Here is a 55,986-nt window from a genome sequence, read left to right as displayed (position 1 = left end):
TTCGCTCGGGCCGCGGCTGCGCGGGGTCGTCCTGCCGCCGCACGGCGGACTGGCCGGGCAGGTGGCCGACACCGGCGAACCGGTGCAGAGCTCCGACTATCTCGGCGACACCCGGCTGGCCCACCTCGGCCCGGTCGACCAGGTCGCGGAGGTCGAGGGCCTGCGCACGATCCTCGGTGTCCCGCTGCGGCTGCGCGGCAAGGTGGCCGGAGTGCTGATGGTCGCCCAGCGCGCGGTGCGGCGGTTCACCGCCGCCGAGTCGTCCTTGTTGACCTCGCTCGGGTCCTTCGCCGCGATAGCCATCGAGAACGCCAAGCTGGTGACCGCCCACCGGCGGGCGGCCGACGAACTCGCCGCGACGAACGACCGCTTGCGGCGGGCCGCGCGAATGCACGACAGGCTGCTGGAGGTCGCTCTGCGCGGCGGCGGTGCCGAGGAGGTCGTGGTGCCGCTGTCCGAACTCGTTCCCGGGCTGGTGCTGGTCACCGACGAGCACGACGAGGTCCGCGCCGCCGCCCGGGGTGGCGTTCCGGTGCCTGAAGCCGTACTCGACGGGACGCCGTCGGCACGGTTCGCGAATCCGGCCGAGCGCCGTACCCGGCAGGACGCGGGCGCGGTGACCGTGCCCGTCGCGTCGGCGAGTGCGTATTTCGGGGCGTTGCAGGTCATTCCGGACGAGCCACTGGACGACGCCGGCATCCGGTTGCTGGAACGGTCGGCGGTGACCGTCGCGCTGGTGGCGTCGGTCGAACGCGCGGTGCTGGACGCCGAACGCCGGAGCGCGGGCGAACTCCTGGAGCAGGTCGTGACCCGCCGGGTGCGCGACGAGCAGGCGTTCGTGCGCCGCGCGCGGCCGCTCGGACTCGATCCGCGCCGTCCCTCTCTGGTCGTGGTCACCCGGCCGGACGGTTTGGGCCGTCTCCGGGAGTTCACCGCCCTCCACGGCGGTCTGGCCGCCGAAGTGAACGGCGAGGCCGTCGCGTTCGTCCGCGCGGACGAGGAAACGGCCCGCGCGACGCTGCGCCCGGGCACCACCGGCTTGGCGGGCCCGGCGATCGGAACGACCGACCTCGCCGCCGCCTACGACGACGCATCAGCCTGCGTCCGGGTACTAGAAGCCTTGGGCCGCACCGGTTCCACCGCGTCTCCCACGGACCTCGGCCTGTACCGGCAGCTGTTCAGCCGGTCCGGGCGAGAGGAAGCGAGCGCCCACGTCGACCGCGTCCTCGCCCCGCTGCTGACCCACGACGCCGAACGCGGCACGGATCTCACGCGGACCGCCGAGGTCTTCCTGCGGTCGGGCCGGCGTAAGGCGGCCACCGCCGAAGAGCTCACCATCCACCCCAACACGCTGTACCAGCGACTGGAACGGATCACCGCGCTCCTCGGCGCGGGATGGCAGGACGACGACCGGGCGCTGGACGTCCAGATGGCCTTGCGTATTCACCGGCTCAGCCGCGATCTCCCCTGACAACGTCCGGTCTGCGGTCACGAACGCACCGCTTTCGAACACCCTGTAACCAGATCCCCGCTCGCTGCGATTGACCCCGTACCGGGGGAACGGAGACGGGAGATATGACGCAACGGCTGTGGCTGGGACTGGCGGTCGTCTACACGTGCACCGCCGTGATCCAGCTCTACCTACTCGCCAGCACCGGTGCCGTCTGGGCCGGAACCCTTACCGCGGCGGGCTTCTTGGCGGCGCTCCTCTGCGCTTTCGCCGCCTGGAAGGCCTCCACACGACGGAAGGACGCCATCAGGGAACTCGAGCGCCGGACCTAGGGCTTTCCGGGAAGACCGGGGTAAGGGGTGGCCCAAGGCTCGTTCTCCAGGGCGACGCCGTTGGCCACGTACGCGATCGTCCGGTACCAGCCCGCGAGCACGAGGAGTTCCAGGAGCTGCCCGGCGGAATAGTGCCCGGCCAGCGCGGCCCAGCCGTCGCCGGAAACCGTTGCCGTGTCATGGAGTTCGTCGATCGCGCGGATCAGCGCGCGCTGCCGCCCCGACCACACCGGATGCCCGGGATCGCCGGAAACGGTCGCTTCGAGTTGCTCGGAGGTCAACCCGACAAGCGGCGCGAAGACCGCGGCGTGGACACCCCATTCGTAGTCGCAGCCGCTGCGCGCTGTCACCCGGGCGATGACGATCTCCCTGTCCAGCGCGGGCAATTCGCCGTGCGCCAGCAGCCCCGCGCCGAGAACCCGCATCCGCGAGGCCAGCTCCGGATGGCGCTGCAGCAAGCGGAAGAGCGCCAGTGGTTCGTGCGCCACACCAGGCGGCATCCATTTGCGAAGGGATTGCTCGACCTCCGCCTCGTAAGGCGGAGCGAGCGGTGCGATCCGTGCCATGACCACTCCAGTGCTTCTCTTTTCGAACCACTATGCTGCTTCGAAAGCCGAAGCACAAGGGGATGCCATGCCCGAAGATCCGATCCCTCGTCCGGGAATTCCTGTCCGCGGCTCGGAAACCGGCCGTCCGCTCATGGCCGCCCTGGACCTGCTGGGGCGCCGGTGGACCCTGCGGGTCATCTGGGAGCTGCGCCAGGGCCGGGTCGGCTTCCGCGAACTCCAGCGGCGCTGCGAACGCATGTCGTCGAGCGTGCTCAGCACGCGACTCGGCGAGCTCACCGAAGCCCGCATCGTCGACGCCACCGACGACGGCTACCACCTGACGCCCCTTGGCGAAGATCTCCTGAACGCCCTTCACCCCTTGGAAAACTGGGGCCTGGCCTGGGAGAAGACACTTAACGAGTAACCATGCGATGCGGTGAATCCTTCACTGATTCGCCATGCCTGTATCGCGAGACGCTTCGGACGGCGTACCGTGGGGTCTACGTGAGGTTGAGTCCACCAGCCCGCGCGAACGACCCGCATGTCCGCGGCCCAGCTCTTTTCCAGGGCGACGCGGCGGCGAGTTCACTTGCGCAGCCGTTGTGCAGGCTTACCCGTTGTCCGTCTCGTCCCCGGCTATCCCGGGAGACAGCATCATGACCGACCGACGTCCGTACATCGGAGGAGGCCGCGACGGCCCCGTCCTCCACACCGTCATCCCCGCGACCCTTCCGTCGCCGCGATCGCCGGCCGAACAGCTTCTGCGCGTTCGCCGCACCTGGTGGAGTGAAGACCTTCTCGTCGTCTCCGCCGAAGGCGAGATCGATCTCGCCACGGCCGGGCAGCTCGAATCCGCGCTGCTGGGCGATCTCCCCGCCACCACGGTGCTCGACCTCACCGACGTCACCTTCCTCGGTGTCGCCGGGCTCCGGGTCATCGAATCCGCCGCGGCCCGCGCCCACGTCGAGTGCCGCCGGACCGGGGTCGTCGCCGACACCCGGCCGGTGCTGCGACTGCTGCACCTGTTCGGGGTCGAGGTCCGGATCCCGGTCTACCGGTTCCTGACCGACGCCGTCCGCGAAATGCCCAAGGAACTGCCCGCGCCGAGCTGATTCACGTGCCGGCCAGCGGCAGCAAGGTGGAGAGTCCTGTCTTCAGCGCCAGCCGCCGGATCGTCGGCGAAGGCAGGAAACTGAGTTCGACTCCTTCGGTGGTGCACCGATGGTTGATCCCGACCAGGGTCGCGAGACCGGTCGAATCACAGAACTCCACGCCCTCGAGGTCGACGACGAGGCGGCCCGGCACGGGATCCAGGGCCTCCTCGAAGCTCTCCTTGAGGTCTTCGGACGTGGTCAGGTCGATCTCTCCCGCCACGCCGAGGACGACCTGGGCGCCATCGGGCCGGGTGACCGTCGCCGAGAACGGAACCTCCCGGTCGTGACCGTCTCCGCTCGTCACCGTCACACTCCCTCACCGTCCGAACACCGAGAGTCCCGAAGATATCCGATGACGGCGGGTGCCCGCCCGCGCGGCACTCGCACCCGGTTCGGCGGGGTGCCTTAGCCTTGTCGGAGGATCCGTCGGTCATGGACCGCGGCGGGCGACTAGGAGAAGCTCCGTGATGCCGATCGACGAGCCGGTTCGCGGCAGTACCGAAGAACTCGTCCGCGAGGTCGCCGCCGTGCCCGCACAGGCCGCCGCGTTGCGGGACGTGCTGGCGAGCTGGGCCCTCGAACGAGGTCTTCCCCCGGAACTGGCCGAGGACCTCAAGCTCACCGCGTACGAGGCGATGACCAACGTCGTCAAGCACGCCTACCCCGACGACACCGACGGAAACATCATGACGATCACCGCCGCCCACGACTGCGGCACCGTCACGATCACCGTCGCCGACGAGGGCCGCTGGCGTGACGGACGACGTCCGGACGGCGGACGCGGCCTGCCGATCATCCGCGCCTTCGCGCCGGAGTCGTCCGTGACGAGCACGCCCACGGGCACCATCGTCCGGCTTTCGTGGCCCTGCCCGGCCCTCTGACGGCCCATTTCCCTGCGGATCAGAGCGGGTCCGCGAGGATTCCGTTCACCCAGCTGCCCGGATGCGTGGCGGCGTCCTGCCGGAGCACCGGAAGTGTCGGCGGCCAGTCCGCGGTCAGCGCCTCGGTCTGCCCCGGCGGGATGGTGACCAGCTTCGTCGGCGTCCACGAGGTGGAGCCGCCGCTGCCGACCGACCCGTTCGTCCGGGTCAGCACGGTGACGGTCGCGGTGGCGGTCTTCCCCGCCGGGACCTCGTTGACGCGCACGCCGTTGTCCACACGCGGCAAGTGATAGACGGGCCCGTTCGGGTCGGGCGGGCCGACGAGGTCGACGCCCGGCGCACCGTGCAGACCGCACGCGTGGGACGAGATGTTCTTGAACGTCAACGGAACGTCGTACTGGCCGGTCGCTTCTTCGAGTTGTTTGGGCTCCCCCAGCGAAACCGCGAGGTCCGCCGTCGCGCACCGCGGCGAGGCGCCGGTGGCGGCCTCGGCCTGGGCGCACGCCGTCAGGGCGAGCGTCCCGGTCAACGCGGCGACCCCCAGGGAAACACGCCTGATCTGCTTGCCGGACATGATCTTCCTCCCTGACTCGGCGGACTTCAGTTGCTGACGGGGGTGAGCTGGACGGTGGCGCCCTTCAGCGGCCCACCGGCGGGCCAGTCGGCGACGACGGGCACCCCGCCCGGTCCGGTCGGCAGGTCGAACGTGATCGTCGTCGGCGTGGCCGGGTTCGGAGCGGCGGCCGAGGCCTGGACGATGCGGGAGACGGCCGGATGCCCTTCGCGCAGGTTCACCGGCGCCGGGTTCGCGGTGGCGTCCGGTACGGCGGCGACACCCCCGATCAGCTCCCCGTCGTCGACGAACGACATCGCGGTCGGCGCGCCCTGCAGCTTGCAGTTGGTGGTCGGCTCGGCCGCCGTGTAGGTCAGGACGTAGGCCTCATGGCCGGCCGCGTGCGTCGGATCCGGCGTCACGGTCACCCGCACATCGGAAGCGCCGCAAAGCTTGTCACTCGGCATCGCGCCGGCGGCGCCGCCCGCGACCAGGAGCCCACCGGCGACCACTCCCCCGACGGTCACCGCTACGGCCGTCCGCTTCACCCCGACGTTCATGACATCTCCTCCCGCTCGGTGATCGATTCACGTTGATCGATCTCACTGGGAAAGATGCCCACGGGCCCCGAGAAGATGCGTGAAGATGATGTTGATCCCCCGAAAGCAACCCCGAGGAGTGACGGGCGTCTACAAGATGACGTTCCGCGAGCGCGCCAGTAGTCAGTCAGGTGCCCGCTCGGTCACCGCAATTAGTCCTCTAAACGCGGTGGACGAGACCTGATCGCGGTTCATGAGCGCAGATCCCGCCCGGGGTCCGATCATCGGATGACGTCGTAGATCAGCTTCTGGACGCCGTTCCCGTAGGACTCGCTCTCCACGAGCTTGAGGTTCCGCTTGTCCTTGTCGGCATCGCTGAACAGCCTCTTGCCCGCGCCGAGCAGGACCGGGAACAGCAGCAGGTGGTAGCGGTCGATCAGGCCGGCGTCGGCGAGGTTCCGGTTCAGCTCCGCGCTGCCGTGGATGATGATCGGCCCGCCCTCGGTCTCCTTGAGCTTCGCGACGTCGTCCAGCGAACGCAGGATGGTGGTCTCGCCCCAGTTGCCGGCCAGGTCCTTTTCCTGCAGCGTCGTCGAGACGACGTACTTCGGCATCGCGTTGTACCCGGCGAACTCCACGGTCATACCGGGCCACACCGGGGCGAACCCCTCGTAGCTGACGCGGCCCATCATCATCGCCGTGGCCTCGCCTTGCTCGCGTCCCTTGAGCTCGTAGGCCGCTTCGTCGAACTCGATGCCATCGAAGGTCCAGCCCGAGTTGCGGTAGCCGGGCTCCCCGCCGGGGCCCTCGACGACGCCGTCGAGGGAGACGAACGCGGTGGCGATCAGGGTGCGCATCTGGTTCTCCTTGGTCGTTCCGGAACTGCTTTCGTCACTGCGTCGAGCGGAGACCGGCGGATTCGACACGGCGCCGGAAAAAGATTTCAGCCTTCCGCGTCGCGGACCAGGAGCGCGATCTGGACCCGGTTCTCGACGCCGAGTTTCGCCAGCATGCTGCTGGTGTGCGCCTTCACCGTGGCGACGGTGACGTCCAGCCGCCGGGCGACGTCGGTGTTGGACAGTCCCTCGGCGATGGCCTGCGCGGTCTGCCGTTCGCGGTCGGTGAGGGTGGCCAGCAGACCGCGCGCGGTGTCGCGCGACGTCCGTCGCGCGTCGGACGAATGCGGTCCGGTGGCCGCGGCGATCAGCCTGGCGGTGGCGGCGGGCGAGAGGGCGGGTTCGCCGGCGGCGACCGTCCGGACGGCTTCGAGGATCCGAGGCGGCGGCGTGTCCTTGAGGACGAAGCCGAGCGCGCCGACGCGCAGCGCGCCCAGCACCATCTCGTCCGAGTCGAACGTCGTGAGCACCAGGACCCGCGGCGGCTCGGGAAGGGCCAGGATCTCCTCGGTCGCGCTCAACCCGTCCCGCCCGGGCATCCGGACGTCCATCAGGACGACGTCGGGCCGGTGTTCCTTCACCACGGTGATCGCGGTGTCCCCTTCGGCGGCCTCCCCGACCACGACCAGGTCGGGCTCGCCGTCGACGATGAGCCGCAGCGCCATCCGCACCAGGTGCTCGTCGTCGACGAGGACGACCCGTACCCGCTCGGTGCCCATTCACTCGCTCCCTTCACGGACCGGCCACGGCAGCCGCGCTCCGAGCACGAAACCGCCGCCGGGTTCCGGGTGGTGGTCCAGTTCGCCGCCGGCCAGCGTGACCCGTTCGGCGAGGCCGAGCAGGCCGAATCCGGAGGCGGGCGGGCCGGCGACCGACCGCGAGGCGCCGGAATCGCGGACCGCCACCCGCAGGCCGTCACCCGCTTCTCCCTCGACGGTGACCGTCACCCGCGCCCCGGGCGCGTGCTTGCCCGCGTTGGTCAGCCCCTCCTGCACGATCCGGTAGACGGTCCTCGCGATCGCGTCGGGCGGCTCTCCGGAGGTAGTGCCCGTATACGTGACGTCCACGCCCAGGGCCCGCGCGTCGGCGATCAGCGCGGGAAGGTCGGCGAGCGAAGGTTGCGGCGGTTCCAGCCCATCCGGGCTCGCCCTGAGCACACCGAGGACGTCCCGCAGTTCTTCCAGCGCCTGGTGGGAACCATCGGCGATCCCCCGGGCCAGCTCGGCGACCTGCTCGGGAGGCAGGTCCGCGCGGTGTCCGAGTACGCCCGCCTGCATGGCGACCAGCGAGACGCGGTGCGCGAGGACGTCGTGCATCTCGCGGGCGATCCGGTGCCGCTCCAGGATGCGGGCCTCGGCCGCGCGGGCGGCCTGCTCACGCTCCGCGCTCTCGGCCCGCTCCCGTAGCGAGCGCACTTCCTCCCGCCGTGCCCCGACGGCGGCTCCCACGGCCACCACGATGCCCGCCAGCAGAACGGGGACCGTGAGCAGGAGCCACAGTGGCTCCAGCTGGTCACGACGCGGGTAGAAGTCGGCCGCGACCAGTGCGCTGACCACGCTCAGCACCGCCACGGCCGCGGTCTCCACCGGGCGACGCCGGGTCGCCAGCGAACCGAGGGCCAGCATGGAGGCTCCGCCCGCCAGCACCGATGCCGTCGAGACCACGACGACGGCGCTCGCGATCACGAGCGGGAAGCGACGGCGCCAGAGCAGCGCGATCAGGCAGGCGACCGCCAGCAGCGGATCGCCGGTGATCAGCCACGCGACCCTCGGGCCGCCATGCCCCGGCGGAACCTGACCCGCCGTGAGCATCCAGAGCACCACGCCCACCAGAGCCGCCGCCAGCAGGCGCCAGACGTGCTGCCACGGCCGACGGCGTGGCTCGGCGCCGGGCTCTGCGATCACCGGCCCATCTTCGTCGATCCGGCCGGACCGGCGCAGCGGGACACGGGATGAACCCGTCTTCGACCTCGGGCGCGCCCGGCACCGACTTTGGTCGGACACGGTTCGCGACCCGAGGCCGACGCGAGTGTCCGCTAGGATCGCCAGCCGGGCGATTCCGGTCTACATCGGACGGAGTCGCGGGCCTGATCTATCGCGGGAGAGGGTGCATGGCGGACGGGGTCGGCTCGCTCGCGGGGTGGTCGGCGGAGCCCACCGAAGCGACCAGCTACGTCGGCCGGGACGCCGAGACCGGCGAAGCGCGCCGTCTGCTGGAGGTCGCGTCACTGGTCACGCTGACCGGACCGGGCGGCGTGGGCAAGACCCGGCTGGCCTCGCGGATCGCGACGGCCCATCGCGAGGCGACAGCCGACGAGGTCACCTTCGTTTCGCTGGCCGAACTACGGGAACCCGCCCTGCTGGTCCCGACCGTGGCGAACGTGCTCGGTTTCGGCGACCGCTCCGCGAAACCGGCCATCGAGGTCGTCGTCGAAGCGCTGCAGGACAGCCGGTTGCTGTTGGTCCTGGACAACTGCGAGCATCTGGTCGACAGCTGTGCCTGGCTCGCCGACACCATCACCAGGCAATGCCCAGGCGTGAAAGTGCTGGCCACGAGCAGGCAGTCGCTCGGGGTGGCGGGCGAACGCGTCCTGCCGGTGCCGCCGCTGGGGGTACCGGAGCAGGGCGACACCTTCGAACGCGCGGTGAACCACGAATCCGTGCGGCTGTTCGTGGACCGTGCCACCGCGGTCGCGCCGTCGTTCCGGCTCACCGAAGAGGACACGGAGCCGCTCATCCGGCTGTGCCGCCGGCTCGACGGGTTGCCGCTGGCCATCGAACTCGCCGCCGTCCGCGCGCGAGCGTTGTCCCTTCGCCAGCTGGCCGACCGCCTCGACCAGCGATTCTCCGTGCTCTCGAAGGACCGGCGCGGCCGGCCGGAACGCCACGAGACCATGCGCGCACTGATCGACTGGAGCCACGAACTGTGCACCGGCCCGGAAAGGCTGCTGTGGGCGCGTGCGTCGGTGTTCTCCGGCAGTTTCGACCTCGACGCCGCCGAGCAGGTCTGTTCCAGCGGTGAACTGCCCTGTGAACGTGTCCTCGAAGTCGTCGACGGGCTGCTCGACAAGTCCCTTCTGCTCCGCGAGGAATACCCGGGCGGTGTGCGGTACCGCATGCTGGAATCGGTGCGGGAGTACGGCGCCGACAGGCTGAGCGAGGCCGGCGACACGGCCGGATTCCGGAAACGGCACCGGGACTGGTTCGCCGAACTCGCCTGCCGGTACGCGACGGAATGGCTCGACACCGATCAGCTCGGCTGGATCGGCCGGTTGCGCCGCGAGCACCCGAACCTGCGCGTCGCGCTCGACTACTGCACCGAGGCGCCCGAAGACGCCGTGGTCGGTCTACGGATGTTGCGCGACGTCAAGGAGTTCTGGATCGTCCGCGGACTGAACACCGAAGGCCGGATGTGGGTCCGCAGGCTGGACGAAGCCGCGACACCGGGTGTCCCGGAGCGGGCACACGGACTCTGGCTGTCCGGTTTCCTGGCCCTGGTGCAGGGAGACATGGACGCGTACCGGTCCATGATGGACAGAGCGGACGACGAAGCCGCGGCCGGCGACGAACTCGCCGCCGCGTACGTGCTCCACGTCCGCGCCTACGCCGCGCTGATCGGCGACGACATGCCCGAGGCCGCACGGTTGTTCGGCGCGGCCATCACCCTGTTCCGCGTCCACGGCGACGAGGGCGGTGAACTCTGGGCCGGCTACAACTACGGGCTGGCCGTCTGGCTGGACGGCGACATCGAACGAGGCCGGGCGGTACTCGCCGAATCCGTCGAACGCTGCGAGCGGCGGGGCGAGGTCTTCTGGCGGGGCTGGGCGCTGTGGTCGCGCGCCGCCGCCGAATACCTCCAAGGCGATCTCTCCGTGGCGAGCCGCTGCTGCGAACAGATCCTGCGCCTGCACTCCCGGGTGGACGACCGGGTCGTCGTCGGGTTCACGCTCACCGTCCTGGCCGGCTGCGCGGCCCGCACCGGCCGTCCCGACCGGGCCGCGATCCTGCAGGGCGCCGCGATGAACGTCTGGCGCACGGTGGGCGCCTGGCCGACGCGGTACGAGGCGTTCTCCGAACCGCTGCAGGCCGACACCGACGTCGTCACCGCGGCGCTGGGCTGGGAGGTCGCGGTCAAGGACTTCACCGAGGGCGCCGCGATGACCACCGGCGACGCCATCGCGTACGCCCTCGAAGAACGGTCTCCCGAGCCCAAGAAGCAGACCGCGCAGGTGCTCACGAAACGCGAGACCGAGATCGCGCACGTGATCGCCGAGGGGCTGACGAACCAGGAGATCGCCGACCGGCTCGGTATCGCCCGGCGCACCGTGGACACGCATATCGACCACATCCTGACCAAACTCGGCTATTCCAACCGCGTGCAGGTCGCCACCTGGGTGACGCGGTCCGGGGACCCGGCCTGACGCTCAGGCCGCCCTGATCGGGGTGACGGGCCGGGCAGGCTCCGGCGCGAGCAGTTCGGCGCGCAAGGCGATCCGCAGGTCCAGCCGCTCGTAAGGATCGTCGAGGGCGTCGCCGAACAACGTCCGAAGACGACGGAGGCGATTGCGGACGGTCTGTGGGTGCACGCCCAGGTTGTCCGCGATCTCGGGTGCTCCGCCGCGGGCGGCGAGCATCGCGTCGAGGGTCTCGGCGAGTTTGGTGCGTTCGTTCGGCGGGAGACCGTCGATGGGCGCGAGGCTGCGCGTGACGAGCGCGGCGGTGAGCACCTCGTCGGCGAACAGCCAATGCGTGGTCAGATGGTCCGACCAGCGCACGAGCGGACCGTCCTCGATCACCTCCCGCCGGACCAGTTCCAGGGTCCGGCGGGCCCAGCGCATCGACGTCGCCGCGTCGGCGGGCGCCACCGCGGGTCCGACCGCCGCCCGTGCCCCCGCGAGCACGCCGCCGATCTCGACGTCGTCGGGGACCAGGAGGTGCGGATACTCACCGGTGAGGTCGGCCAGCACCTCCGGACCGAACGAAGCCCGGACCGCGCCGGGCTCCGCCGCGACGGCGACGACCCGCGCGGGCGGCACCCACCCGGCTTCCGCCGCGAGCACGGTCCATTTCGCGGGCGGGCGGCCGCTCAAGATCTCCCGCAGCAGATCGCGGCGTAACTCGGTCACCGAAGGCGTGTGAGCGGCCCGGTAAGCGGCGGTGGAGAGCCGGACAAGGACGTCGACGCAGCGAAGCAGCGCCTCGACGCCGGTGTCCATCAGGGCCGCTCCGGCGCCCGGCTGCCGCGACAGCGAGGCCAGCACCGGCAACGCGGACCGGCCCGCGGAGTGATAGACGCGCGAGAGCCGGTCGAGCTCCTTGCCCGCGGCGTACTCGGCGACCCCCACCTCCCGGAAGGCGTCCGCCCCGACGGCGATCCCCGGCGCGACGGCCGGCCCGTCGTGCTCCAGGACCGAGGCGACGAACTCCGCGGCACGCGCGTCGAACAGCGGCGCGTGCTCGGGCAGAGCGTGCCGGACACCGTCGACGACCGCCCGGGCGATCACGGCGGCGGCGGAACGGGCAGGAGCGTGGGACACGGTCATCGTCGACCTCCGGAGCAGCGGGAATCGTCGGGTCGCCGAGTCTGCTACCGAGCAGTAGCGGGGCACATCGGGTGAATTACGTACTCGGGCCTCTCGGCCCTATGGATCACCCGTTCGTGGCATTCGGCCCAAGGAGCCGCAAAGGCCGCCGCGTCCTTGCCGGTGCGCGAAGGGACGGCACGCGTGTCCAGAGGGACGGCACTCGTGATCAGACGGACGGCGCGCGTGTTTAGACGGACGGCACGGGTGCCGTCCGCTGGATCACGAGTGCCGTCCGTCGGATCACGCGTGCCGTCCGCTGGATCACGGGTGCCGTCCGCCCAGTCACGCGAACCGGCCCGAAAGCGAGTGGTCCGCGTCAGGCGTTCGGATCGAACGGGATCCCCGCCGGCTTCGCCTTCGCGAGTTCTCCGTTGAACGACGAGTCCCGGATGCCCAGCTGGGCGCTGCCGAAGTCGTGTCCGGTCAGCTTGTCGCGCAGGCCGGCCGGGTAGCCGTCCCAGCCGACCAGCGGCGGGTACTGCCACTGCTTCTTGTGGTTCTCCGGTTCCTCGCCGAAGCCCGCGTGCCGGAAGCAGTGCGTGCTGATGCCGTCCTTGTGATAGACGACCTTCGCGTGCTTGCCCGTCTCGTCCCACGGGACCTGGTCGCGGTGCTTCGTCGTGTACTTGCCGTGCGCCGACGTGGACACGTACATGCCCCAATCGCCCTGCACCCAGACGACGACGTGCTCCCAGTCGTGCCGGTGCCCGGCGCTGCCCGGGCCCAGCGCGGCCTGGTCCTTTTCGAAGTAGAGCGCGTAGAGGTAGGCGCACCATCCGTTGTTGCACTTCACCCGTGAGTACGCGTTGGTGTTGTCGAGATCGGACAGGTCGCGGCACTGCCCGTTGACGTCGCCGCCCAGCGCGAGTCCCGGCGCGAGGGTGCCGTCCCGGCCGATCGCCGGGGTCGGGTAGCAACCGTCGCCGTCGTAGTCGAAGGCGGGTTCGTAGGTCCGGTCGGCCCCGGGCGCCGACCAGTCCAGGGCCTGCGGCGGTTCCGCGTAGGCCGTTCCTGTCGCGAAGAGCAGGGCGACCAGAGTTCCCATGACGACCGACGTGAACCGTCGCATGCGCATCATCCGTTCGGTAGTTCCCGACACGTACCAGCGCCTGTTATTAATTCACGACTTGATTCAACACGAAACCACCGTTGGTCGGCTTACTCGCAAACAGCTCCGTGCGCGGCACTCTGGACGACCTTCGCGTACTTGCCGAGGACACCGCGCGTGTACGCCGGAGCCTTCGGCTTCCAGCCCTCGCGACGTGCCTCGATGTCGTCGATCTCGACCTCCAGGGTCCGGTTCGCGACATCGAGGGTGATCGGGTCGCCGTCACGCACGAACGCGATCGGACCGGCGTCGACGGCTTCGGGCGCGATGTGGCCGACGCAGAGTCCGGTCGTGCCGCCGCTGAACCGGCCGTCGGTGATGAGCAGGACGTCCTTCCCGAGTCCGGCGCCCTTGATCGCGCCGGTGATGGCGAGCATCTCGCGCATACCCGGGCCGCCCTTCGGCCCCTCGTACCGGATGACGACGACGTCGCCGGCGACGATGCGGCCCTCGGCGAGCGCGTCGAGGGCGGCCCGCTCGCCGTCGAACACCCGGGCGGTGCCGGTGAACGTCGACTCGTCGAAGCCGGCGGACTTCACGACCGCGCCTTCGGGCGCCAGCGATCCCTTGAGGATGGTCAGCCCGCCGGTCTTGTGGATGGGGCGGTCGAGCGGGCGGATGATCTCGCCGTCGATACCGGCGGGAGCGATGCCTTCGAGGTTCTCGGCCATGGTCTTGCCGGTCACGGTGAGCACGTCGCCGTGCATGAGCCCGGCGTCGAGCAGCGCCTTCATCACCACGGGGATCCCGCCGACCTTGTCGACGTCGTTCATCACGTACTTCCCGAACGGCTTGAGGTCGCCGAGATGCGGGACCTTGTCGCCGATCCGGTTGAAGTCGTCGATGCGCAGGTCGACCTCGGCCTCCCGCGCGATCGCGAGCAGATGGAGGACGGCGTTGGTCGAACCGCCCAGCGCCATCACGACGGCGATGGCGTTCTCGAACGCCTCCATGGTCATGATCTGCCGGGCGGTGATGCCCTGCCGGAGCATGCCGACCACGGCCTCCCCCGATCGGTGGGCGAAACCGTCGCGGCGCCGGTCGACGGCGGGCGGCGCGGCCGAACCGGGCAGCGACATACCGAGCGCCTCCGCCACCGACGCCATCGTGTTGGCGGTGTACATACCTCCGCAGGCGCCTTCGCCCGGGCAGATCGCACGCTCGATCTTGTCCACTTCGGCGCGGGTGATCTTGCCCGCCAGACAGGCGCCGACGGCCTCGAAGGCGTCGATGATCGTGACGTCCCGGCCATCGACCTGACCGGGCATGATCGAACCCGCGTAAAGGAAGACGGAGGCGAGATCGAGCCTGGCCGCGGCCATGAGCATGCCCGGCAGCGACTTGTCGCAGCCGGCCAGCAGCACGGAGCCGTCCAGCCGCTCGGCCATCATCACCGTCTCCACGGAGTCGGCGATGACCTCCCGCGAAACCAGCGAGAAGTGCATGCCCTCATGTCCCATGGAGATGCCGTCGGACACCGAGATCGTGCCGAATTCGAGCGGGTAACCGCCGCCCGCGTGCACCCCGTTCTTGACCGCCTTGGCCAGCCGGTCCAGCGACAGATTGCACGGCGTGATCTCGTTCCACGAGGACGCCACCCCGATCTGCGGTTTGGCGAAGTCGTCGTCGTCCATCCCGACCGCGCGGAGCATCCCGCGGGCCGCCGCGCGCTCCAGACCGTCGGTGACGTCGCGGGAGCGGGGCTTCAAATCCGGCTGGTCCTCCGGCATCGGGACACCTTTCCTTCGTGGTGGGACACCGGGCACGCTGCCAACCGCGGGCGCCGGGCGCAACTCTTGTGCTTCAGTGCTCTTGTTTGGCACCACGGTGCAGCGCCACCCGCGTGATCGCGTGATGCTCCACGCCGAGCACTTCGGCCGTCCAGCCGGAGACGACCACCCGGTCGCCCGGCTTCTCCGGAATCCGGCCCAGGATCACCAGGATCAGGCCGGCGATCGTCGCGTACTCCCCCGCCGGCGCGTCGGGCAGTTCCACCCCGACGTCGACGAGGTCGTGCACCGGGAAGGTGCCGGGCAGGATCAGGGAGCCGTCCTGGCCGTCACGCACGGCCAGCACGTCGCGGTCGGTCTCGTCGTAGATCTCGCCGACGATCTCCTCCAGCAGGTCCTCCAGCGTGACCATGCCCGCGACGGCACCGTGCTCGTCCACCACCAGCGCCATCTGTTCCCGCTCTGCCTTGAAACCCCGCAGCGCGTCCGAGACCCGCAGCGAATCGGGGAACACCACCGCCGGCCGGACCGCCGCGGCGAGATCCTCGTGGTCTTCGAGCAGATCGCGCAGGCTCACCACGCCGACGACGTCGTCCAGATGTCCGCCGCGGGCGACCGGCGCACGGGAATGCCCCGACTCCGCCAGCTGCCGCCGAGCCGACTCGATGTCCTGCTCCGCCGACAGTGTCAGCACCGCCCGTCTCGGGACGAGTACCTCCCGCAGACGGCGTTCGTGGATCTCCAGGGCACCGTTGATGATCATGCGCTGTTCGGCGTTGAGGCCGCGTTGCGCCGACACCAGTTCGCGCAGTTCCTCCGGCGACATCTGATCCGGGTCCGCTTCGGATCGTCCGCCCAGCACCCGCACGACGAAGTTCGTCGACACGCTCAGCGCCCACACCGCGGGCCTCGAAATCGCCGACAGCAGGTTCAGCGGACGCGCCACCAGCAGCGCCCACCGCAACGCGTTCTGCATCGCCAGCCGCTTCGGCGCCAGTTCGCCGAGTACCAGCGTGAGGAACGTCAGCACCATCGTCACCAACGCGACGGCCACCGCGCCGGCGGCGTTGCCGAGGAAGCTCAGCAGCGGCACCACCGGCTCGGCCAGCGAAACCGCCGCCGTCGCCGACGCGAGGAACCCGGCGAGCGTGATGCCGATCTGGATCGTCGCCAGGAAACGGTTCGGGTCGCGCGCGAGCCGGACCAGCGTCCGGGCGCTGGCCCGGCCGTCCCGTTCCAGGGCCCGCAACTGCCCTTCGCGCAGCGAGATCAGCGCCATCTCGCTACCCGCGAACACCGCGTTGAGCACCACCAGCACCGCGACGAGCGCGATGTCGAACCCGTAGCCGCCCACAAACACTCCCCCGGCCCGCCGGAAGAGCAGAACTCTACCCAGGGGGATACCGGTCCGCAGATGTCGGAGCGGGTCGCTACTGACACGTCGTTCCGATACCTTCGAAGGACCAGCACGGACGGAGTCCTGATGTTCGCACTCAAGACCGCTCCCGCTCGGACCTTCCTGCGCCGGGCGGAGGAAATCGCCAAACCGGTCACTCGCTGGACCATCGGCCACGCGATCCCCCGCGTCGCGCTCCAGGCCGCCGCCCGCCGTGGCGACCTCCAAGGCAGGCTGTCCGTCGAAGCGAGCGCCGGCACGGACCTGACCGGGTTGTTCGACGAGATCCGCTCGCACGGCGCCATCGCCACCACCAAGGTCGGGCACGTGACGACGCGGCACTCGGCGTGCAAGGAGATCCTGACCGGCGACGCGTTCAAGTCCGTGCGATTCGTCCCGGACAACCCACTGCTCAACCGGCTCACCGCCTGGTCGGCGTCCGGGCTGATCCACCCGATCGAACCGCCGTCGCTGCTCGCCAGCGAACCGCCCGACCACACCCGCTACCGCAAACTGGTCACCCGGGTCTTCACCGCCCGTGCGGTGGAACAACTGCGGCACCGCACCCAGGCGATCACCGACGCACTGCTCGACGGCCTCGACCCGGCGGACCCCGTCGATCTGATCGAGTCCTACTGCGGGCTGCTCCCCGTCACCGTCATCAGCCAGATCCTCGGTGTCCCGCCCGAGGAACGCGACAAGGTGCTGGCCCTCGGCGGTGCGGCGGCGCCCAGTCTCGACCTCGGTCTGCCCTGGCGAACCTTCCGGACGGTCGAAGCGACTCTGGCCGAGTTCGACTCCTGGCTCACCACCCACCTGGAGAAACTGCGGGAGAACCCCGGCGACAACCTGCTGAGCAAACTGATCGCCGCCCGCGAAGACGGCGTCGGCCTGACCGAACGCGAACTGAAGGCCACCGCGGGACTGGTCCTGGCGGCCGGTTTCGAAACGACCGTCAACCTTCTCGGCAACGGCATCGCCCTGCTCACCCGGCATCCCGATCAACTCGGGAAACTCCGTGAGAGCCCCGAAACCTGGAGCAACGCCGTCGACGAGATCCTCCGCTACGACCCGCCGGTCCTGCTCACCGGACGGCTGTGCGCCCGCGACACCGAGGTGAGCGGCGTGCCCGTCCGGCGCGGCGCGATCGTCAGCACGGTGCTCGCCGGCGCCAACCGGGACCCGGAGATCTTCGACGACCCGGCCGCTTTCGACGTCACCCGGGCGAACGCGCGCGACCACGTCTCCTTCGGCGCCGGGCGGCACTACTGCCTGGGCGCCTCACTGGCGAGGATGGAAGGGGAGATCGGACTGCGGTCGATCTTCGAACGGTTCCCCGACCTTCGGCTCCTGGGCGGGGCGCGACGACGGCGGACGCGGATCCTGCGAGGATTCGAAACGCTCCCGGCCGCGCTCGCGTGATCGGACGCCGTACACCCTGAGCCCCTAGCGGGCATTTTTACCGGACCGGCAGCGAAAACCGGTCAGTAACGTCTCGCCGGTGACGAGGGACCTCGAAGGCAAGGAAGCCCCGGAACGACCCGCCTTCACCGGGTTCGGATGCCTGATGGGGTTCTTCATGACCGTGATGGCCCTGATCGGCCCGGCCTTGCTCTGGATCAGCACCCACTTCGATCCCGGCGATGACGATCGCCTGGTCGTCATCGCCATGGGCACCGTGTTCACGATCGGTGCCCTGGCGGCCGTCGGCTCGCACCTGTGGCAGAACGCCAAGGCCAGGGAGGCCCACCGCGCGCTCGACCGGAAGGGCGTCCGCGCGACCGCCGAGGTCGTTGCCAGCAAGCGGATCTGGGTCGGCGAGGTGAGCACTCCCGCCGACGACGTCGACCTCGTCGTCACCGGCGAAGGTGTGCTGACGTTCAGCGCACGGCTCGTCACCGAGGAGGTCGGGCGCTTCGAAAAGGGCACGCTGGTACCCGTCGACGTGGACCCGCGGACCTTCCTGTTCCGCCTCGCCGACTGACCTCGCCACGATCATTGCCCGGCAGCATCGTATCGCTTATCGTATATGAAATTCACCCTCCCGATGCTGCGAGGTGACGTCTTGACCACCGCCACCGCCGACCCGACCACCACCACGGTCGCGCGAGATTTCACCGATTTCCGCACGGTGGTGTCGCATTCCTTCGTGCCGTTGCACGTGACGAGCGAGCACCGCGACCACTTCCGCGGCCGCATCCGCTCGTGCGGCGCCGACGACGTCCAGCTGACCGAGGTGACCGCCTCGGCGCACGTCGTCGAACGGACGCCCGAGCTCATCGCCAGGGCGGACAGGCACTACTACAAACTGAGCCTGATCCTGTCCGGGACCGGTCTGCTGGTGCAGGACAACCGGGAGGCGATGCTGCGCCCCGGTGACGTGGCGTTGTACGACACGCACCGGCCGTATTCCCTGGCGTTCGAAGAGGATTTCCGGACGCTGGTGGTGATGTTCCCGCAGCGGCTCATCGATCTCCCCCGCGACCTGGTCGGCCAGCTGACCGCGGTCCCGATGTCGGGTAAACGCGGGATGGGCAACGTCGTGGTGCCGTTCCTGGCGCAACTCGGCAGCAATCTCGACCAGCTCGGCGGACCGGCGGGCGTCCGGCTCGCGCATACCGCGGTCGATCTGCTCGCCACGCTGTTCGCCAGCGAACTCGACCTCGCCCGCGCGACCGCGGGGCCGCACCACGAACTGATGCGCCGGGTGCTCGCCTACATCGACGCGAACCTCTCCTCCACCGACCTCGGCCCGGCGCAGATCGCCGCCGAGCACTACATCTCCACCCGGCATCTGCACGGGCTGTTCCACGAACAGGGAACGACCGTCTCGGGCTGGATCCGCACCCGGCGCCTCGAACACTGCCGGCGCGAACTACTCGATCCTGTGCACGCTTCACGGCCCGTCGCGGCCATCGCGGCGAAGTGGGGTTTCGTCGACGCGCCGCATTTCAGCCGGGTGTTCAAGACGGAATTCGGCTGCTCACCGAGCGAGGTCCGGCGCGGCTTGACCGTGAGCGACCGGTTGTTGCCGCCCAGCGCGTGACGGCTGGCCTCGGCCGGGCGGGCGCCTCGACGATGACCGCATGTCCGAAGCACCCGAGGAACAGTGGCGCACCTATGACGAGTTCGCCGCCGGAATTGCCACCTACCGACTGCCGAACGCGGATCTGACGGGACGCGAGCTCACCGTCACCCTCGACGACGGCACGACGCTCGCGCTGCGGTTCGAGAACGCTGAAACCGTCACCTGCAACGGCATCAAGGATCCTTACGACGCGGTCGCCGTCCGAGACGACGTCTTCTTCGTCAATCTCCCCCACACCAGTGTGGAAGGCGAAGCGCTCACCGTCGTCTTCTCCACGACGACGCATCGCGCGCTGGCCGTGCGTTCGGTGATCGGCGCCGAGGACGTCGAGGGCGTTCCCCGTGTCTCGCAGACGTTCTGGGCCGGCACCACCGACGCGGGCACTCCGTCCGGTGACGAGCCGGGGCCGTCGCGCGACCTGATCGGCAAGCGCAACATCTACCGCTACAGCCCGGAACACCTCTACGAGCACGTGTACGTGTCTTCGCAACGCTATGCCTGGCAATGCCTCGAAGGCGTGCAGCGCGGTCACGGCGACATGGACCTGTCTACGGTGTGGAAGTTCCAGGACGGGCTCTACCTGTTCTGCTTCCGCGAGTTCCGCATCGCCGTGGCCAGTGTGTGGCTGCACGACCTCGGCTACGCACTGAAGACCACCGGCGTCTTCCTCGGCCTGACCGGCGACGGCCGGTCGGAACATTCCCGCGCGGGCGGGCACATCTACCCACTCGGCGCCGTCGCCTACCCCGACGCGCAACCGGTCTGAAGGAGTTCGAGTGTCCAATTTAGACGTCATCGCCGCGCATTACGCCGCGAGCGACCGGGGCGACCTGGCGGGCATGCTGGCCCCGCTCGAGCCGGAGACCACCTGGACGGAGGCGGCCGGTTTCCCTTACGCGGGAACGTACACCGGACCGGAAGAGGTCAAGGAGCACGTCTTCGGCGCGATCGCGAACGACTGGGACGGCTACGGCTTCGCCCTCGGTGAACTCGCCGACGCGGGCGACACGGTGATCGGCATCGGCACCTACCAGGGCAAGCACCGCAAGACCGGTCGCTCGTTCACCGCCCGTGTCGCACATGTGTGGAAGTTCGACGGCGGCAAGGTCGTGTCGTTCGAGCAGATCGTCGACTCCGTGCCCGTCGTCGACGCGGCGGAAGACCGATGAGGCCGGCGCGGCGCCTGGTCGCCCTCTCCGCGGCCGTCCTCCTCGCCACGGCAGGCTGCGCCGGAGCCGAAAGCGGTGCGAGCGGACCGATCGTGGTCGGCTCGGTCAACGCGCTCAGCGGCTCGGCCACCTTCCCCGAGGCCTCCCAGGCGGCCAAGGCGGTCTTCGACGCGGCCAACGACGGCGGCGGTGTGAACGGGAGAAAGATCGAGTACAAGGCACTCGACGACAAGGGCGACCCGGCGGCCGCCGCCGCGGCCGCCCGCGAGGTCGTCGGCCGTGACGAGGCGGTGGCGCTGGTCGGTTCGTCCAGCCTCATCGAATGCGAGATCAACAACAAGTACTACGAGCAGCAGAAGATCCTGTCGATGCAGGGCATCGGCGTCGACCCCGCGTGTTTCTCCAGCCCCAACATCGCCCCGGTCAACGTCGGCCCGTACCACGACATGACGCTGACCCTGCTCTACGGCTCGGAAACGCTGAAGCTGAACGACATCTGCGCGCTGCTGGAGATCGCGGGCAACACGCTGCCGTCGTACCAGGCGGCCATCGACGAGTGGTCGGCCATCACCGGCAAGAAGCTCAAGTACCTCGACGCGACCGTGCCCTACGGCGGGTCCGACTACACCTCCTACATCGTCAAGGCGCGCAACGCGGGCTGCAAGGCGATCACGGTGAACCCGGTCGAGCCGGACTCCATCGGGCAGCTCAAGGCCGCCGCGGCCCAGGGCTGGAACGACGTCACGTGGCTGCTGCTCACCAGCGTCTACAGCGAGAACTACGCCAAGGCCATCACCAACGCCGGCGCCGGGGTGTACGTGCCCGCCGAGTTCTACCCCTTCACCGACGCGACCAGCCCGCAGAACAAGGACTGGCGTGAACTGATGACGAAGAACGGCATCCCGCTGACCTCGTTCAGTCAGGGCGGCTACCTGGCGGCGAAGTACTTCCTCGACGTCGTCCGCGGGATCAGCGGCGACATCACCCGCGAATCGGTGACCAAGGCATTGCGCGAGATGAAGCCGGTCACCGATCCGATGGTCGGCACGCCGTACGTCTTCGGACCCGGCCAGACCCACCACGACAACACCGCGGGCTGGCCGATCAAGCTCGCCTCCGGCACCAACAAATGGGAGCTGGTCGCGAACGACTGGCTGCGCATCCCGAAGAAATAGGAGGACTCGATGCTGCAGGGAGCGCTGGCCGGCCTGGCCGCCGGCGGACTGTACGCGGTGCTGGCGGTCTGCCTGACGCTGATGTCGCGGCTGGTGCGGGTGGTCAACTTCGCCCAATCGGCCACTGGGATGTTCGGCTGTTACGTGGCGGTGTTCCTGTCCGTCGACGCGGGCCTGCCGACGTGGCTCGCCACCATCGCCGGGATCCTGCTCGGCGGGCTGCTCAGCGCCCTGCTCGGCTGGATCGTGTCCACCTGGCTCGCCGAGGCGGATACCGGCACCCGCTCGGCGGTCACCGTCGCGGTGCTGCTCCTGCTGATCTCGTTGTCGTTCATCCTGTTCGGCAACAAACCGCAGCCGTTCCACCCGATCCTGGACGGTCCGGCGCTCACCGTCGGCGGCGTCGTGATCAGCCAGGTCACCGTGGTCACCGTCGCTCTGGCGGTCCTGGTCGCGCTGGCCAGCCGGATCGTGCTGAGCCGCACCCCGGCCGGCGTCCAGCTCCGGGCGCTGTCCGAACGTCCGACCACGGCCGAGTTGCTGGGTATCCCGGCGAAACGGCTCAGCGTCGCGGTCTGGGCGGTCACCGGCGTGGTCAGCACCCTGGTCATCTCGATCGTGGCGCCGTCGCAGTCCAACGACGCGACGTCACTGGCGATGCTGGTGGTCCCCGCGGCCGCGGCGGCCCTGCTCGGCGGCTTCCGCCGGCTGGACCTCGCGGTCGGGGGCGGGCTGTTGCTCGGCCTGGTCCAGGGCGCGGCCGCGCAGGTCGACGGCCTGTCCGTGGTGCGGTACTTCCTGCCGTTCGTCGTGATCGTCGCGCTGCTGCTGTGGTCGCAGCGCAAGGAGGTGTGGGATGCGGCTCGCTGAACGACGCGGGGTACGCACCGGGATCCCGTTCGTGGTCGCCCTGGTGGCGATCGCGGTCGGCTACGGGCTGAGCGTCGGGCTCGACGGGTACTTCGTGTACCTGGGCATGAGCGCCGTCGTCGCCGGGATCTCGCTGCTCGGGCTCGGTGTGGTCACCGGCAGCGCGGGGATGATCTCGTTGTGCCAGCTGACCTTCGGCGCCGTCGGCGCCTGGGTGGTGTCGGCGCTGAACGAGGCGGAGGCACCCGGCGGGTTCCTGGTCTGGCTGCTGCTCGGCGGGCTCGCCGCCGGGGTGGTCGGGATCCTCGTCGGGCTCCCGGCGTTGCGGCTGCGCGGGATCAACCTCGCCGTCGTGACGCTGGGGCTCGCCGCCGCGGCCGACCTGGCCCTGGTGCAACTGCAGTTCCCCGGCGTCTCCGGCGGCCTCACGGTCGAACGGCCGGACGCCTTCTCCGACGACCGGTCGTACTTCCAGCTCGCCGTGGTCGTGCTGGTGCTCTGCTGCCTGGCCGTGTACTTCCTGCGCCGCGGGCGCTGGGGCAGCGCGTGGCAGGCGGTGGCGTTCTCCGAACGCGGTACGGCGGCGGCCGGCACGAGCGTGCGGACGTCGAAGCTGACCGCGTTCGCGGTGAGCGCCACCCTCGGCGGGATCAGCGGCGGCCTGCTCACCGGGCAGGTCGGTCTCGCGTTCCCGGCGAGTTTCACCGCGATCCAGTCGCTGGCGCTGTACGTCCTGGCGATCATGTCCGGCGCGCATCTGATCGACATGGCGGTGTTCGGCGCGGTGCTCTGGGTCGGTGTCCCGGAACTGCTGAAACGCTGGGGAATCCCGCAGGACTGGGGTTTCGTGGTCTTCGGTGTGCTCGGCGTCCAGGCGCTGGCCGGTGGCGGCAACCTGGGGACCACGGTGCGACAGCTCTGGTACCGGCGGTCGCGCAAGGAACCGGCGAAACTCGACCTGGTCGCGGGAACCTCGGAGGTCGAGCCGGTCTCCCCCGGCCCACCGGTGCTCACCGTGCGCGGGCTGAGCGTGAACTTCGGTCATGTGGCCGCACTGTCCTCAGTGGACATCGCGGTCCCGGAGCACGGGGTGCTGGGCGTGATCGGGCCGAACGGCGCGGGTAAGTCGACGCTGGTCGACGCGATCAGCGGATTCCTGCCGAACGCCGACGGCTCGGTGGAACTGGGCGGCAGGCCGCTGACCGGGTCGCCGTCGAACCGGGCCCGTGCGGGACTGCGCCGGACGTTCCAACAGGACCGGGTCCCGCCGGGGCTGACCGTCGGGGCGTACGTCAAGTTCCTCGCCCGGCGACGGGTCACCGCCGACGAGGTCGGTGATGCTTTGGACTTCTTCGGCTGTCCGGCGGCCCGCACCCCGCTGTCGCAAGTGGACGTCGGCGCACGCAGGCTGGTCGAGGTCGTCGGGCATCTGCTGGCCGAACCGCGGGTCCTGCTGCTGGACGAGCCGGCCGCCGGACTGCCGCACGAAGAGCACGTCGCGTTCGGGGAGCGGCTACGGCAGGTTCCGGCGCGATTCGGGGTGTCGGTGCTGCTCATCGAGCACGACCTCGACCTCGTGCGCTCGGTCTGCGACACGATCACCGTCCTCGACTTCGGCCGGGTGCTGGCCTCCGGCCCGCAGGCCGAAGTGCTGGCCGATCCGGCCGTGCTCAAGGCGTACATGGGTGAAACGGAGCTGCTGTGAACGCTTTGCGGATAGCGGGGCTGACGGTCACGCGCGGCGCGGGTCCGGTGATCTCCGGCGTCGACCTGACCCTCGAACCGGGCCGGATCACCGCGCTCGTCGGGCCCAACGGGGCCGGGAAGACCAGTCTGCTGGAGGCCGTGTCCGGCGTGGTCCCGGCCTCGTCCGGCACCGTCCACATCGGATCGGACGAGATCACCAAGCAGTCCCGGGTCTCCCGGGCCCGGCGGGGCCTCGCGCATATCGAGCAGGGCCGCGCGGTGTTCGGCGGGCTCACGGTGCTGGAGAACCTGATGCTGACCGCGCGGACCCGGGCGCGGGCGGACGAGTTGTTCGAACTGTTCCCCGAACTGGAGAAACGCCGCGATTCACCGGCGGCGTTGCTCAGCGGCGGCGAGCAGCAGATGGTGGTGCTGGCCCGCGCGTTCGCGGCCCGGCCGTCGTTCCTGCTGATCGACGAGATGTCACTCGGCCTCGCGCCGGTGGTGTTCACCCGGCTGCTGCCGATGGTGACCCGGTTCGCCGAGGAGGGCGCGGCGATCCTGCTGGTCGAGCAGTTCACGCATCTGGCGCTCGGGGTGGCGAGCGAAGCGCTGGTGGTGTCTTCGGGGCGTGTCACCTACGCGGGTTCCGCTCAGGGGCTGCTCGACTCCCCCGGCACGCTGCACTCGGCCTACCTGGGTGAATAGAAGTCCGTGAAGGCCTCCTTGAGGGACCCAGAGTCCCTCAAGGAGGCCTTCACGGACTTCGGCCCGGCGTCTACGACTACGAGCCCATGCCGGCGCGTTCGAAAGCGAGAGTCGGCAGGTCGACGGCGTGCGCGCCGCCGTCGGCCACGATCACCGAACCGGTGATGTAGGAGGACTCCGCCGAGCCGAGGAACCGCACGATCGACGCGATCTCCTCGGGCTCGGCGGGCCTGCGCAGCGGGACCTCGGCGGTGACACGGCGGTAGCCCTCGTCGTGCCCGCCGGTGAAGCCCGCGGCCTCGGCGAACTGGTCCATCTCACCGTCCGCCATCGGCGTGCGCACCCAACCGGGGCAGACCGCGTTCGCGCGGACGCCCTTCGGGCCGTAGTCGCGCGCGATCGAGCGGGTCAGCCCGATCAGCGCGTGTTTGGCGACGGTGTAGCCGGCGACGTTCGGCCCGGCGAACAGCCCGGCCAGGGACGACACGATCACCACCTGACCGCCGGTTTCGATCAGCGAGGGCAGCGTGGCGCGGCAGAACACGAACGCGCTGGACAGGTTCGAGCGCAGGGCGAGTTCCCATTCCTCGTCGCCGGTGTCGACCACCGAGGACAGGCCGTGCCCGCCCGCGTTGGCCACCACGACGTCGAGCCGCCCGAACTTGCCGATGATCTCCGCCACCGCCGTTTCGGCGGCCGAGCGTTCGCTGGCGTCACAGGTGATGACGTGCGCACCGGTTTCCGCGGCCACCTTCTCCAGCGGTTCGCGTCGCCGCCCGAGCACCACCACCTGCGCGCCCTCGTCGGCGTACCGGCGGGCTACCGCCGCGCCGATGCCGGTACCGCCACCCGTGATAGCGACAACCTTGTTCACAGAGAAAGTCCTTTCTAAGCGGGAAAACCGGAGTGAGCCGAGACGCCGAAGTCGGCGAGCACGGCCTGGCCGTTGACCGTCCGCGAGCGCGGCGAGGCCAGGTGGAGCACCTGCCAAGCGACGTCTTCGGGCGTCTGTACCGGGAACGCGGGATCGTCGAGGACGTCGCCGAGATCGCCCCGCGCCATCGGGGTGTCCACCACCGACGGGCAGACGCAGTTCACCCGGACACCGGGCAGATCGACCGCGAGCGCCCTGGTCATCGCGACCACGGCCCCCTTCGAGGCACCGTAGGGCACCATGCCCGGCGCACTGGTGAACGCCGAGTCACTGGCGAGCAGGACGACCGAGCCGCCCGCCGCGGTGAGCCACGGCGCGGCGTGTTTGACCACGAGGAACTGGCCGGTGACGTTGACCGCCATCACCGCGGCGAAGTCCGCGACCGACGTTTCGGTGACCGGAGTCCCGACCGGTCCGGAGATCCCGGCGCAGCCGACGACGACGTCGAGTCCGCCGAACCGGTCTGCCACCGCATCGACCGCGGCGGCCACCGCACGCTCGTCGGTCACGTCGGCGTGGACCGCCAGGACGTCGTCGCCGAGCGCCGGTGAGGAAGCCCGGTCGAGGGCGCCGACTCGGGCGCCCTCGACCAGGAACGCCTGGACGCAGGCGAGGCCGATACCGGATGCCGCGCCGGTCACCAGCACGGCCTTGCCCGCGAGATCCAGTCGCATGGCGCCATCCTGCGGTCCGGGCCTCCGGCGGAGGTTGGCCGTCAGTGCATCCTTCTTGTCCGCGGCCGCATGACGCCTTCGCGGTCTTTCCCCACGCGAGCGGACCCGCAAGACTGCGAAGTATGACCAGGCCGCATCCCCTCGACCCGCTGACCGCCGACGAACTCGCCGCAGGCCGCGCGATCCTGGCCGCCGAAGGCGTGCTGACCGACACGACGCGGTTTCCGTCGGTACTGCCGGTGGAGCCGGACAAGGCCGAGGCCGCGCCGGACCGCCGCGTCCAGTACACGCTGCTGGACACCGCGACCGGGCAAGCCCGCGACGTCGTCGTTTCGCTGACGAAACGCGAGTTGATCTCCAGCGAGGACTGCGGTGACGGCCAGCCCGCGTACCTGTTCGAGGAGTACGACCTCGCCGCGACGATCACCAAGGCGTCGCCGGAATGGCAGGCCGCGATGGAGCGGCGCGGGCTCGGCGACCGCATCGAGTACGCCTTCTGCGCTCCCCTGGCTCCCGGCTTCTTCGGCAGGCCGGACGAGACCGGCCGGGTCATCCGCTCCCTGACGTTCCTGCGCGACGACGAGTCCGACAGCCCCTGGGCGCATCCGGTCGAGGGCCTGATCGTGCACATCGACCTCACCGAGCAGCGCGTGCTCCGCGTCGAGGACGAGGGTGACGTGCCCGTGCCGCCGGAACACGGCCGCTACGGCGACGTCCCGGCGCGCACCACGCTCAAGCCGATCGAGATCACCCAGCCCGAGGGGCCCAGCTTCACCGTCGACGGCAACGAGGTCACCTGGGAAGGCTGGAACCTGCGGGTCGGCTTCAACGCCCGTGAGGGGTTGACGCTGCACCAGATCTCGTTCCAGGACCGCTCGGTACTCCACCGGGCGTCGGTGCCGGAGATGGTGGTGCCCTACGGCGACACCGCGCCCGGCCGGTTCTGGATCAGCTACTTCGACGCGGGCGAATACCTGCTCGGCAAGAACGGCAACGACCTGCGGCTGGGCTGCGACTGCCTCGGTGTCATCCACTACTTCCCCGCCTTCGTCGCCGACGACCACGGCCATCCCGTCGAGATCCCGCGCGCGATCTGCATGCACGAGGAGGACTACGGGATCCTGTGGAAGCACACGGATCTCGACGGCCGTGCCGAGGTCCGCCGCTCACGGCGCCTGGTGATCTCGTCGATCTCCACCATCGGCAACTACGACTACGGCTTCTTCTGGTACCTCTACCTCGACGGCACCGTCGAACTCGAGGCGAAGGCCACCGGCATCGTGTTCGCCGGCGCCGCGCACACCGGGACGAAACACCCGCACGCCAACGAGATCGCCCCCGGCCTGTTCGCGCCGGTCCACCAGCACCTGTTCTGCGCGCGGCTGGACGTCGCGATCGACGGCGAGCGCAACTCGCTCGTCGAGATCGACGTCGAAGGGGTGCCGGCCGGCGAGCGGAACCCGTACGGGAACGCCTTCACCTGGAAGGAAACCCCGCTCCGGACCGAGCAGGAAGCACAGCGGCTCGCGGACCCGGCCAAGGCGCGGGTATGGGAGATCCGCAGTTCGGAGCGGACCAACCGGCTCGGCACTCCGACGGCGTACCAGCTGGTCCCCCGGCCGTCCGCGACGCTGATGGCGCAGCCCGAATCGAGTGTCCACAAACGAGCGACGTTCGCCACCAGGCACCTGTGGGCCACGCCGTACCGCGCCGACGAACGCTTCCCCGCCGGCGACCGGCCGAACGCGCATCCGGGCGGCGCGGGCCTGCCCGCCTGGACCGCCGCCGACCGGGACCTCACCGACACCGACCTCGTGCTGTGGCACGTGTTCGGCCCGACCCACATCCCGCGTCCCGAGGACTGGCCGGTGATGCCGGTCGACTACTCCGGATTCTCCCTGCGTCCCTATGGCTTCCTGGACCGCAACCCGGCCCTCGACCTGCCGTCCGGCGCCACCGACGACCACTGTTCCGCTCACGAGCACTAGGACTTCCCCGATGCCCGAATTGACCCTGTCCGACACCTCCACCTGGCTGCCGCTGGACGGCCTCGCCCCCGGATTCGACGCGAACAAGGCACCCACGGTCGGCGACCTGCACGGCCGCACCTTCGAGCTCGCGTGCGAGGACGGCACCACCTTCACCGCGGCGTTCACCGGTACGCGGATCGAATGGACGTACCACGGCTCGGGTTCCGACCGGTGCGAGACGTTCCTGGTCGACGACGACCTGTACTACGTCCAGTTCCATCCGCGGGCACGCCAGGAAGAGGCGGTCACGCTGCTGCTCGACCTGCGCCGCGGCCGAGCGCTGCTGGTGCTGAGCCGGATCGGCGACACCGCTCCCCGGGTCACGCAGACCTTCCTCGCCGCCACCATCGGCGGCATCGAACCGAGCGGCGAGTCGCTGGCGCCCACCACGTCGCTGGTCGGACGGCGGGTGCTGTGGGTGTACAGCACCGCGCACGCCTACGAGCACGTGTACCTCAGCCCGCACTGGTACACCTGGCAGTGCCTGGCCGGGCCGGAGAAGGGCCTCGCCGACACCGACGAGAACTCGGTCTACGAACTGCGCCCGGGTATCTACGTGTTCGCCTGGCGGGAGAAGGTGATCCCGTGCGCCTCGGTGACCGTCGCCGATCACCGTGACGCCAAGCGGTTGCGCTCGCACGGTGTCCTTTTCGGACTGGACGCCACCGGGAACACCCCGACCCACTTCACCTTCGGCGCGCACGGAAAGCTGCTGAGCACCACCGTGCACCCCGAGGCATACGATCCCGCCGGGAGCTGAGCCTTGACCGCCGACCTCATCCTCACCAACGCCACGGTGTACACAGTGGACGGTACCCGGCCCTGGGCGTCGTCATTGGCGATCAAGGACGGCCGGGTGCTGTCCCTGGAGGACCTCGAACGCGGACCGAACACCGAGATCGTCGACCTCGGCGGCGCGTTCGTCATGCCCGGCCTGGTCGACGTGCACAACCACCACGCCCTCGCCGGACGCGCCGCCCTGTTCGAGCTGAACTTCGGACTGGACGCGGGGCTCGACGACATCTTGGCGGCGGTCCGCTCCCGCGCCGAAGGGCTCGGACCGGACGAGTGGATCGTCGGCGGGGCCTGGGCGTCCACTTTGGTCAGTGCGCTCTCGCGGTCTTCGGCCCGGCACGCGCTCGACGAGGCGGCGGGCGGCCGCCCGGTCTCGCTGTCCGACGACAGCAGGCACAACCGCTGGGTGAGCAGCCGCGCCTTGGAACTGGCGGGCGTGACGGCGGCTTCCGCGAATCCGGCGGGCGGGGAGATCGTCCGGGACCCGGAGTCCGGCGAGCCGTGCGGCGTCCTGCTGGAAGCGGCCGGTGTCCTGGTGGAACACGCACTGCGTGAGACGCGGACGCTCACCGACGAGCAGCACGCGGCCGCGTCGCGGCACGGCATCGGGACCCTGCACTCGTTCGGCGTCACGGCGTTCCAGGACGCCGGCGTCTCCGCGGACATCCTGCGGGCGCTGAAGTCGCTCGACGACGCGGGCGAACTGCACGCGTGGGTCGTTTCGTCGCTGCTGATCAACGACCCGATCTTCGGTTTCGACCCGATCGGCGCACCTCTGCTGGAGGTGGCCGGGAAGTACCGCAGCGAGCACCACCGGCCCGACTTCGTGAAGATCTTCCTCGACGGCGTGCCGCCCACGCGCACCGCCGCGTTCCTGGAGCCGTACCTCCCGGACGACGCCCACGGGGCCTGTCACCACGGCGCCACCACGATGCCCGGCGACGAACTCGAGGGCTGGCTGCGGACGGCCGCCACCGCAGGGCTGTCGGCCAAGGTCCACTGCACCGGCGACGCGTCCGTGCGCGCGACGCTGGACGCGGTCGAAAAGGTGCGGGCCGAAGGCTTCACCGAGGCGCGTTTCCAGGTCGCGCACGGCCAGTTCGTGCACCCGGACGACATCCCGCGGTTCGCCGCGCTGGGCGTCGCCGCCGACATCTCGCCGTTCCTGTGGGTCCCCGGGGTCATCCCGGCGGCCATCGCGGAGGTCCTGCCCGGCGAACGGGCCGCGCGGATGCAGCCCAACCGGTCGCTGCTGGACGACGGCGCGCTGGTCGCCGGCGGTTCGGATTGGCCGGTCAGCGAGTCGCCGGACGCCTGGGAAGGCATCCACGGCCTCGTCACCCGGCGGGACCCGACCGGCACGTTCCCCGGGGCGCTGTGGCCGGAGCAGGCGATCACGCTGGCCGAGGCGATCGAGGTCTTCACCCTCGCCGCCGCCCGAGCCATGGGACTGGGCGAGGTCACCGGCTCGCTGGTCCCCGGGAAATCGGCGGATTTCGTCGTCCTGGACCGCGATCCGTTCACCACCGATCCCTCGGCGCTCGTCAAGACAAAGGTGACGGAAACGTGGTTCGCCGGGCACCGCGTGTATCTGCGCGACTGATCTCCTACACTGGTAGAAGAACCAGTGCGGGAGGTCCACCGATGCCGAAGATCATCGACCACGACGAGCGGCGCAGTCACATCGTCGACGTCACCTGGGACTTGATCACCGAAGGCGGGATCGAGGCCGCCACCATGCGCGAGATCGCGGCCGCCGCGGGTTTCGCGAACGGGGCGCTGAAGCTGTACTTCCCGAGCAAGGAAGACATCATCCAGGCCACCTACGAACGCGCGCTCGGCATGATGCGCGAGTACGTGGAGCTGGACGAACTGCGCGGGCTGGTAGCGCTGCGGGAGCTGTGCGTCTCGTCGATGCCGATCGACGAGAACCGCATCGCCGCGGGGCGCGTCCTGCTCACCTTCTGGCAGCTGTCGCTGACCAACCCGAAGCTGCAGGACAAGTACCTCGAACACATCCGGTCGTGGCGCGGGCTGCTCCACCGATACCTGACGGAAGGCCGGGAGGACGGCGACATCGTCACCTCGACCCCGGACGAACAGCTCGTCGACGAGGTCGTCCTGATCAACGCGGGGGCGAACGTGATGAGCCTGGTCGCCGGAGAGTTCTCGACGATCGCTTTGCAGCGGCAGCACCTGGAGTCGTTCTTCGAGCGCCTGGGCCGCCCCTGACGCCACGTACTACCGCATTCAGTCCTCTGGATGCGGTAGTACGTGGCGCGAACGATCGCATTCAGAGGACTAAACGCGGGTGTCGAAGACGCGGGTCAGGAAGCTCGCCACGTGTCCATGGGACCGCGGCGAGGCCGGGAGGTCCGTGTAGAGACCGTAGAAGCCGTGGATCTGCCCCGAGTACCGCGTCATCTCCACCGGGGTGCCCGTGTCGGCGAGGCGCCGCGCGAACTCCTCCCCCTCGTCACGCAGGACGTCGTACTCGGCCGTCAGCACCAGTGCCGGCGGGAGGCCGGTCAGGTCGGTGGCCCGCAGCGGCAGCAGGTACGGATCGTTCAGCTGCGCGGGATCCGACACGTACTGCTCGAAGAAGAACCGCATCGCCCCGGCCGTCATGCCGAAACCCTCGGCGAAATCCGTGTACGACCGGAAACCGTCGTCGGGATGGCCGTAGACCGGGCAGATCAGCACCTGCGCGGCCAGCGGCGGACCGCTGCGATCCCGGGACATCATCGAGACCACCGTGGACAGGTTCCCGCCGGCGCTCTCGCCGCCGATGGCGATCCGTCCCGGGTCCACCGCGTCACCAGCGCCGCCCGCAGCGAGCCATTCGACGACGGCGTAGCAGTCGTCCGGCGCCGCCGGGAACGGGTTCTCCGGGGCGAGCCGGTAGTCCACCGCGACGACGGCGACCTTGGCCGCGTTGCACACCGCACGCGACGCGATCTCGTTCTCGTCGATCGAGCCGATCGTCCAGCCACCACCGTGGATCCAGACGAACGCGGGCACCGGCCCGGAAGCCTCGGGCAGGTACAGCCGCACCCGGACCCCGGAAGGCAGGACGTGATCGGTGACCGAAGCGACCTGCTCGACCGTTTCCGGACGCCGCCACGAAGCGGCGAACGCGGCCCGCAGCTCGGCGGCCGTCGGCGGAAGAGCGGGCGCCTCGGGTGGCGCGCTGCGGGCGAGCAGCTCCTTGACCGCGGGATCGAGAGCCACGGCTACACCGCTTCCGCGACGAGCACCCGCGGGCTGCCCGGCAGCGCGAGCCGGTCGACGACCCGCCAGCCGGCCTCGTTCAGCCACTCGTGGACCTCGGCCTCGGGGTAGACGACGGTGCCGTCGATGACCAGGTACTCCGCCGCGTGGAGCGCGTCGATCGGCCGCTGGACCGCGTCGTCGTCGAGGAAGAAGTCGAGCAGCAGCAGACGGGCCCCCGGCGCGGCGGCCGCGCGGGCGTTGCGCAGGATCTCCGCGTTCTGCTTCGCGTCGAACCGGTGGACGACGTGGTTGACCATCACCAGGTCGAACTCGCCTTCCGGCCGGGCCGTGGGCGTCTCCGCGCCGACGACGGCCGCCCGGTCCGCGAGTCCCGCCTCGGCGACCGCGTTGGTGACCGACTCCGTGAAGCCGGGGGCGAAGACGAACGTCGTGTGCAGTTCTTCGTTGGCCCCCATGGCTTCGAGCGCGAACGCGCTGGAGAGCCCGCCGAGGTCGAGCAGCCTGCGGTAGGGCGCGTAGTCGAACGCGCCGGCCAGCATCTTGGCGTGCAGGGCGTTGTAGGTCATCACGCCGGCCATGAACGTGCCCCAGCGCGCGTCGTCCATCTCCAGCTTGCCGGGCTCGCCGGAATCGGCGGTGTGACCGAACTGCAACCAGTGCGGGTAGCTGATGGCGTCGAGGAAGGTCAGGAACGGCGCGAGATCGAGGTCCCCGCCACCCAGGTATTCCGCCGCGTCCGCGGCCAGTTCGTATCGTCCGTCCACACGCGACAGCAGACCGAGTGATGACATGGCGTCACCGAGGATGCGGGTGATCTTCTCCGGTTTGCCGGTCTTCCCCGCCAGTTCCGCGGCCGTCAGCGGCCCGTCGCCGAGTGCGGTGAACAGGCCGATCCGGCTCGCCGCGAAGAGTTGCTTGGCCGCCATGTACCCCACGGCGATGTCCACGATCCGCTCGGGACCGGCTGTTCTGGTCGACCCGCTCACGGGTGCCCTCCTTAGCTCGTTTCCGCCGAGAGTCTACAGACGTAGACAAAAGAATCCAGCGTCAGTTTTCGCCCACTGCCAGGCAAAACCCGCCGGATATCAACTTCCTACATTCGTAGAATATACCCATTGACAGCGCACTCCCCCAGTGTCAACATGCGTAGAACTACCCCCGCCGGAGGCTCGTTCCCCGGCAGTGCGGTCCGCCTCGGGCGGGCTCGGGAAAGGGGATTCATGACCCTGCTCGAATTACGTGAACTGACCGTCGGCGTGATCGCCGACGAGACCGAACGCGAACTGGTCCGCGAACTCTCGTTCGACCTCGAACAAGGCCGGACACTCTGCGTGGTCGGCGAGTCCGGCAGCGGTAAGACGGTGACGGCCTTGTCGATCATCCGGTTGCTGGAGTTCGTCGCGCCGGTGCGCACGCGCGGTGAGATCACCGTGGACGGCGTGGATCTCACCCGGCTTTCCGCCGACGAGATGCGCGCCTACCGCGGACCGCGGATCGGGATGATCTTCCAGGAGGCACTGGATTCGCTCAATCCGAGTCAACGGGTCGGCAAGCAGCTGATCGAGGCCTACCGCAAACCCGGCTCCCTGCCTCGCCAAGCCGCGCGCAAGGGCACGCCGTTGCACCGCGAGGCGGAGACGAAAGCCCGCGGACTGCTCAAGGAGGTCGGGCTCACCGACACCGACCGGGTGCTTTCGCTGTACCCGCACCAGATGTCGGGCGGGATGCAGCAGCGCGTGATGATCGCGCTGGCGCTGATGGCCGACCCGAGCCTGCTGATCGCCGACGAGCCGACCACGGCACTGGACGTGACCACACAGGCGGAAATCCTCACCCTGTTCGACCGGGTCCGCCGCGACCACGGCACCGCGTGCGTCTTCATCACGCACGACATGGGCGTCGCCGCGCAGGTGGCCGACCGGATCGCGGTGATGTACCGCGGCGAACTGGTCGAGCTCGGGTCCAAAGAGGACATTCTGCACGCGCCGAAGCATCCCTACACCAAAGCGCTGCTCGACTGCGTGCCGAAGCTCGGGGTCAGCAGGCGCGACGGCTTCCCGACGATCTCCGAGGCACTGCTGGAAGCCGCGATGAACGGCGAATCGGCGGTCGCGACCGAGACCAGGACACTGGCGGGCCGGAAGACCGCGGCCGGCGAGGGCACCGCGCTCGTCATCGACTCGGTGTCCAAAGTGTACGGACACCGTGGCCGGTTCTCCCTGAGCCGAGAGCCGGAGGTCCACGCCGTCAAGGACGTGTCCCTGGAGATCGCGCCCGGCGAGTTCTTCGGTCTGGTCGGGGAATCCGGTTCGGGCAAGACCACGCTCGGCCGTCTGGTGAGCGCGTTGGAGACGCCCACCGCGGGCACCATCACGTTCGGCGAGCACCGGTGTACATCGAAAGGCCTCGACGGCGACGAGCGCGCGTTCCGCCGTCGCGCGCAGCTCATCTTCCAGGATCCGCAGAGTTCACTCGATCCCCGGCACAGCGCCGCCAGGATCATCGCCGAACCGTTGCGGGAGCTCACCGGCCTGCGCGGCGCGGACCTCGACCGCCGGGTCACCGAACTGATCGACGAGGTCGGGCTTCCCTCCGACACCGCCAAGAAACTGCCCTCACAGCTTTCCGGGGGCCAGCGTCAGCGCGTCTCGATCGCCCGTGCGATCGCCGCCGAGCCCGACCTCATCGTCGCCGACGAACCCACCTCGGCCCTCGACGTCTCGGTGCAGGGCCAGGTGATGAACCTGCTGCTCGAACTGCGGCGCACCCGCGCGCTGAGCTTCCTGTTCATCACCCACAACCTGAGCCTCGTGCTCTCGGTCGCCGACCGCGTCGGCGTGATGTACCGGGGCGAACTGATCGAAACCGGGGATCCGGACGAGATCCGGCTCCGGCCGCGCCACGACTACACCCGCCGTCTCCTCGCGGCGAATCCCGAACTGCCCGCCCACCCCCACACTGGAGTGCGGAACCCATGAGACGAACCCTGACCACGGCCGCCCTCGGCATGGCCACCGTCCTACTGCTCAGCTCGTGTATGGGAGGGCAGGCAGGCGGGGGCGCCGCCGACGGTCCCCCGAAGACGGGCGGCAACCTGAACGTCGCGGTGCCCACCGACCCGCAGTCGCTCGACATGGTCGCGAACCCCGGCCAGGTGACCGCGCATATCGGCAACATGATGTACGAGAAGCTGTTCGAGGTGGACAAGGGTTTCACCGCCCGGCCCATGCTGGTCGAGGACTTCACCACCAGCCCGGACAGACTCACCTACACGTTCAAGCTGCGCCAGGGCGTCACCTTCCACGACGGGAACGCGCTGACGTCCGAGGACGTCGTGGCGAGCCTCAAGCGCTGGCAGCAGGTCCACCGCACCGGCCAGCTGGTCACCCCCGACATCGAGGCGATCACGCCGGCCGACCCGGCGACGGTGACCATCAAGCTCAAGCAGCCGCGTTACCCGCTGATCAACGAACTGGCGGGGGCAGGCACGGAGATCTACGAGGCGAAGAACCTCACCGGCGTCGCACCGACCGGTTTCGCGCAGGACAAGGCGATCGGGACCGGGCCGTACAAGCTGAAGAGCTGGGACATCGGCCGCGAGCTGGTGCTGGAGCGGTACTCCGGCTACAAGTCGCGGTCCGAAGAGGACTGGGGTGGGCAGGCGGGCGCCAAGCACGCGTACCTGGACACCGTGACCTACAAGGTGGTCTCCGATCAGGACGCGCTGATCAACGGCCTGCAGACCGGGCAGTGGGACCACATCATGCCCACCAACGACCAGTACGAGACCCTGCGCAACAACCCGGCCGTGGTGGTGCACAACCTGCCCGGCGGCAACGACAATGTGATCATCCCGAACTTCAACACCGGTTCGAAGTTCGCCGACCCGCGGGCCCGCGAGGCACTGAACCTGTTGCTGGACAAGCCCGCGATCAACGCGGCCACCGGCGGCAGCAAGGATCTGACCGTCGAAACCGGTGCCTTCGCCTCCCCGGACAACAAGCAGTTCTATTCCACGGCGGGCGAAGAGGTCTACAAGAAGCACGATCCCGAGAAGGCCAAGCAGCTGCTCGCCGAGGTCGGGATCACCGCCGGCGCGACGATCCGCATCGTCACCACCAACTCCTACCCCGAGTTCGGCAAGTGGGCTGTGCTGATCCAGGACAGCCTGTCGAAGATCGGCATCAACACCAAGATCGACACCTTCGACTTCGCCACCATGCTGGGCACCCTGACGAAGGAACCGGGTGGCTGGGACATCACCACGCTGTTCTTCGACTCGGCGCTGACCTCGCCCGCGCAGATGCCCGCGCTCACCCTGGGCACGCTGAACGGTTCGTCCTCGCCCGAACTGGACGGCCTGATGGCGGAGTTCAACGCCTCGACCACACCGGAACAGGCGAAGGCCGTGGTGGACAAGCTGCAGGCGTTCACCTGGAAGCAGCTCTCGGTGATCACGCTGAGCCAGTCCAAGCTGTACGCGGCCTACTCCCCCAAGCTCAAGGGCTACGGCGACTTCTACCGCGTCTTCTGGAACACCTGGCTGGCATCATGACCGGTCTGCTGTTGCGCAGGCTGCGCGATCTGGTGATCATCCTGGTGATCGTCGGCACGATGATGTTCTTCGTCATCCGGCTGATCCCCGGCGATCCGGCGCAGGCCATCCTCGGCCCCACGGCGCGTCCGTCCGATGTGGACGCGCTGCGGGAGAGCATGGGGCTCAACGGAACGCTGTGGGAGCAGTACCTCGGCTGGGCCGGGAACGTGCTGCAGGGCGACTTCGGGACGTCGATCACCTACCACGCGCCGGTGCTCGGCGTGGTCGCCGACCACATCCTGCCGACGCTGACCCTGGCCGTGCTGTCCACGGTGATCAGCTTCTTCCTCTCGGTCGCGATCACCTCCTGGCAGGCCGTGTCGCCGCGCAATCCGGTGGCGCGGGCACTGGACCGGCTGTCCGCGCTCGGGATGGCGATGCCGGACTTCTGGATCTCGCTGATGCTCGTGCTGGTGTTCTCGGTGACGCTGCGCTGGTTCCCGTCCAGCGGCTACGAAAACCTGTTCACCGATCCCGCGACAGCGGTGCCCGCCCTGGTGCTCCCGCTGACCGTGCTGGTCATCGGGCAGACCGCGTTGTTCGTGCTCACCCTGCGCGAAAGCCTGCTCGGCGAACTCCCGCTGGCGTATCTGCGCACCGCGCGGGTCAAGGGGCTCTCCGAGCGGCAGGTGATGACCAAACACGTCCTGCCGAACGCGCTGATGCCCCTGATCACCCAGCTGGGCAGCAACTTCGCCATGCTGGTCGGCGGGATCGTGATCATCGAGTCCATCTTCGTCGTGCCCGGGCTCGGCCATCTGCTGATGGGCGCGGTGTCCACCCGGGACTTCCCGCTGATCCAGGGTGTGACGTTGTTCGTCGCGGTGCTGTTCGTCCTGGTCAACCTGCTGGTGGACCTGTCGTACGCGCTGCTCGACCCGAAGGTGCGTGTCTCGTGAGCGTGGCCCTGGTGGACAAGACGCCGTCGGTGCGGGAAGCGCCGTCGGAACGTCGCGTGGCGAAGGTGTTCCGCCGCAACCGGATGCTGGTCATCACCAGTGTCCTGCTGGGGCTGATCGTCCTGGCCGTGATCGTGCTGCCGTTCTTCCTGCCCAGTGTGAGCGCGACCGATCCGGTCAACCGGCTGCTGCCGCCTTCGGCCGCGCATCCGCTCGGCACGGACTCGTTCGGCCGCGACGTGCTGACCCGGCTGGTCTCCGGCGGGCGGGCGTCGCTCGGACTGTCCGCGCTGATCACCTTGTGCGCGGCCTTCACCGGTCTGGTGATCGGGCTGATCAGCGGCTTCTTCCGGGCCGCGGACGCGGTGCTGATGCGGCTGATGGACGCCTGGATGTCGTTCCCGGCGATCATCCTGGCGATGGCACTGGCGATCTCGCTGGGCGCGAGCATCTGGACCGAGCTGATCGCGCTGACGGTGATCTTCACGCCCTTCACCGCACGCGTCATCCGGAGCCGGGTGCTCGGCATCGCCGGCCGGGCGTACATCGGCGCGGCCCGGGTGTCCGGGATGAGCCGGTGGAAGATCCTCGTCGTGCACGTGTTCCCGAACGTGCTGCCGCTGGCGCTCGTGCAGGTGGTCATCCTGTCCGCGGCGGCGATGCTGGTCGACGGCGCGATGAGCTTCCTCGGCCTCGGTATCGCTCCCCCGACCCCGACCTGGGGCAACATGATCGCCGAAGGCCGGTCCTATCTGGTCCAGGCGCCCTGGCTGGTGATCGCGCCCGGTGTGACGATCATGGTCTGCGTCTTCCTGCTGAACCTCATCGGATCGTCGCTGCGGATCGCCGTCGACGCCCGCGCGCGGACACTGAGCGAACTGCAGCGCCTGCGCACCCGCCGTCCCTCCGCCAGCTGAGAAAGGACTCCGTTGTCTGCCACCACTTCCTTGGCCGTGCGCCGCTTCGCCCCCGAGACGGTCTCCGGGCCGCCGGTCCTGCTGGTGCACGGGTTCGCCTCCGACGGGCACACCGACTGGATCACCACCGGCTGGCCGTCCGCGCTCACCGCGGCCGGTCGCGAAGTCCTGGTGCCCGACCTGCCCGGCCACGGATCCAGCGCGGCGCCCGCCGGTTCGCTGGGCGCCAAGGCGATCACCGCCGAACTCTCGCGTCTCGTCGGGAAACTGTCCGAAGTGGACATCGTCGGGTACTCGCTGGGCGCCCGCCTTTCCTGGGAACTACCCGCCCAGGCGCCCGTCCGACGGCTGGTGCTCGGCGGGGTGAGCCCGTTCGAACCGTTCGGTGCCGTCGACGTCGCGGCGGCGCTGGCGTTCGCCGACGGTGGTAAGGCACCGTCCGATCCACTGACCGGGATGATCGCGCACATGATCACCGCGCCGGGACGGAATCCCACCGCTCTCGCACGGTGCATCGAGGACCTGCGTGCCGAGCCGTTCGCTCCGGTCGCGGGCGCGGTCGAGGTCCCGGCGCGGTTCGTGGCCGGCGTCGACGACCCGATCAGCCAGGGCATCGAGACGCTCGTCGAGCTGGTGCCGGGAGCGGATCTGGTGCGGGTGCCCGGGGATCACGGTGGGGCGCTGAGGAGCCCGGAATTCAAAACCGCCGTGCTGGAGTTTCTCGATTAATTCCTCCCCCAGTCGGGGCAAAATGATCTTCAAGTCTGGTTTATCGGCCCTTCCGAATGAATGCTGACTGGTGTTACCCGCGGTAACACCAGTTCGATCACTCTCTCGAAGGGAACTCCTCCATGGGTATCTCCGACATCGTGTACGCGGCCGCCGACATCGCGTTCTTCGCCATTCACCAGGTCGGCAACCTGGTCCACCTCCTGGTCGGCTGACCAGCAGGTATCCGACTCCGGCGCTGCCGGGGGCGAGCAGGGTGCGCTCGCCACCGGCAGCGCTTTTCGCATTTCTTCGCCACTGAGACGCAAGTCACCGCAATTGTATTCTTACGGAATTTTTGCGGACGTCAGGAGATTTTTTACAGCCGAGCGCATTACACGCGACCGCTGTTGCGAAAGCCACTTTCGCAACGTTGAAGGTTGCGAAAGTGGCTTTCGCAACACCAAGACCCGACGAACTCCGGCTGCCGCCGCACTCGAAGACCGACCCGTTGCTGAAGTGCGGAATCCGTGCTTCACTCCTTGACATGCCGTACCGCCGTACTCCGAAGACGCAGGCCAGGCTGGACCTCCAGCGCGGCGAGATCCTGGCCGCCGCCATCGCGCTGCTGGCCGAGGTCGGTTACGCGGGCTGCTCGATGGCCGCGGTCGCGGCGCGGGCGGGCGTGGGCACCGGCAGCGTCTACCGGCAGTTCCCGTCCAAGGCCGATCTGGTCGTCGAGGTCTTCCGCGAGGTCGTCTCGCGCGAGGTGGCCGCCGTCGAGGCCGCCGCGGCGCAGGGCGACGTCCGGGAGCGGGTGGTCAGGGTGATCGAGACGTTCGCGGGTCGGGCGTTGAAGGCACCACGGCTGGCGTACGCGTTGCTGGCCGAGCCCGTCGACGCTGCGGTGGAAGCCGAGCGGCTGGTGTTCCGCCGTGCGTTCCGCGACGTCTTCGCCAGGACCATCGCCGACGGCGTCGCCAGAGGACTCCTCCCCTCCCAGGACGCGGAGGCGACCGCCGCGGCGCTCGTCGGCGCCGGCGCGGAAATGCTGGTCGGACCACTGGCCGGGGACGGCGGGCCGGACACGATCCCCCACCTGGTCACGTTCACCCTGCGTGCGCTGGGAGGCACCGATGACGTTTGAGACGCTCACCTACCGCGTCGAGGACCGGAAGGCCTACCTGACGTTGAACCGCCCCGAGCGGCTCAACGCGGTCAACGACATCATGCCCGGCGAGATCCGGCAGGCCGTCGAGCGGGCGAACGAGGACGACGCCGTCCGGGTGATCGTGGTGCGAGGCGAGGGCCGGTCGTTCTGCGCCGGATACGACCTCAAGCAGTTCGCCGAGGAGGACACCGAGGGCCGCTGGAACCAGGGCCCGGTGTGGGATCCGGTCAAGGACTACCGGGTGATGAAGCGCAACACCGACGACTTCTTCAGCCTGTGGCGGTCGCTGAAACCCACGATCTGCAAGGTCCAGGGGCACGCGGTCGCGGGCGGCAGCGACATCGCGCTCTCGTGCGACGTGCTGATCATGGCCTCCGACGCGCGTATCGGTTATCCGCCCGCCCGGGTGTGGGGCTGTCCGACGACCGCGATGTGGGTCTATCGCGTCGGCGCCCAGCGCGCGAAACGGATGCTCCTCACCGGGGACACCATCGACGGCACCACCGCGGCGGAGTGGGGGCTCGCGCTCGAAGCGGTGGAACCCGGGCGGCTCGACGCCGCCGTCGAGGAACTGGCCGACCGGATGGCCGGGATGCCGACGAACCAGCTGGTGATGCAGAAGCTGATGGTCAACCAGGCCTACGACAACATGGGCCTCACCGGCACCCAGACGCTCGCGACGTTCTTCGACGGCATCACCCGCCACACCCCGGAAGGCCGCTGGTTCCGGGAGTTCGCCGAACGCGACGGCTTCCACGAGGCCGTGGCCTACCGCGATTCCGGCCAGGTCATCCCCGACGGCGGCGGACCGCTGCCCGAATCCGACTCGAGGAGGTCGTCATGACCGCGAACACCGAAAGCGAGCGGGTGGCCGAACGCCTGCAGCGCTCGTCCGCCCGGCACTCCTACGACCCGGACATCGATGTCGACTGGCAGGCTCCACTGGTCGACGGCGCCTACGGCAAGGCCCCGGAACGGTGTTCCCTGTACGGGACCGAGTTGTGGGAGCGCCTCGACGAAGACCAGCGTGGCGAATTGAGCCGCCAGGAAGCCGCGGCCGCGGCGGCGTCGGGCATCTGGTTCGAACTGATCCTCATGCAGGGCCTCGTGCGCCACGTGTACAACAGCGACCCGACGACGCACAACGCCCAGTACGCGCTCACCGAGATCGCCGACGAATGCCGGCACAGCACCATGTTCGCCCGCTCGATCGCGAAAACCGGTGGCGTCGTCCGGCGGCCCAGCCGCTCGGCGCACCGGGCGGGCAAGGTGTTCGGCGCGGTCTGCGGTCCGGCTTTGCTGTTCGCCGGCGCGATCTACGTCGAGGAACTCGCCGACGGGATGCAGCGCGAGATGATGCGCGACGCCAGCCTGCAGCCGATGATCCGGATGATCTCCCGCATCCACGTCCTGGAAGAGGCACGCCACATCAGCTTCGCCAAGGACGAACTGGAGCGGGCGTGGGCCCGTCACGGCCGCGTCGGCCGCGAGCTGATCCGTTGGGCGATCGCCGCCATGGCGTTCGTCGCGACTTCGGAACTGTTGCACCCCAAGGCGTACACCTCCGTCGGGCTCGATCCCCGCGAAGCCCGCCAAGCCGCCAAGACGAACCCCCATTGGCGGCGGACCAAGGCGGCCTGGGCCGCCAAGGCCGTCGAACACTTCACCGAGATCGGGCTCATCAAGGGCCCGAGCCGGAGGCTGTGGCGCCGCGCCGGCGTCCTCGGCTGACCCCTTTCAGGAAGGAACCCATGTCCGCACGCACTGGCCAGGTACTCGGCCTCACCATCGCCGCGACCGGCCTCGCCCACTTCGCCGCCCCGGCGGCCTTCGAACCCGTGACGCGGATGGCCTTCGCCGACGACACCCGGCGCTGGACGTACCGCAACGGCGCCACCGAACTCGCTATCGGGCTGGCGATCGCGGCTCGGCCGACGCGTAAGGCGGGTGCGGCCGGGCTGGCCGTCTACGCCGGGTGGCTCGCCAGGCGCGTCCTCTCGCGCCGCTGAGTGCCCCCACGCGCTGCTATGAACGGCCCGTTACTTGCAAAATTTGCAAGTAACGGGCCGTTCATAGCACGCGGGAGGGCGGTCAAAGCGTGCCATCGGCGGCGACGGCGCGATCCAGCCAGAGATCTTCGAGCGCGTCCCGCACCTCCGGACCGTACTCGGCGGCCAGTCGCATGGCGCCCAGGTTGTCCTCCAGTTGCGGAAGGCGGCTCACCCCGAACAGCACGTTCGCGACCGGCGCGTAGGCGAGACAGAACGCGATCGCCAGTTGTGAAGCGCTCACCCCGAACTCCGCCGCCACCGTGGCCACACCGCCCGCGGCGTCCCGGATCGATTCGCGGATGCCGCCGGGGTCCGCGCCGATCTTCCGCTCCGGCGTCTTGCCGAGCAGCACCCCGCCCTCGAAGATGTCCGACGCCTGCAGCGTCAGCCGTCCGGCCTCGAAATGCGCGCCGTAGAACGGACCTTCGGCCATGGACCGGCGCGCCACGCTGTACTTCAGCTGAGCGAAACGTGGCGCCGGAAGGCCTTCCTGCTCGGCGAACTCCAGCGCGCGATCCAGATCCGCGGCGAGCCAGTTGTTCACGCCCCAGACGTCGAACCGGCCGAGGCGGATCTGCTCGGCCACCTCGGTGACGATCCGCGGGATGTCCGGGCGGTCGAAGTAGTCGCCGACCACGACGGCCTCGGCGCGGTCGACGCCGATCCGGTCGAACGACGTCGCGAGTTGCTCGGCGAAGCCGGTGTTCGGGTAGTCCCAGAGCCACAGTTTCCCGCAGAGCTGGTAGTCGTCGCGTGCGATCCCGGCGGCCCGGACGGCCGCGCCGAAGAGGAGGTCCGTGCGCGACTGTTCGGAATGCGGCCCCATGTTGTAGTGGGCCACGTCGAACAGCGTGACCCCGGCGTCGACGGCGTGCCGGATCAGGCGTACGGCGTCGTCGAAGTCCATGCGGTCCCAGGTGTTCCATGATCCCAGGCTCAGCGCCGACGTGGCGAAGCCCAGCCCGTCCTGCTTCTCGTCCACGAGATTTCCTTTCGCTGGCAACAGAAACCCTTTTTAGTCTACGATCGTAGAATGAACAAGAGACTCGTAGTGGTGACCGGCGGCGCCAGTGGCATCGGCCGCGGAGTCGCCGAAGCGTTCCTGTCCGCGGGCGACCGCGTGGTCATCGCCGACGTCGACGCGGGCGCCGCCCACGACCTGGCGGGCGCACTCGGCGCGGAGCACGTCGAACTGGACATCTCCGACCCGGGATCGGTCGACGCCGCACTGGCGCTCGTCACCGGCCGGTTCGGCCCGGTCGACGTCCTGGTCAACAACGCCGGCCTCGCGGGAGGTGGCGGCCCCCTGGTGGGACTCGACATCGGCGTCTTCGATCTGTGCATGCGGGTCAATTTCCGCGGCACGTTCCTGATGACCCGCGCCGTCGGCGCGCATATGCTCGAAGCGGGCACCCGGGGCGCCATCGTCAACATCACCTCCATCGGCGCCCGTCAGCCGACCCCCGGACTCGGCCACTACGAGGCCACCAAGGCCGCCGTCGAGGCCCTCACCCGCTCGGCGGCCCTGGAACTGGCGCCGCACGGCATCCGGGTCAACGCCGTCGCACCCGGCCCGGTGCTCACGCCGATGACCGCCGGATTCGCCTCGGACACCGCGGCCCGTGCGGCGTGGGAAGCGAGGATCCCGCTGGGAACCATCGCTTCCGTCGCCGACGTGGTGCCGTCAGTCCTGTTCCTCGCTTCCGCCGACGCCGGCCATCTCACCGGGGTGAGCCTGCAGGTCGACGGCGGACAACTGCTCACCTGAGTACACGACGCGGCCGCCGGACACGGTGAGTTCGACACCGACGTCCGGCAGGTCCGCGAACGCGACTTCGAGCGGATTCGCGGCCAGCACACAGAAGTCGGCGACCCGGCCGACGGTCAGCGATCCCTTCCACGCCGCCGCCCCGTCCTGCTCGGCGGCCGCCGTCGTGTAGCAGCGCAGCAAGCGAGCCATCAACACAGTGTCCATATCGGACGCGCCCAGCATCCGGGCGGCCGCGGCGACATGCACCCGCCAATCCGGGGTGACGACCGGCGCGTCACTGCTCAGGGTCAGCGGCACACCCGAATCCAGCATTTCCGCCAGCGGCCAGGCGCGGGCGCCGACTTCGGCACCGAGGGCTTCCGACAGCATTCCCCGCATGGCCTCCGCGATCGCGGGCTGCGTCGTCAGGCCGACACCGGCCGACGCCATCCGGGCCAGCTGATCCGTCGTCACCAGGTCGCCGTGCACGAGGTGGTCGCCACGACGCAACGAGCCGAGCGCGGCCTCGATGCTGCGATCTCCCGTGGCGTGCACCGCGACGACCATTCCGGCGGCGTGGGCCAGATCGATCATCGCGGTCAGGTTGCCCGCACGTCCCGGATCGTCGTCGCCGTCGACGAGCAGCGCGCCGTGGGAACCGTCGGCGTAGCAGTGGTGCGTCCACGCCGACCGCATCGGCGGGATCCCGTCGGCGAAGATCTTCACGCCGGGCACGGTGAGCCAGAAGGGATCCGCGTCCGGAACGGCCGTCGTCAGACCGCGTTCGAAGTCCGCCAGCGAACTGGCCCCGTCGAGCAGGCCGAACAACCGCAGCACGGTCACCCTCGCCCGCAGGAGTCCTTCCGCGGCCAGCGCCGCGTACTCGTCCAGCACCTCGGCTCCGAAGCAGCCCGTCTCGCCCGGCCCCAGCCCGGGTTCGGTGTAACTCGTGATACCGAGCGACGCGCACAGGTCGCCCGCACGCAGGATGGCGGCACGGCGTTCCTCCTTGTCGCGAACCGTTTTCTCCTCCCCGCCGGCGAATCCGGCGCCGCCGATGAGGGTGTCCGGCCACCGCGCGCCGAGCCAGGTCGCGTGCAGATGGGAATCGTTGATACCGGGCAAGACGGTTCTGCCCGCGAGGTCGATCACCTCGGTGTCCCGGCCGATGTGATCCTCGGCGACGTCACCGAGCGCGACGATCCGGCCGTCCCGCACCGCCATCGCCCGCACGACGGTGCCCGCCGGATCGAAGGTGATCACGGGACCGCCGCGAACCACGAGCGATGCGGGACGAATACGTTGCGACGGCATGGTTCCTCCAGGATCTGGACTTTTTCTCCTACGACTGTAGACTAAAAACATGGTCAACAGAACCGAAGCCGCGGTGCTCACCGAACACGGGTCCGCGCTCACGCTGCGGGAACTGCCACTCCCCGAAGAGCCGGAACCGGGCGCCGCGCTGGTCCGGATCACCTGCACCACGCTGTGCGGCACCGACGTGCACCTCTGGTCGGGCCAGATGACCTTCCCCGGCATGCTCCCGATGGTGCTGGGTCACGAAATGGTCGGCGAGGTGGTGGCCGTCGGACCGGATACCACCGACACCCTCGGCCGCGAGATCGCCGAGGGCGACCGCATCGGCTGGTCCGAGTCGACCTGCGGAAAGTGTTACGGCTGCACGATCCTGCGTGAACCGGTCGCCTGTGAGAAGCGCGGCTACGGCTTTCTCCAGCGCTCAGACGTCTTCCCCTATGCCACCGGCGGTCTCGTCCGGTATTGCTACGTGACGCCCGGCGCGGCCAAGCTCGTGCTGCCCGGCGACGTCAAGGACACCTGGGCGTCGATGTCGGGTTGCGCGGGAAAGACGGTGCTGCGGGCGGTTTCCCGAGCCGGCGGCATCCGTCCGGGTGGGACGGTCGTGGTCCAGGGCGCGGGCGCGCTCGGCGTGTTCGCCACCGCCGTCGCGCGGATCACCGGAGCGGGCGACGTCATCACCATCGGCGGGCCCGCCGACCGGCTCGAGACCGCCGGACGTTTCGGTGCGACAGCGACGATCCCGGTCGACGGCACCGCCGAGGAACGCATCGAGCGGGTCAAGGAACTCACCGGCGGCCGGGGCGCCGACCATGTCTTCGACTTCGCCGGCGGTCCCACCATCGGCGAGGAGGCCGTCGCCTTCGCCGCCCAGCGCGGCACGGTCGCGATCGTCGGTTCCACCGGCCCCATGCCCTCCCCCGTCGCGCTCGGCACCGTGATGGGCAAAGAACTCACGATCGTCGGGTCGCTCAACGGCGACATCGCCGACTACCACAACTCGGTGGACTTCTTCCGCACTTTCGCGGACCGGATGCCCTGGGACGAATTGTTCAGCGCGCCCGTCGGGCTTTCCGAAGCCTCGAAGAGCGTCGAGTCCATGTCCCGGCTCGGCGAGCTCAAAGCCGTCATCGATCCCCGTCTTCCCTAGGAGACCTCATGTCCGCCATCCCCCAGCGCCGCATCGGCCGCGACGGCCCCCTCACCGGCGTGCTCTCGCTCGGTTCCTGGCACACCTACGACCGGATGGACTTCCGCGAGGCGGTGACGCTCGTGCGCACCGCCGTCGACTCCGGCATCACGCTCTTCGACGTCGGCGTCTACGGATTCCCCGGCAGCACACCGGTCTTCACCGACGTGCTCTTCTCCGCCATGGTCCGCGCGGCCGGGCTCAACCGCGACGACTACCTGCTTTCGGCCAAGCTCTGGCTGGAGGGCTACCCCGAGCACAATCTGCGCGACCAGCTGGACAACGCGCTGTTCCGCGCCGGGGTCGAGCACGCCGATCTGGTGGTACTGGGTGATCTCCGGCGTGACGACACCGACCTCCACCAGCTGGTGCTGGACCTGGACGAACTGCGCAAGGCGGGACTCATCCGGCAGTGGGGCGTGAACAACTGGTCCGCCACCACCATCCGCGCCCTGCACGATTTCGCCGCGCAGGAGAACGTTCCCGGACCCGCCATCGCGCAGCTGAAGTACAGCGTGTCACGACGGTCCATTCCGGACGGTGAGCCGTTCAAGAAGGTGTTCGGCGAACTCGGCGTCACGCTGCAGTCGTCGGACATCTTCGAAGGCGGTGTCCTGCTGGGCAAGAACAGCGGCGCACGTCAGGTCGGCCGCGACCCCGGCGACATCCGCGAGCGCATCGCCTCCTCCGCCCCGGAACTCGCGAAGATCGCGGGTGACCTCGGCGCGACGCCGGCGCAGCTGTGCCTGGCCTTCACGCTCACGCATCCGGCCAACACGACCACGCTGTTCGGCGCGACCAGCACCGAACAGCTGCGGGACAACCTGGGCGCCGTCGACCTCGTCGAGCGCGTGGGCGCGAAGCAACTGCGCGAGCTGGTCGAGCCGTTCTGGGCGGACCGCGACAGCGTCGACCCGGAGGGACCGTGACGGCCTTCGATCCCGAACTCGCCGCCGCTCTCGAAGGCATGCCGTCCGGACCGCCGCTCGGCCCGGAATCGCTGGCGAGCGTGCGGCGGATGCTGGCCGAGGGGAACCTGAGTTGCGCCGAGGCGATCGGAGACCGGGACCTCGTCTGGGAGGACCGGGCCGTCCCCGGTACCGATGTGGTGGTCACCGTGGTGAAACCCCGGGACGCCCGGGGCGCGCCGGGGTTCTACAACATCCACGGCGGCGGGATGGTGCTGGACGACCGGTTCGCCGACCTGCCCCGGATGGTCGCGCTGGTCGAGGAATTCGGCTTTGTCGCGGTGACCGTCGAATACCGGCTCGCTCCCGAGCATCCGCATCCGGCGCCGTTGGAGGACTGCTACGCGGGCTTGACCTGGATGGCCGAAAACGCGTCCGATCTCGGGTTCGATCCCGCGAAACTGATCGTCGGCGGTGGCAGCGCGGGCGGCGGATTGAGCGCCGGAGTCGCCCTGCTGGCCAGGGATCGCGGCGGGCCGGCGCTGGCCGGACAGCTCCTGCTGTGCCCGATGATCGACAGCGCCAACGACTCGGCGTCCACAGTGGAATTCGCCGAGCGTGGAGTCTGGAGTCGGGCCGCCAACGAGTTCGGCTGGCGATCACTCCTGAACGGACAGACCTCTCCGTACGCCGTCCCGGCGACGGCTGCCGATCTCACCGGGCTCCCGCCTGCCTTCATCGAGGTCGGGGCCGCCGAGATCTTCCGCGACGAGGACGTCGACTACGCGCGGCGGCTCTGGGCGGCGGGCGTGCCCACGGAACTGCACGTCTGGGCGGGCGCGTACCACGGTTTCGACCGCTTCGCCCCGGACAGCGAGGTGACCCGGGCAGCGCTCGCCGCCCGGGCCTCCTGGCTGCGCCGCACTATCGGGAGAGCATGAACCGCGCGGCCTGCTCGCCGATCAGCACCGCCGGCGCGTTGGTGTTGCCCGTCGTCACTCGCGGCAGCACCGACGCGTCGGCGATCCGGAGCCCGGTCAGCCCGTGCACGGCGAGCTGGGGGTCGACCACCGATTCGCCGTCGGTGCCCATCCGGCAGGTCCCGACCTGGTGGTGGTAGGTGATGGCGGTCCGCCGGACGTAGTCGCGCACGTCGGCGTCCGGTCCCGGATACAGCTCGCGGGCACCCCATTCGCCGGCCAGCGCGGCCGCGCGGCCGATCTCCCGGCACTGCTCGACCGACGCGACCAGGCTCTCGAAGTCGGCCGGGTCTTCCAGGGCGGCGAGGTCGATCAGCGGTTCGTCGAGCGGGCTCGGCCCCGAAAGCCGCAGAGTGCCCCGGCTGCGTGGCGTGACCATGCCCGCCATCAGCGAGAACCCGGTCTCCGGACCGGTCATCCACGGCTCGTACATCGGTACGCTGAAGTGGATCGGCTGGGTGTCGGGTACTTCCAGACCGGGGTGGCTGCGCCAGAACAGATGCGTCTGCGTCACCGAACGGCCAGGCGCGGGAGGGTCGACCTGGCGCCGATCGGTCGTGAAGATGACCGGGGACAGCAGGTGGTCGTGCAGGTTCCGGCCCACTCCGGGCAGCTCGGCGACGACGTCGATGCCGTGCACCTCCAGCTCGTCCAGGGGCCCGACGCCGCTGCGGAGCAGGATCGCCGGTGACGCCAGCGCGCCCGCGGCGAGCACGACCTCGTCGGCGAAGACCTTGCGCAGTTCGCCGTCGACCTCCGCGAGCACACCGGTCACCTTGGTGCCTTCGATCAGCAGCCGGTGCACCAGCGCTCCCGTATGGACCGTCATCCGCTCGGCGGCCGGCTGCCCGTAGGCGAGCCAGGTGTTGAGCCGTTTCCCGTCGCGGGTGGTGACGCGCTGCACGGAGACGCCGTCGAGCGAGTCGCCGTTGTAGTCCGGGTTGAACGGCAGGCCGATCTGCACGGCGGCGTCCACAATGGACTGCTGGATGGGGTGCAGCGGCTCGTTCGGCACGACGTCGAGCAGATCCTTCTCGATCCGCTCGAACACCGGGCGCACGTCGTCCCAGCGCCAGCCGGGGAGATCCCAGCCGTCGTAGTCGGCGGGAGCGCCGCGCACCCAGATCATCGCGTTGAGCGAATGCGATCCGCCGAGTACCTTGCCGCGAGGCAGGTGCAGCCGCCGGTTCGCCGCATGCGGCTGCGGCACGGTGTAGTAGTCCCAGTCCTCCGGGCCGTGCCACAGCTCACCGGCCCGCGACGGGTCGTGGATCGCCGGATTGGTGTCCGGCCCGCCCGCTTCGAGCAGGGTCACCCACATCCCGGCGTCCGCCAGCCTCCTGGCGACCACCGACCCGGCCGAACCCGCTCCCACCACGATGACGTCCATGTCCACCACCCTCGCAAGGCGGTAGGGGGTCCGGAGGATTCGGTTCGCTGGCCGACAATCGGCGTGCCCTGGCGGGCAAGACCCTGGCGCTCGCCGGGCCCGATACTCGATCACACACCGGTCGAGGAGGAGCTTGCCATGGCCACACGCCTGTTCATCGACGGACAGTGGACCGCCGCCGGAGGCGGGTCGCTGCCGACGTACGATCCGGCCACCGGCCAGGTGATCGAGGAAGTCGGGACCGCGTCCGCGGCCGACGTCGATGCCGCCGTCGGAGCGGCCAGGGCGGCACTGAACGCCCCCGCCTGGGCCGCGCTGCCGCCGGTCCAGCGTGCGGCGCTGCTGTTCAAGCTGGCGGAACTCGTCGACGAGCACCACGAGGAACTGGCCGCGCTCGAGACCCGGGACCAGGGTCAGCCGATCGGTATCTCCCGCCAGGTCAGCGTCACCGGTTCGGCCGAGCACCTGCGGTACTTCGCCGGCTGGGTGACCAAGATCCAGGGCACCACCAACCCGGTGTCCTTCCCGGACACGCTGCACTACACGCGGCGCGAGCCGGTCGGGGTGAACGCGCTGATCACGCCGTGGAACTTCCCGCTGATGATCCTGGTGTGGAAGCTCGCGCCCGCCTTGGCCACCGGGAACACCGTGGTGATCAAACCCAGCGAGGTCACGCCCCTGACCAGCATCCGGCTGGTGGAACTGGTGCACGAGGCCGGCTTCCCGCCAGGGGTGGTCAACCTGGTCACCGGCGACGGCGCGGTGGGCGCGATGCTGAGCGGGCACAACGACGTCGACCACGTGTCCTACACCGGCTCCACCGCCGTCGGGAAGCTGATCACCGCCGCCAGCGCGGAGTCGAACCTCAAACGGCTCACCCTGGAGCTCGGCGGCAAGGCACCCAGCATCATCGCCTCCGACGCCGACATCGACGCCGCCGTCGCGGGCAACCTCGCGGGCGCCACGCTCAACAGCGGGCAGGTCTGCGCCGCGTACACGCGGTTCTTCGTGGACCGTAAACGCGAGCAGGAGTTCGTCGAGAAACTGGCCGCCGGTCTCGAAGGCCTCAAGCTCGGCCCCGGCATCGACGAGTCTTCCCAGCTCGGGCCGCTGGTGTCCGCCAAGCACCGCGAGCACGTCGACTTCCTCGTCTCGACCGGCCGGGAGCAGGGCGCCGAGCTGGTCACCGGCGGTCAGGCCCTCGACCGTGACGGCTACTTCTACTCGCCCACGCTGTTCGCCGGTGTCGCCGACGACATGACGATCATGCGTGAGGAGATCTTCGGCCCGGTCCTCGCCGTGACCGCCTACGACGATCAGGACGAACTGCTGGCACGCGCGAACGACACCGAGTACGGGCTCGCGGCCACCGTCTGGACCCGTGACATCGGCGTCGCGCAGCGGTTCGCCAACGGCATCCGCGCGGGCGCGGTGTTCGTCAACATGCCGCCGATCCCGGACATGGCCGCGCCGTGGGGCGGGTACAAGGCTTCGGGCTGGGGCCGCGAGATGGGGCCGTGGGCGATCGACGCGTACACCGAGATCAAGTCCGTCTGGCTGCACTACTCGTGACCGCAGGCGACGCGGTGAACTCGACCGCGATGAGCAAGTCGCAGATCGCGTACCAGTGGATCAAGGCGCGGATCGACGACGGCACCTTCTCCCCCGGCTACCGCCTCGTGTTCGGGCAGATCGCACAGGAACTAGGGGTCAGCACGGTGCCCGTGCGCGAGGCGGTCCGGCGGCTGGAGGCCGAGGGGCTGGTGACCTACGAGCACAACATCGGCGCGCAGGTCGCGATGGCCGACGAGAGCGACTACCAGCACACGATGCAGACGCTGGCACTGGTCGAGGGGTACGCCGCCGCGTTGTCCGCGCCGTCGTTGCCCGCCGAGGCCCTGGAGAAGGCCAAGGACCTCAACGCGGAACTGACGGCCTGTCTCGACAACTTCGAGCCGTCGCGGTTCACCGCGCTGAACCGCGACTTCCATCGGGTGCTGTTCGGGACGTGTCCCAATCCCCAGGTGCTCGAACTGGTCAACCGCGGCTGGAACCGGCTGGCCGGACTGCGCACGTCGACGTTCAGCTTCGTCCCCGGCCGCGCGCACGAATCCGTTCTGGAGCACCAGAAGATCCTCGATCTCTTCGACCGGTGCGCACCCGCCGAAGAGATCGAACTGGCCGTGCGGGAACACCGGCTGACGACGCTGGAGACGTTCCTCGCCTGGCGGCATCCCTAGGACGGGACGGCCTCCGGTGGCGGGAAGGCGTAGAAGCGCACCGAAAGCTCCTGCTCGCCCTCCACCGGGCGCCGTCGTCGCCGGATGAACCGCGCGATCAGCTCGCGGTATTCGGCGTCCAGTTCGCGGAATTCGGCCTCGGTCAGCCGTGTCGACGTCCGCTGCGCCGTCGACCACGGACCGAACCCGTCCCGGTTGGCCGCCGCCCAAGCCAGCAGCTCGACCTCCTTCTCGTACTTCGCGTCGAGGAAGGCGGTGACGCGCTCGCGGTCGGCGCCGTCGTAGTCGTCCGGCCTCGGCTCACGCAGGTCCTGCGGGATCGCGTCCCACTCCCCTTTCCTGCCCCGGCGCACGAAACCGTTTTCCTGCAAGGTTTTCAGACACTCTTTGACCTCCCTCGCGGCGAGGCCGGTCTTGCTCGCGATGTCCGCGTCCGTGCCGGGAAGCTCGCGGGTCACCTGCTGGTAGCGGGGGTCGTCCCGCATCTCGATGTCGCGCAAGGTCACCGTCCGACGCGGCATCGCGCCGGTCAGCAGCCGTCGCGCCGCCAGGGCCAGCACCACGGCGACCGGGATCTCAACGAAGACGGCGAGCGCCACGCTGGTCCATCGCTCGGCCGACGTCCAGCCGAGCATCACGTCGAACCACGCGTCGCAGCACAACATCGCGGCCGTGGCCGAAAGGAGCGGGACGGCCGCGCGGCGTCGTCGGAACCCGAGCCAGGCCCCCGCCGCGAAGCAGAGCAGCAAGGCGATGTCGAAACCGACCCAGGCCGTCCGCCACTGCCCGGTGTCGTACCGGTCGGGCAGCGTATGCGCGAGGTAGACGGTCCAAGGCACGAGACAGACCGCCGTCCCGGCGAGCAGGGCCAGCAGTATCCGTCGGATCATGATCATGAGATTAGGATTCCGGCGGCCCGGTGACATCCGGGAGTTCCCTGGTTCCGGTCTCAGGGTCGTCCGACCGGACCAACTTCGGCGAAACGCACGCGCCGACGGTTCACGCCTGGTCAGAATCGGTCCATGCGTTCGAAAACGCTCGTCCTCGCCGCGATCGTCGCCCTGTCCGCCGGACTCGCCGGACCGGCCACAGCCGTCGCCGCGGGCCCACGACTGGAGGATCCCCGCACCTGCGCGCACGACGCGCGGTTCACCTGCTCGACGTTGACCGTGCCGCTCGACCATCGCGGCCGCACGCCCGGCACGCTCAAGCTCCAGGTCGCCACGGCGAACAGCGCCTCCGAGAAGGTGCTCCTGTTCCTCACCGGCGGTCCCGGGCAGCCGGGCGTTCCGTTCAGCACCAACCTGTTCGACCGGATGCCCGAGGTGTTCAAGGACCACCGGCTGGTGATGATCGACCAGCGTGGGACCGGCGGCGACGCCATCGACTGCCCGGAACTGCAGGCACAGGTCGGCAGTTCCGACATCGAACCGCCGACGCGGGAGGCCGTCACCGGCTGCGCCGCGATACTCGGCGACAAGGCCCGGTTCTACGGCAGCGATGCGACGGTCGCCGACCTCGACCTGCTCCGGCGTGCGCTGGGCGCGCGGAAAATGGTGGTGGACGGCGTTTCCTACGGTTCGTTCACCGCGGCGCGGTACGCCATCGCACATCCGGGCAACGTCTCCAAGGTGATCCTCGATTCGGTACTCCCCCATCACGCGACCGTCGAGCAATCGCTGTACCTGGAATCCTTGAAGGCGACCGCGCGTGTGCTGCGGAGTGCCTGTGCCAAACCGCCGGTGTGTGGTTCCGATCCGGCGGAGGACCTCGCCTGGCTGGTCCGGAACCGGGACACGGCGGCCGGTGTCGCACTGTTCGACATGATCGTCACCTACGAGTTCGTCGACCCGACCTACCGGGACCCCTCGGTGATGGGCACCGACCTGATCACCGCGCTGCGCGCCGCACGCAACGGCGACACCGCGAAACTCGACTCCCTGCTCCGAAATCTCGCCTCCGGTGGCGATCCGCTCGGCTCGTTCAGCGCGGGCCTGCACGCGGCGACGTTGTGCTCGGACATGCGCTTTCCCTGGGGTGACGCCGGAACACCGGGCTTCATCCGGGAACCCGTGCTGAAACTGACCGAGAAGCGGCTCGGCGGCCGCGACACCTGGCCGTTCAGCCCGGCCGTCGCGACCGGCATCGGCTTCATCCGGACCTGCCTGCCGTGGCCGGCCGAGCCACCGAACTCGAACCCGGCCGGGAACCTTCCGGACGTCCCGGTGCTGCTCCTCAACGGCGACCACGACCTGTCGACCCCGATGGAATGGGCGTACGCGGAAGCCAAGACGGCGCCGCGCGGGAAGGTCGTGATCGTCGAGGGGGCGGCGCATTCGATCCAGAACCGGGAACCGGGCGATGCCGGGAGGAAGGCTGTCGCGGCGTTCCTTGCGGAGTGAGGCGGTTTCGTGGTGGCAGGTCTTCGTGCGTGGCGATGACGGCGTTCCCTTGAAGGGTAAGGAAAACGCGGCCTGTCGGGACGAGACGCGTCGTCGTTTCCCTCATCGATCGCCACCTGGACCAGATGTCTTCCCGTGGCCGGGTGACGGTGACGAAAGGGTCGTAACAGAATGATCTTGGGGTGCGGTTTGATGCCGCGTCTCGGTGATCGTCTGTGAGAGGTGGGCTGGTGGGGCAGCGGCGTCCGTGGGAGGTCGATGACGGTCTGTGGCAGCGGATCGAGCCGTTGTTGCCGCGGGTAGAACGTCGGTTTCGGCATCCGGGGCGTAAGCGGCTGGATGACCGTAAGGCGTTGTGCGGGATCATGTTCGTGCTCTATGCGGCGATCCCGCGGCAGTTCCTGCCGCAGGAGCTGGGCTATGGCTCGGGCATGACCTGCCGACGTCGGCTGCGGGACTGGACTGAGGCCGGGGTGTGGGCCGGCACGACGTCACCCAGCTGATGCCCTTGATCCACTCGATCCCGCCGGTCCGGGCCACCGCGGCGACGGCCACAACAGCTCTACGCCGACCGCGCCGACGACCATGACAAGTACCGCAAACTGGTCCGCGCCGCGGGAATCACACCTCTCATCGCCCGCCGAGGCCAGGAGCACGGCTCCGGCCTCGGTGTTCACCGCTGGGTCGTCGAAGGCGCCTTCGCCCTGCTGCACTGGTTCCGGCGCCTACGCATCCGCTGGGAGATCCGCGACGACATCCACGAAGCCTTCCTCACCTTCGGCGGCGCCATCATCTACTGGCGCAGACTCAAGACCCACTCAATCTGTTAGGGCCCTAAATCACCCTCTAGGGTTATTCGGACCACTTTCAAATGTGGCCTAAAATTACGAACACATGTTCGACAGGTTTTGGTATTCTTGGGGTGTGTCCGAG

General features: G+C 69.4%; 54 protein-coding genes and 1 pseudogene (1 of these 55 only partly in view). 36 read left to right on the top strand and 19 right to left on the bottom strand.

Translation table 11 applies throughout. From position 1 onward, the window contains the following. Together H5J31_RS21110 and H5J31_RS21105 are read left to right on the top strand one after the other, a co-directional pair. Positions 1–1,471: the 3' portion of a helix-turn-helix domain-containing protein gene (locus H5J31_RS21110; RefSeq protein WP_181774341.1), read on the top strand. Its footprint begins 179 nt before the window's first position; the window shows 1,471 of its 1,650 coding nt (coding positions 180–1,650); its start codon lies off the left edge, out of view; it ends in the stop codon at positions 1,469–1,471. Positions 1,472–1,575: 104 nt separating this feature from the next. Continuing rightward, on the top strand, positions 1,576–1,782 hold the full coding sequence (locus tag H5J31_RS21105; protein ID WP_181774340.1) for a hypothetical protein: 207 nt from the start codon (positions 1,576–1,578) through the stop codon (positions 1,780–1,782). Here H5J31_RS21105 and H5J31_RS21100 read toward each other — a convergent pair. After that, positions 1,779–2,348 carry a carboxymuconolactone decarboxylase family protein gene (locus H5J31_RS21100; protein WP_181774339.1) on the bottom strand — a complete coding sequence of 190 codons (570 nt, stop codon included), beginning with the start codon at positions 2,346–2,348 and terminating at the stop codon, positions 1,779–1,781. The genes H5J31_RS21105 and H5J31_RS21100 overlap by 4 nt on opposite strands. A 67-nt stretch (positions 2,349–2,415) precedes the next feature. On the opposite strand from H5J31_RS21100, the gene H5J31_RS21095 reads away from it, so the two are divergent. Both H5J31_RS21095 and H5J31_RS21090 read left to right on the top strand, forming a co-directional pair. After that, on the top strand, positions 2,416–2,754 hold the full coding sequence (locus H5J31_RS21095; RefSeq protein ID WP_181774338.1) for a winged helix-turn-helix transcriptional regulator: 339 nt from the start codon (positions 2,416–2,418) through the stop codon (positions 2,752–2,754). A 232-nt stretch (positions 2,755–2,986) separates the two neighbouring features. After that, on the top strand, positions 2,987–3,442 hold the full coding sequence (locus tag H5J31_RS21090; protein WP_181774337.1) for an STAS domain-containing protein: 456 nt from the start codon (positions 2,987–2,989) through the stop codon (positions 3,440–3,442). 1 nt (position 3,443) lies between these two features. On the opposite strand, the gene H5J31_RS21085 is transcribed toward H5J31_RS21090, so the two are convergent. Then, positions 3,444–3,788 (bottom strand): STAS domain-containing protein, encoded by a 345-nt coding sequence (locus H5J31_RS21085; protein ID WP_328701573.1) that lies wholly within the window; start codon positions 3,786–3,788, stop codon positions 3,444–3,446. Between the two features lie 163 nt (positions 3,789–3,951). Between H5J31_RS21085 and H5J31_RS21080 the strand changes: the two genes are divergently transcribed. Next, positions 3,952–4,365 (top strand): ATP-binding protein, encoded by a 414-nt coding sequence (locus H5J31_RS21080; protein ID WP_181774335.1) that lies wholly within the window; start codon positions 3,952–3,954, stop codon positions 4,363–4,365. 19 nt (positions 4,366–4,384) lie between these two features. Here H5J31_RS21080 and H5J31_RS21075 read toward each other — a convergent pair whose 3' ends face one another. From H5J31_RS21075 to H5J31_RS21055, 5 genes are all read right to left on the bottom strand, one after another. Beyond that, positions 4,385–4,939: a DUF4232 domain-containing protein gene (locus H5J31_RS21075; protein ID WP_181774334.1), complete on the bottom strand. Its 555-nt coding sequence runs from the start codon at positions 4,937–4,939 to the stop codon at positions 4,385–4,387. A gap of 26 nt (positions 4,940–4,965) precedes the next feature. Beyond that, on the bottom strand, positions 4,966–5,478 hold the full coding sequence (locus H5J31_RS21070; RefSeq protein ID WP_181774333.1) for a DUF4232 domain-containing protein: 513 nt from the start codon (positions 5,476–5,478) through the stop codon (positions 4,966–4,968). A gap of 260 nt (positions 5,479–5,738) precedes the next feature. Continuing rightward, positions 5,739–6,314 carry a dihydrofolate reductase family protein gene (locus tag H5J31_RS21065; RefSeq protein WP_181774332.1) on the bottom strand — a complete coding sequence of 192 codons (576 nt, stop codon included), beginning with the start codon at positions 6,312–6,314 and terminating at the stop codon, positions 5,739–5,741. 86 nt (positions 6,315–6,400) lie between these two features. Beyond that, positions 6,401–7,072, bottom strand: coding sequence for a response regulator (locus tag H5J31_RS21060; RefSeq protein ID WP_181774331.1), 672 nt, complete (start codon positions 7,070–7,072; stop codon positions 6,401–6,403). Beyond that, on the bottom strand, positions 7,073–8,257 hold the full coding sequence (locus H5J31_RS21055; protein WP_181774330.1) for a sensor histidine kinase: 1,185 nt from the start codon (positions 8,255–8,257) through the stop codon (positions 7,073–7,075). A 206-nt stretch (positions 8,258–8,463) separates the two neighbouring features. Between H5J31_RS21055 and H5J31_RS21050 the strand changes: the two genes are divergently transcribed. Continuing rightward, a complete protein-coding gene (locus H5J31_RS21050; protein ID WP_181774329.1) occupies positions 8,464–10,773 on the top strand; it encodes a LuxR C-terminal-related transcriptional regulator in 2,310 nt (769 codons plus the stop codon). A 3-nt stretch (positions 10,774–10,776) separates the two neighbouring features. Here H5J31_RS21050 and H5J31_RS21045 read toward each other — a convergent pair whose 3' ends face one another. The 4 genes from H5J31_RS21045 to H5J31_RS21030 form a co-directional block, all read right to left on the bottom strand. Further along, complete coding sequence (locus H5J31_RS21045) at positions 10,777–11,895, bottom strand: helix-turn-helix domain-containing protein (protein ID WP_181774328.1); 1,119 nt, start codon at positions 11,893–11,895, stop codon at positions 10,777–10,779. Positions 11,896–12,253: 358 nt separating this feature from the next. Beyond that, positions 12,254–13,006 (bottom strand): NPP1 family protein, encoded by a 753-nt coding sequence (locus tag H5J31_RS21040; RefSeq protein ID WP_181774327.1) that lies wholly within the window; start codon positions 13,004–13,006, stop codon positions 12,254–12,256. Positions 13,007–13,095: 89 nt separating this feature from the next. After that, the gene (ilvD, locus tag H5J31_RS21035) at positions 13,096–14,775 is read right to left on the bottom strand and encodes a dihydroxy-acid dehydratase (RefSeq protein ID WP_181774326.1); all 1,680 of its coding nucleotides are present in this window, start codon (positions 14,773–14,775) and stop codon (positions 13,096–13,098) included. A 73-nt stretch (positions 14,776–14,848) separates the two neighbouring features. Continuing rightward, positions 14,849–16,129 (bottom strand): hemolysin family protein, encoded by a 1,281-nt coding sequence (locus H5J31_RS21030; protein WP_181774325.1) that lies wholly within the window; start codon positions 16,127–16,129, stop codon positions 14,849–14,851. Between the two features lie 129 nt (positions 16,130–16,258). Between H5J31_RS21030 and H5J31_RS21025 the strand changes: the two genes are divergently transcribed. From H5J31_RS21025 to H5J31_RS20985, 9 genes are all read left to right on the top strand, one after another. Next, positions 16,259–17,593 (top strand): cytochrome P450, encoded by a 1,335-nt coding sequence (locus tag H5J31_RS21025; RefSeq protein ID WP_181774324.1) that lies wholly within the window; start codon positions 16,259–16,261, stop codon positions 17,591–17,593. Between the two features lie 79 nt (positions 17,594–17,672). Next, positions 17,673–18,155, top strand: a complete 483-nt coding sequence (locus H5J31_RS21020) for a hypothetical protein (RefSeq protein WP_181774323.1) — start codon at positions 17,673–17,675, stop codon at positions 18,153–18,155. A gap of 63 nt (positions 18,156–18,218) precedes the next feature. Beyond that, a complete protein-coding gene (locus tag H5J31_RS21015; RefSeq protein WP_181774357.1) occupies positions 18,219–19,217 on the top strand; it encodes an AraC-like ligand-binding domain-containing protein in 999 nt (332 codons plus the stop codon). A gap of 40 nt (positions 19,218–19,257) precedes the next feature. After that, on the top strand, positions 19,258–20,025 hold the full coding sequence (locus H5J31_RS21010) for a MoaF C-terminal domain-containing protein (RefSeq protein WP_181774322.1): 768 nt from the start codon (positions 19,258–19,260) through the stop codon (positions 20,023–20,025). Positions 20,026–20,035: 10 nt separating this feature from the next. Next, positions 20,036–20,428: a nuclear transport factor 2 family protein gene (locus H5J31_RS21005; protein WP_181774321.1), complete on the top strand. Its 393-nt coding sequence runs from the start codon at positions 20,036–20,038 to the stop codon at positions 20,426–20,428. Beyond that, entirely contained in the window at positions 20,425–21,603 is a 1,179-nt protein-coding gene (locus H5J31_RS21000) for an ABC transporter substrate-binding protein (RefSeq protein WP_181774320.1), read from the top strand. Before H5J31_RS21005 ends, H5J31_RS21000 begins: the two co-directional genes overlap by 4 nt. A gap of 9 nt (positions 21,604–21,612) precedes the next feature. After that, entirely contained in the window at positions 21,613–22,473 is an 861-nt protein-coding gene (locus H5J31_RS20995; RefSeq protein ID WP_181774319.1) for an ABC transporter permease subunit, read from the top strand. Next, complete coding sequence (locus tag H5J31_RS20990) at positions 22,460–24,178, top strand: branched-chain amino acid ABC transporter ATP-binding protein/permease (protein ID WP_181774318.1); 1,719 nt, start codon at positions 22,460–22,462, stop codon at positions 24,176–24,178. The genes H5J31_RS20995 and H5J31_RS20990 overlap by 14 nt, the downstream gene beginning before the upstream one ends. Further along, entirely contained in the window at positions 24,175–24,867 is a 693-nt protein-coding gene (locus H5J31_RS20985) for an ABC transporter ATP-binding protein (protein WP_181774317.1), read from the top strand. Before H5J31_RS20990 ends, H5J31_RS20985 begins: the two co-directional genes overlap by 4 nt. A gap of 76 nt (positions 24,868–24,943) precedes the next feature. Here the strand turns inward: H5J31_RS20985 and H5J31_RS20980 are convergent, their stop codons facing one another. Further along, positions 24,944–25,741, bottom strand: coding sequence for an SDR family NAD(P)-dependent oxidoreductase (locus H5J31_RS20980; RefSeq protein WP_181774316.1), 798 nt, complete (start codon positions 25,739–25,741; stop codon positions 24,944–24,946). A 14-nt stretch (positions 25,742–25,755) separates the two neighbouring features. Then, a complete protein-coding gene (locus tag H5J31_RS20975; RefSeq protein WP_181774315.1) occupies positions 25,756–26,475 on the bottom strand; it encodes an SDR family NAD(P)-dependent oxidoreductase in 720 nt (239 codons plus the stop codon). A gap of 122 nt (positions 26,476–26,597) precedes the next feature. On the opposite strand from H5J31_RS20975, the gene H5J31_RS20970 reads away from it, so the two are divergent. From H5J31_RS20970 to H5J31_RS20955, 4 genes are read left to right on the top strand one after another with little or no spacing between them, the layout of a single operon-like run. Further along, positions 26,598–28,463, top strand: a complete 1,866-nt coding sequence (locus H5J31_RS20970) for a primary-amine oxidase (RefSeq protein ID WP_181774314.1) — start codon at positions 26,598–26,600, stop codon at positions 28,461–28,463. A 10-nt stretch (positions 28,464–28,473) separates the two neighbouring features. Then, on the top strand, positions 28,474–29,265 hold the full coding sequence (locus H5J31_RS20965) for a molybdenum cofactor biosynthesis F family protein (RefSeq protein ID WP_181774313.1): 792 nt from the start codon (positions 28,474–28,476) through the stop codon (positions 29,263–29,265). 3 nt (positions 29,266–29,268) lie between these two features. After that, positions 29,269–30,903: an amidohydrolase gene (locus H5J31_RS20960; protein ID WP_181774312.1), complete on the top strand. Its 1,635-nt coding sequence runs from the start codon at positions 29,269–29,271 to the stop codon at positions 30,901–30,903. Positions 30,904–30,944: 41 nt separating this feature from the next. Continuing rightward, positions 30,945–31,532 (top strand): TetR/AcrR family transcriptional regulator, encoded by a 588-nt coding sequence (locus H5J31_RS20955; RefSeq protein WP_181774311.1) that lies wholly within the window; start codon positions 30,945–30,947, stop codon positions 31,530–31,532. A gap of 69 nt (positions 31,533–31,601) precedes the next feature. Here H5J31_RS20955 and H5J31_RS20950 read toward each other — a convergent pair whose 3' ends face one another. Beyond that, the gene (locus tag H5J31_RS20950; protein WP_181774310.1) at positions 31,602–32,531 is read right to left on the bottom strand and encodes an alpha/beta hydrolase; all 930 of its coding nucleotides are present in this window, start codon (positions 32,529–32,531) and stop codon (positions 31,602–31,604) included. 2 nt (positions 32,532–32,533) lie between these two features. After that, on the bottom strand, positions 32,534–33,520 hold the full coding sequence (locus H5J31_RS20945; protein ID WP_181774309.1) for a methyltransferase family protein: 987 nt from the start codon (positions 33,518–33,520) through the stop codon (positions 32,534–32,536). A gap of 234 nt (positions 33,521–33,754) precedes the next feature. On the opposite strand from H5J31_RS20945, the gene H5J31_RS20940 reads away from it, so the two are divergent. The 9 genes from H5J31_RS20940 to H5J31_RS20900 all read left to right on the top strand — a co-directional run bounded on the left by H5J31_RS20940 (position 33,755) and on the right by H5J31_RS20900 (position 42,835). Beyond that, positions 33,755–35,512: a dipeptide ABC transporter ATP-binding protein gene (locus H5J31_RS20940; RefSeq protein WP_181774308.1), complete on the top strand. Its 1,758-nt coding sequence runs from the start codon at positions 33,755–33,757 to the stop codon at positions 35,510–35,512. Next, positions 35,509–37,089: an ABC transporter substrate-binding protein gene (locus tag H5J31_RS20935; RefSeq protein ID WP_181774307.1), complete on the top strand. Its 1,581-nt coding sequence runs from the start codon at positions 35,509–35,511 to the stop codon at positions 37,087–37,089. Before H5J31_RS20940 ends, H5J31_RS20935 begins: the two co-directional genes overlap by 4 nt. After that, positions 37,086–38,030 (top strand): ABC transporter permease, encoded by a 945-nt coding sequence (locus H5J31_RS20930; protein WP_181774306.1) that lies wholly within the window; start codon positions 37,086–37,088, stop codon positions 38,028–38,030. Before H5J31_RS20935 ends, H5J31_RS20930 begins: the two co-directional genes overlap by 4 nt. Continuing rightward, on the top strand, positions 38,027–38,947 hold the full coding sequence (locus H5J31_RS20925) for an ABC transporter permease (RefSeq protein ID WP_181774305.1): 921 nt from the start codon (positions 38,027–38,029) through the stop codon (positions 38,945–38,947). The genes H5J31_RS20930 and H5J31_RS20925 overlap by 4 nt, the downstream gene beginning before the upstream one ends. A gap of 30 nt (positions 38,948–38,977) precedes the next feature. Then, the gene (locus tag H5J31_RS20920; protein ID WP_181774356.1) at positions 38,978–39,676 is read left to right on the top strand and encodes an alpha/beta fold hydrolase; all 699 of its coding nucleotides are present in this window, start codon (positions 38,978–38,980) and stop codon (positions 39,674–39,676) included. Between the two features lie 526 nt (positions 39,677–40,202). Then, entirely contained in the window at positions 40,203–40,802 is a 600-nt protein-coding gene (locus H5J31_RS20915) for a TetR/AcrR family transcriptional regulator (protein ID WP_181774304.1), read from the top strand. Next, entirely contained in the window at positions 40,792–41,670 is an 879-nt protein-coding gene (locus H5J31_RS20910; protein WP_181774303.1) for a crotonase/enoyl-CoA hydratase family protein, read from the top strand. The genes H5J31_RS20915 and H5J31_RS20910 overlap by 11 nt, the downstream gene beginning before the upstream one ends. Then, a complete protein-coding gene (locus H5J31_RS20905) occupies positions 41,667–42,557 on the top strand; it encodes an AurF N-oxygenase family protein (RefSeq protein ID WP_181774302.1) in 891 nt (296 codons plus the stop codon). The genes H5J31_RS20910 and H5J31_RS20905 overlap by 4 nt, the downstream gene beginning before the upstream one ends. Positions 42,558–42,577: 20 nt before the next feature. Next, positions 42,578–42,835 carry a hypothetical protein gene (locus H5J31_RS20900; protein ID WP_181774301.1) on the top strand — a complete coding sequence of 86 codons (258 nt, stop codon included), beginning with the start codon at positions 42,578–42,580 and terminating at the stop codon, positions 42,833–42,835. An 82-nt stretch (positions 42,836–42,917) separates the two neighbouring features. On the opposite strand, the gene H5J31_RS20895 is transcribed toward H5J31_RS20900, so the two are convergent. Next, positions 42,918–43,859 carry an aldo/keto reductase gene (locus H5J31_RS20895; RefSeq protein ID WP_181774300.1) on the bottom strand — a complete coding sequence of 314 codons (942 nt, stop codon included), beginning with the start codon at positions 43,857–43,859 and terminating at the stop codon, positions 42,918–42,920. A 69-nt stretch (positions 43,860–43,928) separates the two neighbouring features. Here H5J31_RS20895 and H5J31_RS20890 point away from each other — a divergent pair, with 69 nt between their 5' ends. Then, complete coding sequence (locus tag H5J31_RS20890) at positions 43,929–44,645, top strand: SDR family NAD(P)-dependent oxidoreductase (RefSeq protein ID WP_181774355.1); 717 nt, start codon at positions 43,929–43,931, stop codon at positions 44,643–44,645. Here H5J31_RS20890 and H5J31_RS20885 read toward each other — a convergent pair. After that, positions 44,562–45,890, bottom strand: coding sequence for an amidohydrolase (locus H5J31_RS20885; RefSeq protein ID WP_328701572.1), 1,329 nt, complete (start codon positions 45,888–45,890; stop codon positions 44,562–44,564). The genes H5J31_RS20890 and H5J31_RS20885 overlap by 84 nt on opposite strands. A gap of 100 nt (positions 45,891–45,990) precedes the next feature. Here H5J31_RS20885 and H5J31_RS20880 point away from each other — a divergent pair, with 100 nt between their 5' ends. The 3 genes from H5J31_RS20880 to H5J31_RS20870 are packed head-to-tail and all read left to right on the top strand — an operon-like array spanning position 45,991 to position 48,982. Next, complete coding sequence (locus tag H5J31_RS20880; RefSeq protein ID WP_181774298.1) at positions 45,991–47,094, top strand: zinc-binding dehydrogenase; 1,104 nt, start codon at positions 45,991–45,993, stop codon at positions 47,092–47,094. Positions 47,095–47,102: 8 nt separating this feature from the next. After that, positions 47,103–48,062: an aldo/keto reductase gene (locus H5J31_RS20875; protein ID WP_181774297.1), complete on the top strand. Its 960-nt coding sequence runs from the start codon at positions 47,103–47,105 to the stop codon at positions 48,060–48,062. After that, positions 48,059–48,982, top strand: coding sequence for an alpha/beta hydrolase (locus tag H5J31_RS20870; protein WP_181774296.1), 924 nt, complete (start codon positions 48,059–48,061; stop codon positions 48,980–48,982). Before H5J31_RS20875 ends, H5J31_RS20870 begins: the two co-directional genes overlap by 4 nt. Here the strand turns inward: H5J31_RS20870 and H5J31_RS20865 are convergent. Then, on the bottom strand, positions 48,966–50,411 hold the full coding sequence (locus tag H5J31_RS20865) for a GMC family oxidoreductase (RefSeq protein WP_181774295.1): 1,446 nt from the start codon (positions 50,409–50,411) through the stop codon (positions 48,966–48,968). The two genes, H5J31_RS20870 and H5J31_RS20865, sit on opposite strands and share 17 nt — an antisense overlap. 138 nt (positions 50,412–50,549) lie before the next feature. Here H5J31_RS20865 and H5J31_RS20860 point away from each other — a divergent pair, with 138 nt between their 5' ends. Then, positions 50,550–51,983 (top strand): aldehyde dehydrogenase family protein, encoded by a 1,434-nt coding sequence (locus tag H5J31_RS20860; protein ID WP_181774294.1) that lies wholly within the window; start codon positions 50,550–50,552, stop codon positions 51,981–51,983. Then, positions 51,980–52,651: a GntR family transcriptional regulator gene (locus H5J31_RS20855; RefSeq protein ID WP_181774293.1), complete on the top strand. Its 672-nt coding sequence runs from the start codon at positions 51,980–51,982 to the stop codon at positions 52,649–52,651. Before H5J31_RS20860 ends, H5J31_RS20855 begins: the two co-directional genes overlap by 4 nt. On the opposite strand, the gene H5J31_RS20850 is transcribed toward H5J31_RS20855, so the two are convergent. Further along, entirely contained in the window at positions 52,648–53,541 is an 894-nt protein-coding gene (locus tag H5J31_RS20850) for a helix-turn-helix domain-containing protein (RefSeq protein ID WP_236005310.1), read from the bottom strand. The genes H5J31_RS20855 and H5J31_RS20850 overlap by 4 nt on opposite strands. A 132-nt stretch (positions 53,542–53,673) precedes the next feature. Here H5J31_RS20850 and H5J31_RS20845 point away from each other — a divergent pair, with 132 nt between their 5' ends. Both H5J31_RS20845 and H5J31_RS20840 read left to right on the top strand, forming a co-directional pair. Next, the gene (locus H5J31_RS20845) at positions 53,674–55,053 is read left to right on the top strand and encodes an alpha/beta fold hydrolase (protein WP_181774291.1); all 1,380 of its coding nucleotides are present in this window, start codon (positions 53,674–53,676) and stop codon (positions 55,051–55,053) included. 230 nt (positions 55,054–55,283) lie between these two features. Then, positions 55,284–55,883, top strand: a pseudogene (locus H5J31_RS20840) (transposase). The last annotated feature ends 103 nt before the right edge of the window (positions 55,884–55,986 follow it).

The organism is Amycolatopsis pittospori (genome assembly GCF_013870525.1).
In the GTDB taxonomy this organism is placed as follows: domain Bacteria; phylum Actinomycetota; class Actinomycetes; order Mycobacteriales; family Pseudonocardiaceae; genus Amycolatopsis; species Amycolatopsis pittospori.
This window is presented reverse-complemented; position numbering and strand designations above follow the sequence as displayed.

What these genes read in the sequence shown, in the direction of transcription:
- H5J31_RS21105 (WP_181774340.1), top strand. Translation starts at nt 1,576, where the DNA reads ATGACGCAACGGCTGTGGCTGGGACTGGCGGTCGTCTACACGTGCACC.
- H5J31_RS21100 (WP_181774339.1), bottom strand. Translation starts at nt 2,348, where the DNA reads ATGGCACGGATCGCACCGCTCGCTCCGCCTTACGAGGCGGAGGTCGAG.
- H5J31_RS21095 (WP_181774338.1), top strand. Translation starts at nt 2,416, where the DNA reads ATGCCCGAAGATCCGATCCCTCGTCCGGGAATTCCTGTCCGCGGCTCG.
- H5J31_RS21090 (WP_181774337.1), top strand. Translation starts at nt 2,987, where the DNA reads ATGACCGACCGACGTCCGTACATCGGAGGAGGCCGCGACGGCCCCGTC.
- H5J31_RS21080 (WP_181774335.1), top strand. Translation starts at nt 3,952, where the DNA reads ATGCCGATCGACGAGCCGGTTCGCGGCAGTACCGAAGAACTCGTCCGC.
- H5J31_RS21075 (WP_181774334.1), bottom strand. Translation starts at nt 4,939, where the DNA reads ATGTCCGGCAAGCAGATCAGGCGTGTTTCCCTGGGGGTCGCCGCGTTG.
- H5J31_RS21070 (WP_181774333.1), bottom strand. Translation starts at nt 5,478, where the DNA reads ATGAACGTCGGGGTGAAGCGGACGGCCGTAGCGGTGACCGTCGGGGGA.
- H5J31_RS21065 (WP_181774332.1), bottom strand. Translation starts at nt 6,314, where the DNA reads ATGCGCACCCTGATCGCCACCGCGTTCGTCTCCCTCGACGGCGTCGTC.
- H5J31_RS21060 (WP_181774331.1), bottom strand. Translation starts at nt 7,072, where the DNA reads ATGGGCACCGAGCGGGTACGGGTCGTCCTCGTCGACGACGAGCACCTG.
- H5J31_RS21050 (WP_181774329.1), top strand. Translation starts at nt 8,464, where the DNA reads ATGGCGGACGGGGTCGGCTCGCTCGCGGGGTGGTCGGCGGAGCCCACC.
- H5J31_RS21045 (WP_181774328.1), bottom strand. Translation starts at nt 11,895, where the DNA reads ATGACCGTGTCCCACGCTCCTGCCCGTTCCGCCGCCGCCGTGATCGCC.
- H5J31_RS21040 (WP_181774327.1), bottom strand. Translation starts at nt 13,006, where the DNA reads ATGCGACGGTTCACGTCGGTCGTCATGGGAACTCTGGTCGCCCTGCTC.
- ilvD (WP_181774326.1), bottom strand. Translation starts at nt 14,775, where the DNA reads ATGCCGGAGGACCAGCCGGATTTGAAGCCCCGCTCCCGCGACGTCACC.
- H5J31_RS21025 (WP_181774324.1), top strand. Translation starts at nt 16,259, where the DNA reads ATGTTCGCACTCAAGACCGCTCCCGCTCGGACCTTCCTGCGCCGGGCG.
- H5J31_RS21015 (WP_181774357.1), top strand. Translation starts at nt 18,219, where the DNA reads ATGCTGCGAGGTGACGTCTTGACCACCGCCACCGCCGACCCGACCACC.
- H5J31_RS21010 (WP_181774322.1), top strand. Translation starts at nt 19,258, where the DNA reads ATGTCCGAAGCACCCGAGGAACAGTGGCGCACCTATGACGAGTTCGCC.
- H5J31_RS21000 (WP_181774320.1), top strand. Translation starts at nt 20,425, where the DNA reads ATGAGGCCGGCGCGGCGCCTGGTCGCCCTCTCCGCGGCCGTCCTCCTC.
- H5J31_RS20995 (WP_181774319.1), top strand. Translation starts at nt 21,613, where the DNA reads ATGCTGCAGGGAGCGCTGGCCGGCCTGGCCGCCGGCGGACTGTACGCG.
- H5J31_RS20990 (WP_181774318.1), top strand. Translation starts at nt 22,460, where the DNA reads ATGCGGCTCGCTGAACGACGCGGGGTACGCACCGGGATCCCGTTCGTG.
- H5J31_RS20975 (WP_181774315.1), bottom strand. Translation starts at nt 26,475, where the DNA reads ATGCGACTGGATCTCGCGGGCAAGGCCGTGCTGGTGACCGGCGCGGCA.
- H5J31_RS20970 (WP_181774314.1), top strand. Translation starts at nt 26,598, where the DNA reads ATGACCAGGCCGCATCCCCTCGACCCGCTGACCGCCGACGAACTCGCC.
- H5J31_RS20965 (WP_181774313.1), top strand. Translation starts at nt 28,474, where the DNA reads ATGCCCGAATTGACCCTGTCCGACACCTCCACCTGGCTGCCGCTGGAC.
- H5J31_RS20955 (WP_181774311.1), top strand. Translation starts at nt 30,945, where the DNA reads ATGCCGAAGATCATCGACCACGACGAGCGGCGCAGTCACATCGTCGAC.
- H5J31_RS20940 (WP_181774308.1), top strand. Translation starts at nt 33,755, where the DNA reads ATGACCCTGCTCGAATTACGTGAACTGACCGTCGGCGTGATCGCCGAC.
- H5J31_RS20935 (WP_181774307.1), top strand. Translation starts at nt 35,509, where the DNA reads ATGAGACGAACCCTGACCACGGCCGCCCTCGGCATGGCCACCGTCCTA.
- H5J31_RS20930 (WP_181774306.1), top strand. Translation starts at nt 37,086, where the DNA reads ATGACCGGTCTGCTGTTGCGCAGGCTGCGCGATCTGGTGATCATCCTG.
- H5J31_RS20915 (WP_181774304.1), top strand. Translation starts at nt 40,203, where the DNA reads ATGCCGTACCGCCGTACTCCGAAGACGCAGGCCAGGCTGGACCTCCAG.
- H5J31_RS20910 (WP_181774303.1), top strand. Translation starts at nt 40,792, where the DNA reads ATGACGTTTGAGACGCTCACCTACCGCGTCGAGGACCGGAAGGCCTAC.
- H5J31_RS20905 (WP_181774302.1), top strand. Translation starts at nt 41,667, where the DNA reads ATGACCGCGAACACCGAAAGCGAGCGGGTGGCCGAACGCCTGCAGCGC.
- H5J31_RS20900 (WP_181774301.1), top strand. Translation starts at nt 42,578, where the DNA reads ATGTCCGCACGCACTGGCCAGGTACTCGGCCTCACCATCGCCGCGACC.
- H5J31_RS20880 (WP_181774298.1), top strand. Translation starts at nt 45,991, where the DNA reads ATGGTCAACAGAACCGAAGCCGCGGTGCTCACCGAACACGGGTCCGCG.
- H5J31_RS20875 (WP_181774297.1), top strand. Translation starts at nt 47,103, where the DNA reads ATGTCCGCCATCCCCCAGCGCCGCATCGGCCGCGACGGCCCCCTCACC.
- H5J31_RS20865 (WP_181774295.1), bottom strand. Translation starts at nt 50,411, where the DNA reads ATGGACGTCATCGTGGTGGGAGCGGGTTCGGCCGGGTCGGTGGTCGCC.
- H5J31_RS20860 (WP_181774294.1), top strand. Translation starts at nt 50,550, where the DNA reads ATGGCCACACGCCTGTTCATCGACGGACAGTGGACCGCCGCCGGAGGC.
- H5J31_RS20850 (WP_236005310.1), bottom strand. Translation starts at nt 53,541, where the DNA reads ATGATCCGACGGATACTGCTGGCCCTGCTCGCCGGGACGGCGGTCTGT.
- H5J31_RS20845 (WP_181774291.1), top strand. Translation starts at nt 53,674, where the DNA reads ATGCGTTCGAAAACGCTCGTCCTCGCCGCGATCGTCGCCCTGTCCGCC.